Raw genomic sequence first — 57,671 nt, 5'->3', positions numbered from 1 at the left:
ATATACAGGGGTTGAACGTTCTAAGCCGAATTACCGCGCTGCACCATCACGCTCTTATGATCCACCACGGCACTCTTATCCGCAGCGTCCGATGCCACCTAGACCACATTACCCGCAACGACCGACCCATTGGGGTTATCCGCCGGCTCAAAGTCAAAGTGGTCTCAATATCCAGTATCAGGCACCGACCACGATTTATCAAAATTCCAATAGCTATAGCTGGGTGAATGGCGATCCGAATGTGGCTCGAATTGAAAGTTCAAGATATAGCGTTATCAGTGACTGGCAGCGTCTGGGCTTACCTGCACCACCGCGTGGCAGTTACTGGATTTATGAAAATGGACGTTATGTGCTGGTGCCGAATCGTTAAGTTAAAAATCCCCCTTTATTCAAGGGGGATTTTTTATATCAAGCCAACTCATCATCTTCCTGACGAGGCGTTTTGCCTTGTGGCACTGGTTTCTCGCTGTGTTTGTCACGAATCACCGATGGGTAGGTCCATGACGCATAGCGCACCACTAAAATGGCAAATGCCATAATCAGGATCGAACCGGTAATAATCACCAGATCCATACTGGCTTTATGCGTGTGCTGAATGTCCGCAATGAGCAAGCGGGTCAGTGCGGTAATGGCAATATAAATCAGGAAGCGTACCGGCATATGATTGGTTTTAAAATAGATCCCAACCATGGCACCGAGTTCGAGATAGATGAACAGTAAAAGAATATCGTCAATGGTGGCGAACTGTTTAACGGTTAGAATGTCGACGACGGTATGACCGGCAGACCAGATCACCATACAGCCAATTACAAACAGGGCAATATAATGAAAACTTTCTACAGCAAGATTACCAAAACGGTCGAGGAGGGCTTCAAGTTTTTCAACTTTGGGATGGGGTTTCGGCATAAGATCTTCCTGATTTTTATTTGATATAAACGATACTTAGAGAATAACCTGCAAAAATTATGCACAGAATGATTGGATGAAAAATAAAGATTAAATTATTTGAACTTTTGCGCTTTTTTTAGACTAAATTGCTATATTGTATGGGTGGTACATTGAATAAATAGGAGAAAAAAGTGTTAGATAAAATTCAAACAAAAATTGACCAATTAGAAGCCGGAAAAAAATTAATCCTCGGCGTAGGCATTAAGGCTGAAGATATGCAAAAGGTGGTGGAACTCTGCGAGTCTTTAGAGTCAGAGGGGAATATCAAAATTGTGAATAAACATCTGAATCCGAAAAGCAATAATCAACCGGATTCTTTAATGATTCAGAAAGTTTAAGTTTCGAATTGTAATAAAAACGCCTGCATCAAGCAGGCGTTTTTGATTATGGCTGTTTCAGCTTAAGCTTGAGTCGTGAAGTAATCTTCAGAGAAGTTCATGATCAGGTCAGAACCTGATTTTACTTTGGTGATGCGTAGAGCCAGCTCAGGCAGAATGCGTTGCACAAAATAATTCGCCAAAGCCAGTTTGTTTTGATAGAACTCGCCCTCTTTATTTTTCGCAGCATTGGCAATACGTGCGAACATATACGAGAAGCTGAGCAGACCGACAGCGTGCAGATAGTCGACCGCGGTCGAGTTCGGGAAATCATGACTTTCTCTTGCTGCTTCCAGAATAAACTGAGTCACCGATTCGACTTCAGTCGCTGCATCCAAAGTGGCGTCTTTAATGAAGTTTAGGTCTGCATCCAGACTGTTGGCAAAGTCACGGATTTCAGAGATATATTCAGAGATATATTCACCGCCACATTTAATGGTTTTACGACCGATTAAATCTTGTGACTGTACGCCGTTGGTGCCTTCATAGATCTGGGAAATACGCAGGTCACGGATACATTGTTCCACGCCCCATTCACGGATATAGCCATGACCACCAAACACCATTTGCGCATCTAATGTTGCCTGGAAGGCAGTATCGGTTAAATAGGCTTTTGCGATTGGCGTGAGTAGTGCCACGCGGTCATTGGCTTTTTTCACCGCTTCTGGATCGGTAGAGAACTTGGTAATGTCCAGTTGCTGACCGACATAGACTGCAAAGGCACGAGACGCTTCATTGTTGGCACGTACATTCAGCAGCATACGGCGTACATCACCATGCACCAGAATACTGTCCGCCGGTTTGCTTGGTGATTGAACACCAGCCGCACTGCGACCCTGTAAACGATCGGTCGCGTATTGTGCAGCATTTTGATAAGCAAATTCAGAAGCACCTAAGCCCTGAATTCCCATGGACAGGCGTTCGTAGTTCATCATCACGAACATCGCAGCCAGACCTTCGTTTTCTTTACCAACCAGATAACCTTTAGCGCCATCAAAATTCATGACACAGGTCGCAGAAGCTTTAATGCCCATTTTGTGTTCGATAGAACCTGGCCCTACAGGATTGCGTTCGCCAACAGAACCATCTTCATTGACCAGGAATTTCGGTACGATGAACAGGGAAATACCACGTGAACCCGCAGGTGCATCTGGTGTTTTGGCCAGAACTAAATGAATGATGTTTTCCGCCAGATCATGATCACCACCAGTGATGAAAATCTTGGTGCCGGTGATGCTATAGCTACCATCTTCATTGCGTTCAGCTTTGGTTTTGATAATCCCCAGATCTGTACCGGCATGCGGCTCGGTTAAGCACATGGTGCCTGACCATTCACCCGAATAAATTTTAGGTAAATAGGTTTGTTTTTGCGCTTGTGAAGCATAGCTGTTTAAGGCCATACCTGCACCGACAGACAGCAGCGGATACAGCATGAAAGATGGGTTGGTGGCAAACAGCATTTCATCAGAAAGTACCGTTAGCATTTTCGGCATTTCCTGGCCGCCCCATTCGGTATCTGCGCCCAACCCGATCCAGCCGCCTTCGGCATATTGTTTAAAGGCTTCTTTAAAGCCAGCAGGGGTAGTCACATTGCCATTTTCATATTTTGCGCCTTCTTCATCACCGCTACGGTTGAGTGGCAGGGTCACATTTTGCGCAAATTTCGCCATTTCTTCCAGAATGGCTTCTGCTGTTGCAGCATCGAGGTGCGCTAAATTTTCATTGGCTTGCCAGAATTGTTCTGCATTAAAGACATCGTTGAGGATGAATTTCATATCGGCAAGTGGCGCGTTATAAATTGGCATGGTGTGTCACCTGTTTATTGTTTGATTAAATAAGTTTTAATCAGTCTAAAGGACTCAAAATCTGAATGTTAGACGACTAAAGGTTAATTCTGTAACTCGTTATAAAGAAAAAGGACTGTCTGTTCATTGACCGTCCTTTTTCTGTGATGCGATTAGTCTGATTCTAACTTAGAATGCGAAATGTTCTGCATCCAGGTTCATCAATGGCTCTACACCTGTTGCGATCACGTCAACATGTGAACGAACGCGTGGCAGGATTTTCTTGAAGTAGAAGCGTGCAGTGGTCACTTTGGCATTGTAGAAGTCAACTTCAGTGGTGCCAGCAGCCAGTTGCTCTTGAGCAACCAGTGCCATACGTGCCCATAGGTAAGCCAGGGTGACATAACCAGAGAAGTACAGGTAATCGACCGCAGCTGCACCGACTTCTTCAGGGTTTTGCATCGCACGCATACCAATTTGCATGGTCAGGTCGCCCCATTCCTTGTTCAAGGCAGCCAATGGCTCAACGAATTCTTTCATTGCAGCATTGTCTTTGTGCGCTTCAGCAAATTTGTGGATCATCTTGGTGAAGTCTTTCAACATCGCACCTTGAGTACCCAACACTTTACGACCTAACAAGTCCAGCGCCTGAATTTCAGTGGTACCTTCGTACAAACAGGCAATACGTGTATCACGTACGATTTGCTCCATGCCATGCTCAGAAATAAAGCCATGACCACCGAAGACCTGCACACCGTGTTTCGCAGCTTCAGAACCGGTTTCAGTCAGGAATGCTTTTGCGATTGGGGTAAGTAGAGACAAGATATTGTCTGCAAATTTACGATCGGCTTCTTCTACAGCATGTTCAACCACGTCCGCATATTGCGCCAACAGGTAAACCAGTGCGCGACCTGCTTCAGCATATGCTTTTTGGGTTAGCAGCATGTTACGTACAGCTGGATGCACAATGATTGGATCTGCTTCTTTTTCCGGGTTTTTAGGGCCAGACAGTGAACGCATCGCCAGACGGTCTTTGGCGTAGGCAAGTGCACCCTGGAAAGAACCTTCAGACGCTGCCAGACCTTGTACTGCCGTACCGATACGTGCGGTGTTCATGAAGGTGAACATGCAGTTCAGACCACGGTTTTCAGGGCCAATCAGGAAGCCTTTCGCGTTATCGAAGTTGATCACACAGGTTGCGTTACCGTGGATCCCCATTTTATGTTCGATTGAACCACAACGTACGCCATTGCGATCGGCAATAGAGCCATCGGCATTCAGGTTGAACTTCGGTACGATGAATAATGAAATACCTTTGGTGCCTTTCGGTGCGCCCGGTAAACGTGCCAGTACGATATGGATGATGTTTTCAGCCATGTCGTGTTCACCCGCAGAGATGAAGATTTTCTCGCCAGAAATGGCGTAGCTGCCATCTGCTTGAGGCTCGGCTTTGGTACGGATAATACCCAGGTCAGAACCTGCATGCGACTCGGTCAGGCACATGGTACCCGTCCACTCACCTGAAACCAGTTTAGGCAGGTAAGCATCTTTTTGTTCAGCTGAACCGTGGTGTTCTAAAGTACGAACCGCACCGTGAGACAGGCCAGGGTACATGCCCCATGCCCAGTTCGCAGTACCGATCATTTCAGAGATGGTAATCCCTAAAGAGTTCGGTAAGCCTTGACCGCCATACTGTTCTTCAGCAGAAAGTGAAGGGAAGCCCAGCTCGATGTATTTTTGATACGCTTCTTTAAAGCCTGTTGGTGTAGTCACCACGCCGTCATTCCAGGTACAACCTTCACGGTCGCCCGCCTGGTTAATCGGAGAGAGTTCATTTTCACAGAAATCAGCCGCAGCTTCTAAATACTGATCTACCAGTTCACGGCTTACGTTTTCTTGGAATGCAGGGAGATTTGCATAGTGTTGTTCAGCATTTAATAATTCATGCAACACAAATTGCATATCACGTAAAGGCGCTTTGTATTGTGGCATATCGGTTTCCTCAATACTGGTTTAACCAGCGTTATAATCTTAGATGAACTAAAAACGTATCTTCACTGACACGGTTTGGAATGATTCTAATCCTGCAACATCTTCCCCTGCGGTACAAGCTTTTCAGGGGGATTTCTTGGTGACTGTAAAGTCAAAGATTAATATGCATGACGTATTAAACATATTGAGTATAAAGGCTTTAGTCATATTTTGTATGATACGAATAGTCAACTATCCAGGGTAAATAGCACCCAATAAAAAAGCACCCGAAGGTGCTTGTCGTGAATCATTGATTCCTATGCATTAATAGGCAGATGTTTTGGGCTGGAAACGAACATGACATTGACCATTCACTGTTTGTTCACCTGCTTTGATCTGTGCAGCAGTACCATCTTTCTTGCCTTGACAGGCTTGCAGCATCGCTTGTTGTTGTGCCTGACGCTGAGCCAGACGTTGATCAAACTGTTTGGTCAATTCTGCACGTTTTGCATCAGTTAATGCTTCACCGCGCATCATGCCGCCACGGACATCGGCACGCATCGGGCGATGTTCACCTTTCATGCCGCGGTGTTCGCCGCGCTGGCCTTGCATGTTTTTACGATCGGCTTTAAAAACGATAGTACAGCTGCCATCAATGGTTTTATCACCGGCCTTGATTTGAACCGCTGAACCTACGGCTTTATTGTCACAGGCCTGTTGCAGCTGTTTGGCAAATTGCAGACGTTCCGCACGCTTTGCTTTAAACTGCTCGCGCTGTTCAGGTGAAAGATGATGCTGTTTTTTACCCTCATGATGATGTTTCATCATTTGGCGATGCTCATTGTTCGGTACATTACTGGTAGATTGACAGGCAGTCAAAGCACCCATAGAAAGAACACTGGCACTGATTAAGGCTATTTTTGTCATGGCTTGCATTGTATTTATTCCCGTCAAGAACCTGATTTTATGTCAGGTAAAGATTAAACAATAAAGATGAAGAAACAATGAAGAGTTTTTTGATGCCATGTTCGCTACAATAATGAATATAGAAGAAAAATTGAGATTTCTGTTTTGAACATTCGCCGTATTCCGATTGCATTACGTCTATTTTTGACTGTACTGTTGACCACGCTGGTTATTACCACAGTGAGTCTGGGTGTACTGCATCTGAATATGCAGCGTAATTTCGCCCGCTATGTGGCTGATGTCGAAATGCAGAAACTGGATTATGTGATTAAAAATCTGGCGGATGTCTATGCGGTGTATCAGGACTGGGGCAATGCGATTCAGGCCCAGATTCTACAAATGGAAGGGGAGGCTGCGCCAGATGATTATGACCGTTTATCACGCTGGTGGCTACGCCGTCAGTATGATATTGCCTTGCAGCAGCGCTATTTTCAGGAACAGACCCTGGTTCAAGTCGCACCCAGTATGGTCGATCCGGCTTTGCCACCGCGTCAGGTCAATGAAGAAGAGTTACGCCTCCTGGCTTCCAATCTACCCTCGCAGTTTCAGCCCTTTGAAGGCCTAAAATTCCCGCTGAGTTCCAATCAGAATCTGTTTAGAACTGACCGTAAGAATGGCGAACAAGCAGCACAGCAGCCGACCGGCAAGAAGCAGTTTATCCAGATGCCGGACCGTCTTGGTCTCAGTTCACGTCTTTCGCTGTATGATGCAAAACGTCGTTTTGTGGTCGGTGAGGCTTCAGATGAGCAGATTTCCTATCGTCCGATTATGGTGAATAATCAGATTGTCGGCTATTTGGGCTTAAAGCCGGTTCTGGATCAGGATGATGCCTTAAGTATTAATTTTTTTAGTAATCAAAAGCGTTATTTATTTTTGGTCTATGCGCTCAGTATTTTGGCCAGTCTGATTGCCTCCTTGTTATTGGCGACTTATTTCAAGAAACCAATTCAACGTTTGCTGAATGGTACGCGTGCTCTGACCCAAGGCAATTATCAGTATCAGGTCAAAGTCAACCGCAATGATGAATTGGGTGATTTGTCCAATGAATTAAATGCCTTGGCTGTGATTCTGGATCAGCATGAAACCTCACGCCGTCAATGGGTGGCAGATACCTCACATGAATTGAAAACGCCACTAGCAGTCTTACAGGCACAGATTGAAGCGATGCAGGATGGGATTCGTAAACCCACCCCTGAACATTTTGCTTCCATGCTGGCGCAGGTCACCAGCCTGAAAAAACTGACACAGGATCTGGCCGCATTGGCACAGGCCGATGCGCAGCAATTGCAATTTTACTTCTCGACGGTGAATCCGTGGGAGGTGGTACAGCAGGAACTGATCAACTTCCAGCCAAACTTTGAACAGGCTAAATTGACGGTCACCGCAAATGGCGAAGATACTGAGTTAAATCTGGATCTGGACCGCTTTAAACAGATTGTGGCCAACTTGCTGAGTAATAGTATTCGCTATACTGAAGCGGGTGGGCAGGTGCATATTCATAGCACGCAGGATGAGAAAGAATGGACCTTATATGTCGATGACAGTCCATTTGGTTTGAGCGATGAGCAACTGGCGCGGATTGGCGAGCGTTTCTACCGTGTCGATGATTCGCGTACCCGGGCGACTGGCGGAACTGGGCTTGGTTTGGCATTATCATGTAAAATTACGCAGGCGCTGGGTGGCAGCTTAAGCTTTGCGCATTCACCACTCGGTGGTTTACGCTGCAAACTGAGTTTTCCTAAACAAATGAAACCCTAAAGGAAATATATTGATGAAACATGTCATGCTGGTTGAAGATGAAATCGAACTTGCACAATTGGTGCGAGACTATCTGGAAGCTGCTGGTTTTGAGGTCAGTATGTTTCATGATGGGCAGGAAGCATATAACAGTTTTACCCAGCGTAAACCAAGTCTGATGATTCTGGACTTGATGGTGCCGCGTATGGACGGCCTGACCATTTGCCGTAAGGTACGTGAACAGTCAGACTTGCCGATTATTATGGTAACCGCGCGTACTGAAGAAATTGACCGTGTGTTGGGTCTGAATATGGGTGCAGATGATTATCTGTGTAAACCATTTAGTCCAAAAGAGTTGGTTGCACGGGTACAGGCAGTCTTACGTCGTCTGGACCGTAAATCAGAACCGGAAAGTAATGATCTGTTCCGTATGGATAAATCCCAACAGCGTATCTGGTATCAACAAAAGGCCTTGAATCTGACCCCGACTGAATTCCGTTTACTGGAGTTATTCCTGGAACATGTCGGGCAGGTCTATTCACGTGCGCAATTGCTGGATCATATCAATCCAGACAGTTTTGATGTCGCGGATCGCGTGATTGACAGTCATATCAAGAATTTGCGCCGTAAAATTTCGGATGCTGCTGAAACCGGCAACCGTCATGAGTGGATTCAGGCGGTCTATGGTGTTGGCTACCGTTTTGAATATCCTGAAGACTGAGTCTAAGGCAATGAAAAAAGCGAATCCGGAAGGGTTCGCTTTTTTATACTTTGAAAATAATTTTGGCTACACAAACTCGTGGAACATTGCTTAATCAATGAGCATGAAACGGTAAAAATCACTAAAAAACCTAATTAATGGTGATAGTGTTTTTAAAATAAACTTAAAATTTTGAATTATATAAATAAAAAATATGATTTCATATAGGGTGTATTGTGTTAATTTTAGGGAAAATAAATAATTATTACTTTAAGGCCCACTACCTAATTCTGTAATGAGCCAATTAGAGTTAGGATTCTTTTGCATAATATTAATAAAGAAAATATAGTCTCCGGGCGGATTTCCGGCATCATCCGTATGTACTATTTTTAATTTAATCATCAATGAAATAATTTTATAGAATTGTTGATAGTATTCAGGTCTATATTTTGCTGAGTCATAGTCAACTTTTATAATTTCTAAAATTTTTGCCTCTTTGAAAAAGTGGACTCTTTTAGGACTTTGCATTTGCAAATATAGTTGTCTATCAGGCCAAACATTCTTTAGTGCTGATTTCAAATCTCCCATGGAAAGCGAATTTAAGAAAAAAACTGTTGTCTGTTTAGCCACCTCTTTGTCATGAACAGTTTTTTGTTTATACGAGATCAAGCCTAAAAAAAAGCATAGAAATATAAGCAAGATTCCTATTTTTATAAATATTCTAGATCCTGTCATTTCACTTTCATCTTTCGAAAAAATAAGTAGCAGGCTAAGAGACACCCAAGCCAAAACAAATAATCAATAAAAAAATTGAAAAAAACAAATTGATCTAATCCTATAAGAATATTTAAAGGATCGATGGCTATACTACCGACTGGAGATATTTCACCATCTACTAAGAACTGTAGAGGAAATCCTCCGGCTATGACTTTAACCTTTGCAACTTCATCTATTCCTGTGCGTTCAACCAATATATATTTCTGATAAAACAAAGATAAATAAGTCAAAATAAATGCTAAACAATTAAAATAGATTATTTTTTTCATAAAAAATTCTTTAACTTTGAAATCAGTTAAAAATAACCAATAAGACAAACCTGGAAATAGAGCCATAAGAATAGTCCAAGTATCGGTATACATCTTCCACCATTCTTTCGAAATTTCTCCTGTATGACTCCACCCTAAAAGAACAAAAAATGGTGTAGCAATAATTAGAGAACTAATACAGATGGTCAGCAAGTTAAGGAGGCTATAGCGATTTAAAAGAATTGAAAACATGAAGCTGAAAGGTACAGTTAAAATACAATAAGCTAAGTAAACAAGAGCATGTCCTACAAAAATCACAAAAATTGAATATAGGCTGTATTCACGATTCATTATGATAAAGAACAATGCTGCAAAGAAAAGTAATGGTAGCGGAGCAAGTAATAACGCTTTTACTATTTTTTCTTTTGAGTATTTCACTAATTTAACTCTCTTTTTTAATCAATAAATATTAACACTATACTGATTTTCTTAGAGATCCTTGCCAAATTTAATATAATGGCTGTTATACGAAATATTGCTCAAAATTATGATGCATTCAGAGGATAGTATGTTGTTTAGATTGTGGATAACGCTTAAATTATCCACAGTTTTTGTTTTTGATGTGAATAAATTAAGACGAACAACTCACCATCACTTCCGGTACATCACTTGGCAATGGTGCTAAATCTTCAGCATGTTCCAGATCTGGCTGTTTCAGATAAGGCTGGCTGAGCAATTTAAACAAACGATCGACTTCGGAAAAATCATCACGCTCTGCCCGTTCAATGGCTTTCTGTGCCATGTGATTGCGCAGAATGTAATGCGGATTGGCTTGCTTCATGGCGGCATCCAGTTCTTCAATATCCTGATGTGCACGAATAGTTTCATATTGTGTCAGGAAAGCTTCAAACTGACGGCGATCCAGACAATCATCTTTAATAGCGTCATAGTCTTTATTTTGCAGGCGGATAAAACTCTGGGTGTAATCCAGTTGCTCACTTTGCAAGATTCGTAAAAATGCCATCGCACAGTCAAAACTGTCTTTATGGAAACCTGGTAAACCCATTTTCTGGTTTAAACCGTGTTTGTAATGTTCCAAGAATGTCGGCTCATAATGTTCCAGACAGCCGGCCAGATCCTGTTTCCATTGTTCTTTGTCATAATTCACAGGGCAGAGGGGAACCAGATTGTTTAACCATTGCCACAAGTTCCAGTGCCCGATACTTGGTTGTTGCTGATAGGTATAACGCCCCTGATAATCCGAATGGTTATTGATCCAGTTCGGACGGAAGCGTTCCATAAAGCCATAAGGACCAAAGTCCAAAGTCGAGCCGGTAATATTCAGATTGTCAGTATTCATCACGCCATGTGCAAAACCAACCAGTTGCCATTTGGCAATCATGACGGCAGTGCGCTGAATAACTTTGGTGGCAAAGCTCAGAATCGGCTGTTCGGCTTGCAGGCATTCCGGATAATGCCATTCAATACATTTCTGGGTAAATTCAGCCAGCAGATCCGACTGATACTGATTGATCCATTCAAAATGCCCGAAACGAATATGACAGTCTGAGGTACGTAACATCATTGCACCGGGTTCGAGCTTTTCGCGTTGAATGCCTTGCGTTGAGGAAGTAAAGCCAACCGCATTGCTCGACGCTACACCCAAAGAATTTAAAGCATGACCCGCCAGATATTCACGAATCACTGAACGCAGCACTGCACGCCCATCACCCATACGCGAATAGGGCGTTGCACCCGCACCTTTTAAATGCAGGTCAATAGTCTGACCTTCCTGATCAAGGATCTGTGCAATTAACAGGCCGCGACCATCTCCCAATTGTCCAGCCCATTGACCAAACTGATGACCTGCGTAGACCATGGCCAAGGGTTGAAACTCAGCAAAGACTTTCTGACCACTACACATCTCGACCCATTGCGCTTTGTCTTCATCTGACCATTGCAGTTGTTCTGCCAAAGCTACGTTAAAATGCCCGGCTTTTGCGCCTTTCAACGGTAGCGGAACTTGATGGTGGTAAAGGGCAGCAGGAAGGGTTTGATAACGAGAGTTAAAATACATGGCACTTAGTACAGGCTTGGAATACCTTGACTATAACAAAGTTGCCTGTAGAAAACTGTTGTATAAACGAGAGTTCAAGTTATCTTTCAGACATAAAAAAAGCCCCGATTGGGGCTTTTTTGTGAGCAGTTTTATTAAGATACTGCTGATTTTTTCAAATTACGAACCAGTAAATTCAAGGTTGCCCGGTGATGGGATAAACGCTGTTCAACCAGCTGGAATTCAACTTTCAGTTTGTCATCCATCTGGTGAATTTTTTCTGCCATAGAAGCCTTTTTCACCTGAATTTCTTGCTCTTTTAGTTTGGCCCAGTCATTTAAGGTTTGGGTAAAGGCATCATATTCCTGTGCAATCTTGGTTTTCACAGTAATGATGTCTTCAGAAACATCATGGCCATAGACCGCAAGATCCTGTTCAGCATATTTAAACTTCATTGCCAGTTCCGCTTTTTTGATATTAAAGCTAGGAATACGACGTAAGTTTTTGGCTAAACCCAGTTTAGAACAGGTCCAGATCAACCATTTGGTTGGATCGTATTGCCACCATTTCACGCCATTACGGTAATCGTACTGGAAAATGTGGTGATAGTTATGATAACCCTCACCCCAGGTGGCAATCGCAAGTACGAAGTTGTCACGTGCAGTGTTCTCGTCGGTATAAGGACGATTGCCCCACATGTGACACAGCGAGTTGATGAAGAAAGTCACATGATGGCTTAGGATTAAACGCACTAATCCACCCAGCAGCAAGACTCCCCAGACATCGCCGACTGCCCAGCCAATTGGAAGCAAAATAGCAGCATGAACGGCAATCACTAATGGAATATAGTATTTGTCCTGAAACATGACGACTTTGTCTTTTAACAGATCTGGCGCATTTTTATAGTTTGCCACACCTGATGGATAATCACGTAACATCCAGCCGATATGTGCATACCAGAAACCTTTGTTGATCGAGTACGGATCTTGATCCACATCATCGACATGACGATGATGAGTACGGTGACCAGATGCCCAGAACAAGATACTATTCTGTACAGCAAATGTACCCATAATCATTAAGATGATTTTTAATGGTAGAGTGGCTTCATAAGCACGATGTGCCCACAGGCGATGGTATCCTGCTGTAATGCCAAGGCTGCTTACGCCCAGTAAAACAAACATGCTGATCCAAGCGGCGGCGCTAAAATCATGGTGATACGCATATAACGGAATTGCAATCAGGGCGACAATGGGTAATAACACCAATGCAAACACCGCAATCCAGTTAATGGGGGCTTTGGGTAAGGGAGCATTCATCTCCAACAGCACTCCTAGAACCTCGGAAGGTTTAACAAAAAGCAGAAACCACTGTTGATTTTAACAGCAGCCTATCTTGTTTATATTAGCATGTGGCCTATAGCATCACTAGCATTATTGTACGGTTGTATTGTACTTGTCAGTAACAGGATAAGTAGGGCAAAAACGACCATTTTGCCAGTCTAGACGGGGCTTGATTTCCGACTAAGTGACTGAGGATTATCGGTCTTTTAGACTATTTAATTGGGCTAATATTAAGCGATTTAACTGTTCATCATTTCTACAATATTGCCAGAAAATTTGCAGAATATATCTCATAGAAAATTAATTTAACATTCAAGTCGAATCAATCTAAAAGTCAGACACGCTTTAATAGCTTGACATGAAATCGAGCTGTCTTAAATAAAACGATTTGAACTGATCAATAATCAGGGTGTTTTTTAGAGTTGCTGCAGCATCAGTTTTGGGTAATCGGTAATTAGCCCTTGAATTCCCCAATCACGCAGCTCTTTGGCTCGGCTCACATCATTGACCGTCCAGACACTGATATTTAATTCAGCAGCCTGGGTGGCCTGAATCAGGTCTTTGCTGGCCAGCTCATTCATCCAGCCAATATGACAGCAATCCAGTTCTAGCGCCTGATCAATCGCTTGATATTTTAGGTCGGTTTCGATGAGTAAACCGCGTTTTAGCCGGGAATTTTGCTGTTTGAAGGCTTGCAGGACTTTGGCATCAAAACTGGTAATGATGGCCGCCTGCTCATAGCCTTGCAGTTGCTGTGCAACGCCCAGTGCAATTTTCTCAGCCGCAGCTTCGGAATCGACACTTTTGATTTCGACTTCAATATGCTCAAAGTCTCGAATGACATTTAAGGTCTGATTTAAAAGGGGAGTGGCTTCGACTTTATTCCAGTCTGACCAGGTCACAGCATGATTATAGTGTGCAAGATCTTGACGATTGCATTCATATAAATGCTTTTGCAAACCTGTGGTTCGCACAAAATCATCATCATGCATGATGATTAAGGCATTGTCTTTGAGCTGACGCACATCAAACTCAACGGCGCGAATACCGATGTCTTGAATATATTGAAAACCGCCTAGGGTATTTTCAGGGGCTTCGCCACGTGCACCACGATGACCAATTATGCGCATAGACTGCCCATAAATTGAGAAGTTGATTTCATTGTATGCGTGCTATGTGACAAAAAGATGATAAGGCTTATTGTCGTCAGATGCACTGTAAAATCAAGATACATCTGACGCGTATTTTTAGATTTAGAATCAAGAAATAATTCTAGTTTTCGATGCTGTCATTGATATTTTTTTGCCACAGCACTTCTGAACCGCCCTCGCTGCGTTGCAAGGTGCGCGATGCTACAAATAGCCAGTCTGATAAACGGTTCAGCAGTTGTAGCGACGCTGCCTGAATATTCTGGTCGCGAGAGTGGACTGACATCACGCTACGTTCTGCCCGGCGGCAGACTGCGCGCGCCTGATGGGCAAAGCTGCAGACTAAAGTGCCAGCAGGCAGAATAAAGTCTTTGAGCATTGGCAAGGCTTCATTCATACGGTCGATATCATTTTCTAAAAAATCAATCGACACAGGTTGTACCAGATTAAAACCCGGAATACACACTTCACCACCGAGATCAAATAACCAGTGTTGAATCAGGCTTAAAGATTTGTCCCAAGTGGCTTTATCTTCAATCGTGCTTGCTGAAATCTGTGCACGTAATACACCAATCACGGCATTGAGTTCATCCACATCACCGAGCGCATCAATACGTAAATCGTCTTTGGCAACGCGAGAACCATCACCCAAACCTGTGGTGCCTGAATCGCCTGTGCGGGTATAAATCTTACTTAAACGGTGACCCATGTGATTTCCTTGATTTTTAAATGCTGTAAATAAAAAGCATCATGCCATAGGCATGACATGATGCTCAAAAGTATTTATTGAAACGCTGAACTTAGTATGTAAAGGTTACACCGGCAGAAGCGAGGCGACCGCCGTTGATATAGAAAAGATCATCTCCGTATGATGCGGTTTCAAATTTTACATCACCAATATTGTCGATATTAGTGAAAAGTTTGACAGATGGATTTACATTCCAATACGCATTCAAATCAATCGTTGCGTAACCAGCAACTTTTGAATTGTCTTTAGGTGCTGATTTGGATGATACCGATGTGCTAATGCCATAAACTGAATTTTGTAATCCAGCTGTCAAGGTTAGGCTTTGACGAGGACGACGAGCTAATTCCTTATGAATCTCTTCATTTGTAGCTTTCACATAGTTGTGTGAAAGTTTTGCAAACAGTTGATCTTGTTCCCAATGAACGTAGCTTTCGATACCCTCAAATTTTGCTTTACTCACGTTGTCAATGATGTAGCCATTTTTATCATTATAATCAATGAGGTTTTTCACTTGGTTAGTATACGCAGACAAACCAGTGGTAAATCCAAGAGGGAGCTTCTGATCAATACCGAATTCAAAAGATGCACTTTCTTCAGGTTTTAAATTTGGATTGCCATAATAGTTAACATAGAGCTCATTTAAGTTAGGTGCTCTAAATGCTGTGCCCCAATTAGTGTAAATACTTGTGTTTTTCAATATTTGATAGCGAGCTGCCACCTGACCGACGGTATGCGTGCCAAATTGGTCATTGTCTTCTACACGAATACCAATTTGAGTATTTAAACCGTGATTGCTGTATTGGTGCTGAATATAATAACCTTGTGAATCAACGTCTCCTTTATATGGAGATCCGCTAGAAATAGCATCGGCTTTGGTATTTTGGAAAGTGGTACCTAATAGGATGTTTTGGTGAGCTGGTAAAATGACTTTCGTGTATAGGTCAGCTTCTTGGGTTTTACTATTTACAAAATCTTTTGAATCTAATTGATCACTTTCATCTTTAAATTGAGATAAACGTGCATTTAATTCAAGTTGATCAGAAAGTTTATATTTTGCTTTCACATTGATACTTTCATTTTTGAAATCGACAGCGTTATTTTTTAAATTTAAAAATGCATAAGAGGGAGCTGATGCAAAAACACTTGAAACATAAGTGGATTGACCTTCGTTTTGTGCATAATCCAAAGAAAGAGCGACTTGCTCATCTTCAAAACCAAATTTAGTACTAAAACCTTTTTGTTCGAAATCACCAGTTTTAATATCAGATTGCTCAGCGTTGGTCACTTGAGTTCCATCTGATTCTAGGCGTTGACCACGAATTTGGGCATAAAACCCATTTTCAGCGAGGTCAGCACCGACAATAGATTTATAAGTTTTATTTTCACCAACTTCACCTGTAACAAATACACCTGTTTTTTCAGGAGTTTTAGAAACAAGCTGTACGACCCCACCAATAGCATTCGTACCATATAAAACTGAAGCAGGACCTTTAAGTATTTCGATTTGTTTGAGGTCTGTTGTATCAATATATGCTAGAGATGCAACACCACTTGTTGCACTATTAAGTTTCACACCATCACGTAAAACAAGAGTGTGTGTTGAATTTGTGCCTCTTAGGAAAATAGATGATTGTTGACCATAGCCACCTGACTGCACCATATTTAGAGATGCTTCATTACTTAATAAGTGTGGTAATGAGGCTAAGGGAGATTGCTCAAGAATTGCAGGCTCAATAATCGAAATACGCGCGGGTACATCTTTGATATTTTGTTCACTACGAGAAGCAGTCACCACAATGGTATCCAAAGATGCTTTTGCAACTTTTTGCTCGGCAGCAAAAACAGATGAAGTGGTACCCAACGCAAGTGCGATCGCACCTACCAAGGCAGTAGGTTGAAATTGAATAGACATGAAATGCTCCATACATTCACTTCCCCGTGAATGATTGGGTGATAGAACACAACAAGCAGGTTTCCGGACTTAAATGTGCAAAGTACAGGCTTTGCTGTCTATCCACCTTCCCACATCAAGATGCAGTGGTGTAAACCGAAGCGGTTTATTTGATAGACGTTTCATTTTTACCGTTGCGGGGGCAGTGCTGGATTTACACCAGCTTCCCTAAAGCAGGAGGCTGCTTTGGCTCGTTGCAAGATGGGCGCAGTATAAAGTTTGTATGCCTTATACACAATCTACAGCAAGAATAATCCGGATGAACTTTACGCAAGCCGGAAAAATTGCATTACAATGATTTGCCCCAATCTTATAGATTGTTCAAGACATTGGTAGATCTAGAGCCAGAATAATATGCGAACCCGTGCCAAAATTTGTGGAATCACCCGAGTCGAAGATGTTCATGCTGTGGTGAACGCAGGTGCAGATGCGATAGGATTCGTATTTTATCCACCGAGTCCCCGAGCTGTTACAGCCGCTCAAGCTGCTCAACTGGTTCAAGCCATTGCACCTTATGTGCAAGTGGTTGGACTGTTTGTGAATCATTCAGCTAATGAGATTCAGGATATCTTGCAAACGGTTCATCTTGATATTGTGCAATTCCATGGTGATGAAACGCCGGAACAATGTCAGACAATCGCTCAACAGGTCGGACGCCGCTGGTACAAGGCCATTCAGGTCAAACCTGATCTTGACGTAGTTGTAGAAATTCAACGTTATCAAGATGCTGGCGCGAGTGCAGTGCTGTTAGACGCATGGCATCCTGATCTGAAAGGTGGTACGGGCCACAGCTTCGATTGGGAGACATTTCCCAAACTTGATATTCCCTTGATCTTGGCAGGCGGTTTAAATCCTGACAATATCGAACAGGCAATTCTCACCACACAGGCCTATGCCGTAGATGTGAGTGGCGGTGTCGAGTCCGCAAAAGGTATTAAAGACCAACAACTCATAGAACGCTTTATGCAAGGAGTCCATCGTGGATCAGCAAAGTACTAGCCAGAACAGTCAGGCAGTTGACTATACCCAATTCCCGGATGAACGCGGGCATTTCGGTATTCATGGCGGACGTTTTGTGTCAGAAACACTCATGGCGGCTTTAGAAGACTTGGAAAAGCTCTACTTCCGTATGAAAGATGATGCACAGTTTTTGGCAGAATTTGACCGTGATCTGGCGTTTTACGTCGGTCGTCCGAGTCCTTTATATCATGCTGAACGATGGTCGAAAGAGTTGGGTGGTGCGCAAATTTATCTGAAACGTGAAGACCTGAACCATACCGGTTCGCATAAGGTCAACAACACTATTGGTCAGGCCTTGCTTGCAAAATTGTCAGGTAAAAAGCGTATTATTGCCGAAACAGGTGCCGGTCAGCATGGTGTAGCAACCGCCACAATTGCAGCACGTTTAGGTCTTGAGTGCGTGGTATTTATGGGCGCTGAAGATGTCAAACGTCAGGCCATGAACGTGTACCGTATGCGTTTGCTCGGTGCGACAGTTGTGCCTGTACAAAGTGGCTCTAAAACCTTGAAAGATGCCATGAACGAAGCCATGCGTGACTGGGTAACCAATGTCGATTCAACTTACTATGTGATTGGTACCGTGGCAGGCCCACATCCATATCCGCAGCTGGTACGTGATTTCCAGTCGATTATTGGCCGTGAAGCACGCCGTCAGATTCAGGAGCAAGCTGGTCGTCTGCCTGATGCCTTGGTAGCCTGTGTTGGTGGTGGTTCCAATGCAATGGGCTTGTTCTATCCATTCCTGAACGATCAAGATGTGCAAATGTACGGTGTAGAAGCCGCGGGTTTGGGTATTGAAAGCGGTAAACATTCAGCGCCATTGAATGCCGGTCATGTCGGTGTACTGCATGGAAACCGAACTTACCTGATGTCTGATAAAGAAGGTCAGATCATTGAAACGCATTCAATTTCTGCCGGTCTGGATTATCCGGGTGTGGGGCCAGAACATAGCTTCCTGAAAGATATGGAACGTGTGAACTATGTACCGATCACGGACAATGAAGCCCTACAAGGCTTCCGTGACTTGACCAAGATTGAAGGGATTATTCCTGCACTGGAAAGTGCGCACGCGATGGCCTATGTGTCTAAACTTGCACCGACCATGGACAAGGATCAAATTATTATTGCGACGGTTTCAGGTCGTGGTGATAAGGACTTGATGACTGTAGCGCGTATTGATGGCGTGGAAATGGTTGAGATGTAATTTCCTTAAGTCCTCTCCTTTTAGGAGAGGGTTTGGGAGAGGTTGAATCTCACCAGAGATAAATAAAAAAATCGTGCCAGGTCTTCCTGGCACGATTTTTTATTGGATAAGCTTTAAATGAATAAACCCGCGTGCTCCCGATTGATCTTAACAATCTATAGATCTATTCGGGAGGAGTGTAATCTTTTAAGAAAACTCACTTTGCGCGCGTTCTTTGGCCCATTCGCGTAAAACAAATTTCTGCAATTTTCCGGTCGAGGTTTTTGGAATTTCGGTAATCACAACATCTTTAGGCACTTTAAAACGTGCCAGATGCTGTTTGCAGAATTCCATAATCTCTTCCGCTGTTGCAGTTTGTCCTGCTTTGAGTTCTACAAAGGCACATGGTACTTCCTGCCAGCGTGGATCCGGCTTGGCCACAACAGCTGCCGTTAAAATGGCAGGATGCTGATACAGCACTTCTTCGACTTCTAGTGAGGAAATATTTTCCCCTCCGGAAATAATCACGTCTTTAGATCGGTCAGTAATTTTGGCATAGCCATCAGGCTGACACACGGCCAGATCGCCGGTATGGAACCAGCCACCGGCAAAGGCTTCTGCGGTCGCTTCCGGATTTTTCAGATAACCTTTCATCACGATATTGCCACGGAACATGATCTCGCCCATGGTCTGACCATCATGCGGAACTTCCTGCATGGTGTCAGGATCAAGCACTTTCATACCATCTTGTAGCGGATAGGGGACGCCCTGCCGGGAATGCAGCTGCGCCTGTTCTTGAATAGACAGATCGCTCCAGCCGGCTTGTGATGCACAGAGCGCAGAAGGGCCGTAGGTTTCAGTCAAGCCATAGACATGTGTCACGTTAATTCCGATATTACGCATGCCTTCAATAATTGCAGCCGGCGGGGCAGCACCCGCCACCATGACTTCGACACGATGGTCAATTTTGGTCTTTTTCTCTTCAGGCGTGTTGATCAGCATTGATAGGACAATCGGTGCACCACAGAAGTAATCGACTTTATGTTCAGCAATTAGTTTGAAAATCAGTTCGGCATCGACTTTACGCAGGCAGACGTTGGTTCCGCCGTTGGCCGCCATAGTCCATGCAAAGCACCAGCCATTACAGTGGAACAGTGGCAGTGTCCATAAATAGGTGGCACGCGGCATCATGCCACAAGCAATGATATTACTGGCGGCATTAATGTAGGCACCGCGGTGATGATAGACCACACCTTTCGGATTACCCGTGGTTCCAGAGGTGTAACTTAAGCTGATGGCATCCCATTCATCTTGAGGCAAATGCCAGTCAAAATTTGCATCGCCTTGGGCAATCCAGTCTTCATATTCGATTTGACCAATACGGCTGTCTTCACCTTCAAACTCTGCATCGGCCACATCAATCACATAAATTTCTTGTGATACCAGCGCCAGTGCTTCGGTCGCAAGTGCAGTAAATTCAGGGTCGACCAATAAGACTTTGCTTTCAGCATGTTCCAGCATAAAGGCGAGCGTCTTGGCATCCAGACGGGTATTTAAGGTATTGAGTACCGCACCTGCCATTGGCACAGCAAAGTGCGCTTCAATCATGGCAGGGACGTTAGGCAGCAGGACAGACACGGTATCATTTTTACCGATGCCTAATTTTTGGAGTTGGTTGGCAAACTGACGGCAGCGATTGTATTTTTCACGCCAGGTAATGCGGCGCTGACCATGAATAATCGCATTTTGATTCGGATAGATATAAGCTGCACGATCTAGATAGCGTAAAGGTGACAAGGCTACAAAATTTGCGGGGGTACGCGGTAATTCATCGTATGCGCTAACCATGGTAAAACTCCGTTGTATCGTTATTTTCATATCCTTTTGAAAAGATATGCACTTCTTCGAAATCTTGCATTTATGCTTTAGTCGAGTAAATTAATATAAATTTTAAGTCATTGAATATTAATTAAAATATTTAGCCCTATTTGATTTTTTTGAACCCGTGGGTTCCCATATTTGATTTTTTAGGTATTTTACTCTAATTGAGTCAGTAAAATAATATGAGCCAGAGAATAATAATGAAAATACAACAGGCGAATGCAGTCTGGCGAAACTGGTCAGGGAGTCAGCACAGCGCTCCTCAAGTTTTTCAGCCCAGAGAAATAAGCGAATTACAAGGTTTGGTGAAGTCACAGGCAAAGATTCGTGCAGTAGGTGCGGGGCATTCATTTAGTGCTTTGGCTAAAACCAATGATGTGCTGCTTTATCTCGATCATTTAAAAGGTGTGGTGGCTTTGGATGAGGCAAAAGTTCAATGTACCGTGCACGCTGGTACGCGTTTATATGATTTAGGTGAATATCTTGCCCCGATCAATCAAGCTTTACCCAATCAGGGTGATATTGATCAGCAAAGTCTGGCGGGAGCGATTTCCACGGGAACGCATGGCACCGGCATCGATTTACCCTGTTTATCTGCTTTTGTGGACGGTTTTGAATTACTGACTGCAGATGGAGAGCTGTTGCAATGTGATCGTCAGCAAAATGCGGACATCTTCCAAGCGGGGCGTGTGGCGTTAGGTAGTCTAGGAATATTGACCAAAATTACCCTGCAAAATCGTCCGCGCTATAAATTAAAAGAACATATTCGGCTGTGTCCATTAAAAGAAGTATTTGCGCATATCGATCAATGGAAACATCAGCACCGGCATATTGAATTTTGGGCTTTTCTGCATGCCGATCAGGTCATGCTAAAAACCCTGAATGAAACGAATGATGAAATTCAGCCAAGGCAGGAGAACTGGCCATCTGAAGATGCGTTATTGAGCTTGTGTTCTGAATTGACCCGATTTATTCCTGCATCTAATCCTTATCTACAAAAATTATTGGGTGTTTTTGTTAAACCGAGTTGTTATGTAGATTGGTCATCCCGGATTTTTCCGACTCCGCGTCAGACCAGATTTAATGAAATGGAATATCAGGTTCCGGTCGATTCCGGCTTGCAATGTCTGGAGGAGGTTTTAGCCACCTTAAGGAAGCAGAATGTGCCGATGTTTTTCCCGATCGAATTCCGTTATGTCAAAGCCGATGAGATCTGGCTGAGTCCTTTTTATCAGCGTGATTCGGTTTCGATTTCGATTCATCAGTTTTATAAACAGGATTGCCGAGCTATTTTCGATCTGGTCGAGCCGATTTTTCAGAAATATCAGGGACGGCCACATTGGGGAAAGTTGCACAGCATGACAGCCGCTTCGCTGTGTGATCTTTACCCAAAATGGGATTATTTTATGAGATTGCGGCAGCAACTGGATCCGCAGCAAAAATGGCTTAATCCGCATTTACAGCAGTTATTTTTGTCTGAATAGCAGGAGCGAATTATGCAATCGAAGTATTTTCAGCAACTGACCCGAGATTTGCAGCAGCAGGGAACTGGTACATCGCAACTGATTCTGGATCTGGCTCAATATCAGCAGAATCTGGAGATTGTACGGGCAAAAATCCCTGCGCAGCTCAAGCCGCGTCTGGTGGTGAAGTCTCTAGCCAGTATCCAGCTACTCAAACTGGCCAGTGAAAAGCTGAATACCCAGCGATTTATGGTATTTCATTTACCCCATCTTTTAGAAATGATGAGAGCATTTGAACAGGCCGATATCTTGCTGGGTAAACCGATGCCGATTCATGCGGTACAAGGTTTTTATCAAAACGTTCCTGAACAAAATAAAGCAAATGATCAAAGCAATATTCAATGGCTGGTCGATGACATAAAGCGCTTGAAGCAATATCTGCAATTCGCTCAAGAATCTAATCTTCAGTTAAATATCAATATTGAAATTGATGTCGGCTTACATCGTGGTGGGGTGAGTAGCCAGCAACAGTTAATAGCCTTACTCAAACTCATTCAGCAATATCCCGACGCTCTCAGGCTTTCGGGGTTGATGGGCTATGATGCACATGTCGCCAAATTGCCGAATATTTTGAAAAGCCCCGAAAAAAGTTATCAGCAATCGCAGCAGATTTATCAACAATATAAAAATACTATTCAGCAGCAATTCCCAGATTTATGGCGGGCAGATTTGTGTTTTAACGGTGGTGGCAGTCCGACCTTTATGCAGCATTGCCAGCAGAGTGTCTGTAATGATCTGGCTTTTGGCTCGATGCTGCTCAAACCCAGTGACTTCGATCTGGACAATTTATCCGCTTTAAAATGTGCGCTCTGGATTGCCGCACCGATTTTAAAGGTATTGTCTTATAGCCAGATTCCGGGTCTGGAAATGCTGAATCATTTGCCGCATCGGCATAAAGCACTGTTTATCTATGGTGGCTATTGGCAGGCAGATTATATTTATCCTGAAAAAAGCCAGCCGCATCTGTTGTATGGTCGCAGTAGTAATCAGGAAATGCTTCAGGTACCTAGGCAATGCGATATTCATGTCGATGATTATGTGTTTTTAAGGCCGACACAAAGTGAAGCCATCATTCCACAATTTGCCCAGCTCTATGTTTATCGTGAGAGAACATTTATTGAGTGGCAGACTTTCCGGGAATAACCACATTTTGAATTAAAAGATGAGCCTAAGTCTTTAAAGATCAGGGAAAGATTTGGGAGTAAATCTGATTTTTATTGGGGAAAAGGTTTAATCATGCGGCCAAGCCGTGTAAAATTCGAATCGATTTTATTTATCCACCGTTTTTATCTTTTGAGGTTTTCCTCGATCATAATCTCGCGGTGACATGCTCCATGGTACGGGGCATCACTCCTTAAGGATTTCTTATGCCAATTATCACTTTGCCAAATGGCGATCAAAAACAGTTTGATCAAGCCGTATCTGTGATGGACGTTGCACTCAGCATTGGTCCTGGTCTTGCAAAAAATACCGTTGCTGGTCGTGTAAACGACCGTTTAGTGGATGCGTCTGATCTCATCACTGAAGATGCAACCTTACAAATTATTACGCCTAAAGACGAAGCCGGTGTCGAAATTATTCGTCACTCTTGCGCGCATTTGGTGGGTCATGCGGTTAAGCAACTGTTCCCAGAAGCAAAGATGGTCATTGGTCCGGTCATTGAAGAAGGTTTCTACTATGACATCTGGATGCCACGTCCATTCACATTAGACGACATGGCAGCCATCGAAGAGCGTATGAAAAAGCTCATCGATCAAGACTATGATGTTGTGAAAAAAATGACCCCGCGTGACGAAGTGATTGCAGAATTCACAGCGCGTGGCGAAGAATACAAATTACGCTTGATCAACGACATGCCTGAAGAAACACAAATGGGCTTGTACTACCATCAAGATTACTTGGATATGTGCCGTGGTCCGCACGTACCAAATACCAAATTCTTAAAATCGTTCAAGCTGACTAAAATCTCTGGTGCTTACTGGCGCGGTGATGCGAAAAACGAACAGTTACAACGTATTTATGGTACAGCGTGGGCAGACAAGAAACAGCTTGCAGCTTATGTAAAACGTATTGAAGAAGCAGAAAAACGCGATCACCGTAAAATTGGTAAAGCGCTTGATTTGTTCCATATGCAAGAAGAAGCACCGGGTATGGTGTTCTGGCATCCGAACGGCTGGACCATTTACCAGGTACTTGAACAATACATGCGTAAAGTTCAGCAAGACAACGGCTATGAAGAAATCCGTACCCCGCAAGTGGTTGATTTCACGCTGTGGGAAAAATCAGGACATGCTGCCAACTATGCAGACAACATGTTCACCACGCATTCTGAAAACCGTAACTACGCGGTTAAACCAATGAACTGTCCTTGTCACGTACAAGTGTTCAACCAGGGTTTAAAATCATACCGTGATCTTCCGGTACGTCTGGCAGAATTTGGTTCATGTCACCGTAACGAGCCATCAGGTTCTTTACACGGCATTATGCGTGTACGTGGCTTTACCCAAGATGATGCGCATATCTTCTGTACCAAAGAACAGATCGGGCCTGAAGTTGCAGACTTTATCAAATTGACACTCGACGTATACAAAGATTTTGGCTTCGAAGAAGTACAAATGAAATTATCAACGCGTCCTGAAAAACGTGTCGGTGATGACAAACTTTGGGATATGGCTGAAAAATCTTTGGCGGATGCTTTAGATGCTGCGGGTCTTGAATGGGAGCTTCAGCCGGGCGAGGGTGCATTTTATGGTCCGAAGATTGAATTTTCTCTGAAAGACTGTCTGGGGCGTGTCTGGCAGTGTGGTACCATTCAGTGTGACTTTAACTTGCCAGAACGTTTAGATGCGTCTTATGTCACAGAAGATAACGACCGCGATCAGCCAGTAATGTTACATCGTGCAATTCTTGGCAGTTTTGAACGTTTTATTGGTATACTGATTGAACACTACGCAGGTTTCATGCCACCTTGGTTGGCGCCGATGCAAGCGTGTGTGATGAATATTACCGATTCTCAGGCAGAAGCATGTGAGTCAGTTGTCGCAAAACTTAAAGAAAACGGTATTCGTGCAATTTCTGACTTGAGAAATGAGAAAATCGGCTTTAAGATTCGTGAACGCACATTAGAGCGTATTCCTTACTTACTGGTACTTGGGGACCGGGAAGTTGAAGAAGGTACAGTAAACGTCCGTACCCGCTCAGGAAAAAATTTGGGTACTATGTCAATCGATGCTTTCGTTGACCTAGTAAAAGCAGCCGTTGCCGAACGCGGCCGGTACATTGTGGAGTAACAGCGATTAAACAGCCTGACCGTAATCAACAGGGCGGTAACAAATCAAACCGTCCTGCCTTGAATGATGAAATTCGTGCGAAAGAAGTCCGTCTTGTAGACGAAAATGGTGAGCAAAAAGGGATTGTAAGCTTAGCTGAAGCCCTGCGCGCAGCAGAAAGTGTGGAACTTGATCTTGTCGAGATCGTAGCCAATGCTGAGCCACCAGTATGTAAGATCATGGACTTCAACAAGCATTTGTTTGATCTTAAGCAAAAGCAGAAAGAAGCGAAGAAAAAACAACATCAAGTCCAGGTGAAAGAAATCAAGCTACGCCCGGGTACTGATGTTGGTGATTACAACGTAAAACTACGTGCAATCATCAAGTTCCTTGAAGAAGGTAACAAGGTGAAAATCACCCTTCGTTTCCGTGGCCGTGAAATGGCGCACCAACAGTTGGGTCTGGCTCAATTGCAAAAAATTGAAGCTGACGTGGCTGAATTCGGTACTGTTGAACAGATGCCGAAAATGGAAGGCCGTCAAATGGGTATGCTGCTTGGTCCTAAAAAGAAAAAGTAAGCACTCATGAAGCGAAAAAAGCCCTGCAGATGCAGGGCTTTTTTTATGCCCTAAAATTCCAGGCAGTTTGTATGGCCTGCATAATCTGTTGAGCCTGTTGCCGGGAAAACATTGACAATTGAATCCGGAAAAATCCGAGACAGATTTGATTGATCAGATCAGGCTGGCATAATCTAAAATCTAGCGTGCCATCGCGTTGACTGATGAGATGCGCTGGAGTTCTACTCAGCCAGCGCTTGAGATGGGCTTTGAGAGAATCGTATCGCGGATTCAGAAAGCTATAGTGTACCGAGTGTCGTTTTAAGCAGAGGCTGATCCGGAAACCGGCCAAAGTATAATAAATTGCCTGAGACGTTATTTTTAGTTTGGTTCCCAGCATGAGCAGCGAAAGACCAAGAAAGCCGCCGATATAAACATAAAAGCCAGGCGACTCCTGCCATAAAAATAACAATCCTTGCAGAAAGCTGGAATTGCTACGCAGACTGCTTAAATAAAAAATGCTGAATATGCCAACCGGATAACAGAGTAGTAAATATCCGATAGCGCGCATGATCGGACTACTCTGATGAAACAGGATTTTTTCTGACGCGTTCATAGCTTATTTTTATGATCATAAAGCGTATTATTTTAATGAGCTTAGAGAATCTGGAGTCAAAAAGAAAGGCCCTTTTGGGCCCTTCTTTTAAGTCAAATCCAGCTTATTCAACTGATTTTTCATCATTTTCGATCAGCAGTTTATTGCCAATCGGAATTTGGCGCGGCAATTTCTCTTCTGGAATGATACGTTGCAAGTCAATGATCAATAGACCATTTTCATAATCTGCCTGTTGTACTTCAATATATTCATCCAGACGCAAAGACAATTTAAATGTACGTCGTGCAATGCCTTTGTGCAAGAATTCGGTATGGTCATTGCTCTGGTTTTCAGGCTTACCTAAAATGGTCAGTAACTTATTTTCCAGACGAATGTCGAGTTCTTCTTGACGGAAACCCGCAGTTGCGACCACAATCCGATAATTATTTTCGCCATGCTTTTCGATATTATACGGGGGATAATTCGGCGCATCACTTTGCATGGCATAGTCAATAAAGTCATTCAAGCGATCAAAACCGATACTACGACGAAACAGAGGATGAAGATTTAAGTTGCTCATGATTAGAACCTTCTCGATTAAGCAAAGTTATAAAAACAAGAAAATAAGATCTGTCATGTCAGACATCGACAGTACATAAGATTGACGCAATCCTTATGCACAAATAAATATGTGTCTGCTGTAAAAATTTTCAAGATAAAAAATAAAAAAATACATGAATTTTTATTAAGATAATGATATTTATATAAAAATATTTTTGAAATACAGGCTTGTTGTTTCTGGCTGAATCCTCTATGTTGAATGCATCATGGCATAGATAAAGTGCAGGGAGTATTAAAAAAATGATCGATTTATATTATTGGGGCACCCCCAACGGCCATAAAATTAGCATTGCTTTGGAAGAAATGGGGCTGAAGTATCAAATTTTTCCGATTAATATTCTGGAAAATGACCAGTTCCAGTCTGACTTTCTGGCTATTTCTCCTAACAATAAAATTCCGGCGATTGTCGATCAGGAAGGGCCAGATGGCCAGCCGATTTCAATCTTTGAATCGGGTGCGATTTTGCAGTATTTAGGTCGTAAAACCGGCATGTTCTATCCGACAGATGAAATCAAACGTATTCAGGTAGAACAATGGCTGATGTGGCAAATGGGTGGACTAGGCCCGATGCTTGGGCAAAATCATCACTTTAGCCGTTTTGCGCCTGAGCGTATCGCCTATGCCACCGAGCGTTATGTCAATGAAAGCAAACGTCTGTATGGCGTGCTAAACAAGCAGCTGGTCGGGCAGGATTATGTGGCTGGTGAATACTCGATTGCCGATATGGCGATATTCCCGTGGTTGTTGCGACACGACTGGCAGCAGATTAACCTGGCAGATTATCCTGAAGTGGCTAAATATATCGATCGCTTGAATGCACGTCCTGCAGTTCAGAAAGCGCTCGCCATACAGGTCAGTTAAGCTGCAGCCTTTATGCTAAAATAGCCTTAAATAAATAAAGCCACCCTTAAGGTGGTTTTTTATTGGATGGATATATGAACGATTTTCTTCTGAATTTTACCAAGATTGTTGAAAGCAATACCCGAATTTACTGGAGTATTCTCTTCGGTATTGCTGCATGTTTAGTGCTTTATATTGCTGAAATTGTACATATTGATCAGGTAATTGCTGCTCTCAATACCAAAGATCAGCAGATTTTGCGTGCAGCGATTGAACCCATTACTCAGCAGTATAAATGGGGACGGATCATGGCAATGGTGGCAGCAGTACTGTGGTCCAGCTGGGAATATAGCAAAGCCAAGAAAAAACTGCGTTTAAGCCATTAATACTGGCATGAGCCTGTTTCTGCTCTTTCTATCAGCCTTCGGTGCAGCGACATTACTGCCTTTACAGTCTGAAGCTGTGCTGCTTGGTCTTTTGGTACAGGCAAGCCATAGTGTGGCACTGTTAATTGCGGTGGCCAGTCTGGGGAATATTCTGGGTTCCTGTGTCAACTGGTATCTGGGGCTCAAAATCGAGCATTATAAAAATAAAAAATGGTTTCCGGTGTCAGAAGACAAGATGCTCAAGGCACAAATGATATATCAGAAATATGGCTATTGGTCTTTGCTGCTGAGCTGGGTGCCTATTATTGGAGATCCCATTACTTTAATTGCAGGACTACTGAAAGAAAACTTTGCCCGATTTTTGTTCATTGTCAGCCTGGCGAAAATTGGACGTTATCTGTTTATTTATGCGGCTTTTGCCCTGTTCTAAACCTGAAGCGATTTTTCTGATTCTGTTTTGCGCACTATTTTTAAAGTGAAATCATAAAACCATCCTGTTTAAATTCGCTTATTGGATGAAGATGCTTTTGTTTTAAACAAAGATGCTTTAGAATACTCGCTCCCTTACCTGCAGGTCGTTTTGTAATGGTGCAAACGAGCCGAACAGGTGTTCAAAAGAGGTTGTTATGCCTAAGATGAAAACTCGCCGTGGTGCAGCTAAACGCTTTAAAGCGACTGCTAACGGTTTTAAGCGTAAACAAGCGTTCAAACGCCACATTTTGACCAAAAAATCTGCTAAGCGTATTCGTCAATTGCGCGGCTGTGTAATGGTTCACGTAAGTGACGTTGCTTCAGTTCGTCGTATGTGCCCGTACATCTAAGGAGATTATAAATGGCTCGTGTAAAACGTGGTGTACAGGCTCATCGCCGTCACAAAAAAATTCTTGCTCGCGCTAAAGGTTACTATGGTGCTCGTTCACGCGTTTACCGCGTAGCGTTCCAGGCGGTAATCAAAGCTGGTCAATATGCATACCGTGACCGTCGTCAGAAGAAACGTCAATTCCGCGCTTTGTGGATTGCACGTATCAATGCTGGTGCACGTCAAAACGGTTTGTCATACAGCCGCATGATTTCTGGCTTGAAAAAAGCTCAAGTAATCATTGACCGTCGCGTTCTTGCTGACATCGCTATGCATGACGCAGTTGCGTTTGCTGCGATTGCTCAAAAAGCAAAAGATGCGTTGGCTGCATAAGTCTTTATGACTTGAAAAAAGACCGCCATTTGGCGGTCTTTTTTTGCCTGAAAAATGGGAAATAGCTAATGCGCGATTTTCGTGAAATATGGTCGCCCATCGATCAGACTAAAAAAAGTTAAGTTTGCGAATAACGACACCGATACTATTTCAGAAAAATGGGCTGAAACTAATACTGTAATCTGCTTGAATTTAACCTTTTATTTCCATCTTTACTGAGCAATAAAAAGAGCATTATCTCGAGCGCTGAGTAAAAAATAATTGCGGTTAAATTCAAATAATCGAAAAAATATCAAACCCTGGTTGAGTTGAAATTCAATTGTTTGATGAATGATCAAAACTCATCGCGAAAACCGACAGCATTATTTCAAGCTCATCTCTGCTGTCGAATATCAATATATCCACTGGATTCGGCTAAGTTTTCTCCAAGAAGTTAATATTTTCTTGCTGAAATCTTAAAGACCAAGATAGTAGCCAATCAGACAGATAATCACGGTAATCACAATCAAGGTCAGTACATTTGCAGAATTAGATTTGCCAGGATCTTGAGGTTTTTCCGCTTTAGATATTTTGGGCGAACGGTGTTCGGTACTCATACCCACAAATGGGTCAGGCGCAACTTTTGGGGTGAGCTGTGCAGTTTTATAGTGGTTGGCAACTTTGCTAATGAATTTGGCACTTAAATCATCAATTTTTTGTGAAAAGTGGCGTAAATTGAGCTGCTGATCTGGGCTCAGGACTTCACCATCTGACGTATAGGGATGTTGAATTTTAGTTTGAATAAACTCATTTAAGGCATCTAGCCGGTATAAAGTCTGATGCGCATAATCAGCTGAATAGTCGGTCGGAATCAGGGCCAAATGACTTTCTGTATCTGCCTGAATTGCCGGTATCGTGCCGTAGTATGGAAGATTGGTATACGCCGGTTCTATAAAATCTTGAGCTAGGCTGCTTTCAAATAACTCATAATTGGTATAAGCCTGGATATCGTCCCAGTTCGGTGCTTCCAGATCTGTGTCAATACGCTTGGCCAGTTTGGGATTCAGCTCATAACACCAGAATGTTTCATGACGTAAAGGGGACTGCTGCGATTTAGGCGCTTCGTAATCATTGTCCGCGCTATACCATTCCGGCAATTCTTTGCCAATAATCCAGGCAGTTTTGGCTTTGGCACCATGGCTGACGATAAAATGCGCCAGAGGTAGCAGCTCGACATTGGCATTCGGATTTTTTTCATCAACCAGTAAATCCGAGCGATGCAAGCTCAGTCGGCGAACCCCTTGTTTTTTCAGTCCTTCCAGCCAAATCTGAAAATGCTGGGCCAATAGGTGCTGTGACATCAGATCCCGGAAGGCAAACTGATGCTGATTAAAAATGGAATGTTGAATCCAACGATTGAAACTCAGGTCCTGAGTCAGATACTCATTGCCATAAGTGACCAAGGTCAGCTGCTGTTTCCAAATTTGATCGAGTGCCATAGTGATTTGATCTGATTGATATTGTGTTTATCTTATACTTTTTATATTTAATCATGCCAATCTAATTTTCCTTAAAACGTATCTTCATCAAAGTGTCTAAAAACTGTTAGAATGTGGGGTTTTAAAATATTTTTTAACCTGTTGCTTTGAGAGTTACTATGTCACTGGAAGCCCTGACCACTGAAGCGCTCGCTGCGATTGCAGCAGCAGAAGACCTTGCTGCACTTGATCAAGTACGAGTGCAATTTACGGGGAAAAAAAGCCAGCTCGCGGAACAATCTAAGTCGCTTGGTAAAATGGATCCTGAACAACGTAAAGTCTTCGGTGCACAAATCCATGCTGTGCGTGAAGCCATTACCGCTGCATTAACATCACGTCAAGCTGAACTGCATAAAGCGGCGTTAGAACAAAAATTGGCAAGCGAAACCATTGATATTAGCTTGCCCGGTCGTGGTCAACAGGTGGGCAGTATCCACCCTGTAACCCAGGTACAAGAGCGTATTTGTCAGTTCTTTACCAAAGCCGGTTTTACGGTGGCCACTGGTCCTGAAGTTGAAGATGACTATCATAACTTTGAAGCGCTGAATATTCCGGGGCATCACCCGGCGCGTGCCATGCATGACACCTTTTACTTCGATGTAAATCATTTGCTACGTACGCATACGTCTGGTGTACAGATCCGTACCATGGAAACACAACAGCCACCGATCCAGATCGTGTGTCCGGGCCGTGTCTATCGTTGTGACTCGGATCAAACCCATTCGCCAATGTTCCATCAGATCGAAGGTTTGTATGTGGCTGAAAATACCAGCTTCGCAGAACTGAAAGGTTTGTTGATTAACCTGCTGAATGAATTCTTCGAAAAAGATTTGAAAGTACGCTTCCGTCCATCTTATTTCCCGTTCACTGAGCCGAGTGCTGAAGTGGATATCATGGATGAACGCGGTCGCTGGTTAGAAGTTTTGGGCTGCGGTATGGTGCATCCAAATGTGCTACAAGCTGCCGGCATTGACCCTGAGAAATACAAAGGCTTTGCTTTCGGACTGGGCGTAGAACGTTTTGCGATGTTGCGCTACGGTGTGAACGACTTACGTATGTTCTTCCAGAATGATGTGCGTTTCTTACGCCAGTTTGCTTAAAACTTTTTATTTAATCCTCTCCTAACCTCTCCTTTAAGAAAGGAGAGGGACTCCACGAAATAAATGGGGTTCTCCCCCTTAGAAAAGGGGGAGTCAGAGGGGGATTCTAGAGATTTGAATTACAGGTTTTATATCAATGAAAATTAGCGAAAATTGGCTACGCACATGGGTCAACCCAGCCATCGATAGCGACAAGCTTTCTGATCAATTGACCATGTTGGGTCTTGAAGTTGATGAACTTGCTCCTGCAGCAAAAGCATTTACAGGCGTAGTGGTTGGTGAAGTTCTGACAGTAGAACAACATCCAGATGCAGACCGTTTACGTGTGACCACTGTGAATATCGGTACAGCTGAGCCTTTGCAAATCGTATGTGGCGCGCCAAACGTACGTGTAGGTATGAAAGCGCCTGTAGCAACCATTGGTGCGGTATTGCCGGATGATTTCAAAATCAAGAAAGGCAAGCTACGTGGTATTGAGTCTCAAGGGATGCTGTGCGGCGCTTCTGAGATTGATCTCGAAGATAAAATTGACGGTCTGTTAGAGCTACCAGACGACGCAGCTGTGGGTGTCAACATTCGTGAATATCTGGATCTTGATGACAATGTGATTGACATCAGTATCACGCCGAACCGTGGTGACTGTTTCAGCATTCGCGGGATCGCACGTGAAATTGGTGTGATTAACCAATTGCCAGTGACTGCGCCTGAAATTAAAGAAGTGACTGCAACCATTGCTGATGAAAAGCAGGTTGTAGTCAGCACTGAAGGCTGTCCACGTTACTTAGGTCGTGTGATCAAAAACGTCAATACCAAGGCAGCGACTCCTGTATGGATGGAACGCGCATTAGCACGTTCAGGTATTCGTCAGCACAGTATTCTGGTCGATATTACCAACTATGTCTTGATGGAGCTGGGTCAACCGCTACATGCATTTGATGCTGCTAAAGTGCAAGGCGCAGTCCATGTACGTCAAGCCACTGCGGACGAAAAACTTGTGCTTTTAAACGAGCAAGACGTTGAGCTTTCTGACAACGTGATGGTGATTGCGGATGACGAAAAAGCATTGGCGATTGCCGGTATCATGGGTGGCCTGTCTTCAGCAGTCAGTGATGCAACCACTGAAATTTTCCTGGAATCTGCTTTCTTCGCGCCATTACATATTGCCGGTCGTGCCCGTAGCTTTGGTTTACATACGGATGCCTCACAACGTTATGAACGTGGTGTGGACTTTGAATTGCCATTAATTGCAATGCACCGTGCATCTCAGCTTATTTCTGAGCTGGCTGGCGGTGAATTCGGACCAATCACCGTGGCGGAAAAAGCTGAACTTTTGCCAAAACGTGATGCGATTGAATTAAACCAAGCTCAAGTCGATCAGTTATTAGGTTATAAAGTTGAAAGCGACTTTATTACTGATGCATTGACACGCCTTGGTTGCACGGTGACGGTAAAAGCAGAAGGCGAATGGTCTGTAGTTCCGCCATCACATCGTTATGATATGGCGATTTATCAGGACTTGATTGAAGAAGTTGCACGTATTCATGGCTATGACAACATTCAAATCAGTCTGCCTGTGATTGATGTGAAGTTGGCGAAATACCAGGATCAGTTTGAACTGGGTCAATTACGTCAAACGGCGGTGACTTTAGGCTATCAAGAGGCGATCAGTTTTAGCTTCGCTGACTTGAAGCTTGAAAAGCAACTTAATTCCGGTGTGAATCCATTAGCATTAGCAAATCCAATTTCAAGTGATTTGGCTGTCATGCGTTCTACCTTATTGTCTAGTCTGATCCCTTGTGTTCAGTACAATGTTAACCGTCAGCAAAGCCGTGTACGCTTCTTTGAACTGGGTTTACGTTTTGACTATCAGGAAGCCAGCAGCATTCATGATTTAAAACAGATTCCAACCTTTGCGCTGATTGCAACCGGTTCACGTCATGTTGAATCTTGGCATGCTAAACCTGCTGCAATGGACTTCTTTGACTTTAAAGGTGATGTAGAAGAAATTCTGGCTGCCGGCCGTGTCAAAGTGGAATATGTACGTTCAGAGCGTAGCTGGTTACACCCAGGTCAATCCGCAGAAATTCTCGTGAATGGTCAATCAATTGGTTACCTAGGGCGTCTACATCCTTCTCTGGAAGACGAGCTTGATCTGGCAACGACTTGGGTGGCAGAATTGGATCAAACGGCTGTTTTGCAAACTTATGTATCTAATTTTACAGAATTATCACGTTTTCCATCGGTTCGACGTGATATTGCGCTTTTAATTAGTGATAAGATTAATGTTAGCGAAATTCAGGGACTTATCGAAAAAACAGGTGGGGAGCTTTTAGACTCGACGTGGTTATTCGATGTGTACACTGGACAAGGAGTAGAAGAAGGGAAACGCTCACTGGCATTTGCACTTCTCTGGCAGCATCCAAGCCGTACACTGGAAGATGCTGAAATTAAATCAGGTATGGATAATATCCTTCAAGTGTTAGAAAACACTTACCAAGCGACATTGAGGGCTTCATGACAGCACTAACTAAAGCAGAAATGGCTGATCATTTAAGTGAGCTCACGAGTTTAAACCGTCGTGAAGCAAAACAAATGGTTGAGTTGTTTTTCGATGAGATCAGCCAAGCGCTGATCTCAGGCGAACAAGTAAAACTTTCGGGTTTTGGTAACTTCGAGTTGCGTGATAAGCGTCAACGTCCAGGCCGTAATCCTAAAACGGGTGAAGAAATTCCGATTTCTGCACGCCGTGTGGTGACCTTCCGTGCGGGACAGAAGTTCCGTCAACGTGTGGGAAATGAGCAGATCAACTGATCTGCTTTTTTTAAATTCTGTTATTTTTCTAAATTTCAGTTTTTAAAATAAAAAAAGAGAGCCCAAGGCTCTCTTTTTTTATACTGAATAATCTAAAAGATTATTGAGCAGCAGCTTCAGAAGCAGCAGTAGCGTCAGCAGCAGCGTCAACAGCAACAGCAGCAGCAGCGTCAGCTTCAGCAACAGCAGCAGTTTCAGAAGCAGCAACTTCAGAAGTAGCTTCTACAGCAGCAGCGTCAGCAGCAGCTTCAGCTTCAGAAGCAGCTTCTACAGCTTCAGATGCAGCTTGGTTAGCGTCAGCAGCAGCGTCGTCAGCTTTTTTAGCACAACCAACGAAAGCTAGAGTAGTAGCAACTGCAGCAGCAATAGCGATTTTTTTGAATAACATGGCATCACTCTCTAAAAATTGAGATTAAAAAAAACCTAAGTTAGTCTGTTAAGTGCTTTTATTGTTCCTAATTGTGTTAGGGACTAACAACGCAGGAGCAGTCTAACTGGTCTGCAAATATGCTATCACTGCGCCTTTTTAATTGCTACTAGCAAGACTCAAAAAAGTACTGAAAAATGCTAAAAAATCATAAGTTTTTAACAGAAAATAACAATGGAATGAAACATTTAGATTGGAGAAAGGCTTGTTAAGTTTTTAAAAGTTATACAATTTTTAATTTGATTATTTTATTAATCAAAAACTTAAAAATAAGTTTACATAAATGAGGCTCGATTGTTTCATTGTGTAATTTATGTCAACCTAAAAAAAGGCCACCGCTTAGGTGACCTTTCATTTGAAATTTTAATTCGAGGCTTTGCGTTTCATCTGATCAAAGAAGTCATCATTGGTCTTGGTTTCTTTCATACGATCCAGTAAGAACTCCATCGCTGCCAATTCATCTTGAGTATGCAGCAGCTTACGCAGAATCCAGACTTTGCGCAGATTGTCTTCTGACATCAGGCGTTCTTCACGGCGAGTACCAGATTTCTTGATATTCATCGCAGGGAAGACACGTTTTTCAGCAATACGGCGATCCAGAGTAATTTCCTGGTTGCCTGTACCTTTGAATTCTTCGTAGATCACTTCATCCATCTTGCTGCCTGTTTCAATCAGGGCAGTAGAGATAATGGTGAGTGAACCACCTTCTTCAATATTACGTGCAGCACCGAAGAAACGTTTAGGACGTTCTAATGCATGCGCATCTACACCACCGGTCAAAACCTTGCCTGATGAAGGAATCACCGTGTTATACGCACGTGCCAGACGGGTAATCGAATCCAGTAGAATCACCACATCTTTTTTGTGCTCAACCAGACGTTTGGCTTTTTCAATCACCATTTCAGCGACTTGAACATGACGTGCAGGTGATTCATCAAAGGTCGACGCAACCACTTCACCGCGAACGGTACGTTCCATTTCGGTGACTTCTTCTGGACGTTCATCAATGAGAAGCACAATCAGAATAGCTTCTGGGTTATTACGAACAATCGATTGCGCAATACTTTGCAGCAACATGGTTTTACCGGCTTTTGGCGGTGCCACAATGATTGAACGTTGACCTTTACCAATCGGTGCCACCAAGTCGATCACACGTGTGGTTAAATCTTCAGTGGTACCATTACCGAGTTCCATCACCAGCTGTTCAGTCGGGAACAATGGGGTCAAGTTTTCGAATAAGATTTTATTACGTGAATTTTCAGGGGTGTCGTAGTTAATCTGATTAACTTTAAGTAAGGCAAAATAACGTTCGCCTTCTTTTGGTGGACGAATAGTGCCAGTAATGGTGTCGCCAGTACGTAGGTTAAAACGACGAATTTGAGAAGGACTGACATAGATATCGTCAGGGCCTGCTAAATAAGAACCTGCGGCTGAGCGTAAAAAGCCAAAACCATCTGACAAAATTTCTAGAACGCCATCACCAAAAATCTCTTCGCCATTCATTGCATGACGTTTTAAGATGGCAAAAATAATGTCTTGCTTACGGTTACGCGCCATACCTTCAAGGCCCATAAACTCGGCAATCTTGATGAGTTCGCCAATCGGTTTTTTCTTGAGTTCGGTTAAATTCATAGGTGGTCAGATAGAATCAAAGTTCTGAGGTACAGGTTAGAAAGGGAGTAAGATTCGGCCGCATACAAGCATTCAAACGAAAGCAATTGAATTTGCAAAAGAACAATTCAGAGATCTGTTTGAGTGTTTCAAAGAAAAATGTGAAAAACAATTTCTATTGCCGAGCGGCATCTTATGTAATGTGTCTTGTAAGAAATTGGCAGGATTTAAGATCCTTTATCTCTTGAGTAGCAAATATAAGAGAAAATGTCGGCTTTGTCAATTTATAGCCGAAAAAAATACGCGATTGTCAGTCGCGTATTTTTTACTGAAAATGCTGGGCTTAGATATTGTCATCAATAAACGCAGTCAGTTTAGATTTTGGCGCAGCACCCACTTGAGTTGCAACAACTTCACCATTTTTGAACATCAACAAAGCCGGGATATTACGGATGTTGAAATTTACGGCAGTTTGTTCGCAAGAAGTTACGTCAACTTTCACGATTTTAACTTTGCCCTGGTATTCATCAGCAAGCACTTCTAGTACGGGTGCAATTGCTTTACATGGTGCACACCAGCCCGCCCAGAAGTCGACCAGTACAGGTACGTCTGATTGAAGAACGTCTGCTTCGAAGTTTGCGTCAGTAGTGTTTACGATGTTGCCAGACATGGAATGTGCTCCAGATTAATATTTTAAAGATAACTAATTATTAGTATTACATAGCCATCTTTAACAATGTAGGGGAATCTGTAAATTTTCAATGCTTAATGTTATTTTGTCTAATGGATGATCACGATAGTGATGATCGTGTCCTACTATTGTTCCCGATATAAAAAGAATCATGCATCAAATTGTCGCTACAAATGGCTTTTAAATTGCATGCATGTGAATTACTCTAAGCACAATTCGTTAAAGGTTTATTTCCGGAATGTCTGACTTTTTGATTGATGAAGAATTACTTGCCGCCATCGATATGGGATCAAATAGCTTTCATTTGGCCATCGCACGTGTAGATCATGGCGAAGTTAAAAAAGTGGCATCAATGTCAGAAAAAGTTCAGCTTGCCGCCGGACTCGATGAAAATAAAAATTTAACCGAAGCTGCACAGCAACGGGGTTTGGCCTGTCTGGCACGTTTTGTCGGACGTTTAGGTGCAGTTCAGCCAAATCGTTTACGGATTGTGGCGACCAATGCCTTGCGTCAAGCCAAAAATGGGCATGAATTTATTCAAAAAGCTGCAGAAATTCTACCCAAGCCAATCGAAATTATTGCCGGCCGTGAAGAAGCCCGTCTGATTTATCTCGGGGTTTCGCATACCATGGCCAACAGTGGTCGTCGTCTGGTGGTTGACATCGGTGGCGGTTCGACTGAGCTGATTATTGGTGAAGAGTTCGAGCCGATTCATACTGAATCGGTGCAGATGGGCTGTGTCGCCTTTACCAAGGCTTATTTTCAGGATGGTGAGATCAGTGCCAAAGCTTTTGATAAAGCGGTTACTGCGGCGCGTAAAGAAATCTCCGGAATTGCCAATACCTATAAAGAAGCTGGCTGGGATGCGGTGGTCGGTTCCAGTGGCACGATCAAGGCCTGTCGTCAGATTTGTATCAATATGGGCTGGAGCAATGACAAAGAACAGCTCACTCGTGAAGGCCTGGAAAAACTCAAAGACAAACTGCTCAAATATAAATATGTCTCGGATATGGAATTCGAAGGTCTCAAAGAAGACCGCCGCGCGGTATTGCCGGCTGGGATTGCCATTCTCTATGCTGTATTTGATGTGCTCGGAATTAATCATCTGGTTTATTCGGATGGTGCGCTGCGTGAAGGCGTGATGTATGACTTGCTGGGCCGTTTCAAGCATGAAGATATCCGTGATCGTTCCGTACATGCCCTGATTGGTCGTTATAATGCCGATGCCAAACAGGCCGAGCGTGTGGTCCAGACTGCACAAAAACTGTTTAATGACGTGGAACATGAACTGGGCCTGACGATAGAGGATAGCGATCTGTTACGTCGTGCTGCCTATCTGCATGAGATTGGTTTGGCGATCAGCCATAGTGGTTATCATCGTCATGGTGCCTATTTATTACAACACTCGGATATTGCCGGTTTCTCACAAGTCGACCAAAATCATTTGTCACATTTGGTCGCACACCATCGCCGCAAATTGCGCGTTGATGCCAAGCATGATGTGATGAAAGTCGGTGGATCGAAACTTTTATGGTTATGTTTGCTGCTTCGTCTGTCGGTTTTGGTCAATCACAGTCGTAGTGATGAGATGCTTCCTGCCATTGAACTCAAGGTTGAAAATGCGCAACAATGGCAGCTCAGCGTGTCTGGTGATGCCAAACAATGGCCATTGCTGGTGGCTGAACTGCATGATGAACAGCAGCAATTTAAAAATTGGGAGATTGAACTCTCGATTCAATCCGAACAGTTTGTTAATTAATACCTTTATAGGGATGAAAACGGTTAACCTATGAAAAATAAAGCGACTCCATCAAAAGCATGGGCGACAGTGCAGATTGCACGTCATCCGGAACGTCCACAATTTCTGGACTATGTGGGTGAAATATTCACTGAATTTGATGCTTTACATGGTGACCGCCTATATGGTGATGATGGTGCGATGATTGGTGGTCTGGCGCGTTTTGATGGTCAACCGGTGATGATCGTCGGTCAGCATCGTGGTCGTAGTACCCGTGAAAAATTACAGCACAATTTTGGCATGAGTAATCCTGAGGGTTATCGTAAGGCGCAGCGTCTGTTAGACATGGCTGAACGTTTTAATCTGCCAGTCTTCACTTTTATTGATACCATGGGTGCTTATCCGGGTGTTGGTGCAGAAGAACGTGGTCAGGCAGAAGCCATTGCCACCAGTCTGGCGCAGCTTTCTAATTTGAAAGTACCGGTGATTGCAACTGTACTCGGTGAAGGCGGTTCAGGTGGCGCACTGGGTATTGGTGTGGCAGACCGTGTGGTGATGCTGTCTCACAGTATCTATTCAGTGATTTCACCTGAAGGCTGTGCATCGATTCTTTGGAAAACTGCCGAAAAAGCCGAACAGGCCAGTGAAGCCTTGGCGCTGACTGCAGAAAAATTGCAGAAAATGGGCATTGTAGAATATGTGGTGGATGAAGGTGAGGGCGCTCATTTAAATCCGGATCATGTCATGAACAGCTTGAAAGCAGTGTTGAAAGAAGCTTTGAATGAACTGCAACCAATGGAAGCGCAAGCACGATGCGAAGCACGTTACCAACGTTTAATGAAGTTTGGCAGCGACAATTTAGGTCTGGTTTCTTAAAACAGCTGCAGGGCTTTCCTGCAGAGACAAAATTTCTCATCGGGTGCAGTGGCGGCGTGGATTCTATGCTGCTACTGCATCTGATGTTTTTTTTATGCCCGGAAAAAGTTCGGGCGATTTATGTCGATCATCAATTACAAGTTCTTAGTGCAGATTGGGGCAAGTTCGTGGCAGATCGATGCCAGCGACTGAATATTCCCTGCATCATCCAGCCGGTTCAGGTCGAAAATGGCAATCTGGAACAGCAAGCGCGTCATTCACGTTATCAAGCCTATCTGCAACATTTACAGGTCGATGAAATTTTGGTGTTGGCGCATCATCAACAGGATCAGGCAGAAACCCTAATGCTACGTTTATTGTCTGGTGCTGGCGTGGATGGTTTGGCGGCCATGAAACAGGTTGATGTACGTGAAAATCTCACCATTTGGCGGCCACTGCTGGATATTTCCCGTGAGCAGATTTGCCAATGGGCAAAACACTTAAATATTCAAAATATTGAAGATCCGAGCAATGCTGATACCCATTATGACCGGGCCTGGGCACGCCAGACCCTTTGGCCAGTTTTGAGTGAACGTTATCCGAAAATGCAGTCTGCGCTGGTACGCACCAGTGAACTGATGCAAGATGCCCAGCAAATTTTGCAAGAAGTGCTACAACAAGATGTACAGGCGTGTGGAACCGATACGCAACTTGATTTGTCTAAACTTCTACAACTTTCAAGATCACGGCAACGTCAATTACTCTCCGCCTGGATGAAAGGCGAAGCGCAGTATCGTCCCTCTTTAGATATGGTCGAGCGTCTGCAACGCGAGGTAATTCATGCCAAACCCGATGCGCAGGCGGCCTTACACTGGAAAGATTATTACTATGTACGCTATCAGCAGCAACTATATCGTTTGACAGAAGAGGTTTATTTGGCCGAGCAGCAACAGCTTCAAACTGGCCTAAAAACCTTGAAAATTGCGTTAAAAGATCATGTGCAGGTCTTGTCCGGAAAATATGTCATTGAATCTGCAAAGGTGGGTTTATCCACAGCATTATTGCAGCAGCCCTTATACTTGCAGCAGCGTCAGGGGGGTGAAAAGATCCATCTCTATGGTCGTGTTGGCGCCTGGCCGCTGAAAAAAGCCATTCAGGAAGCGCAAATATTTCCTTGGGTTCGGCATACTATTCAAATATTAAGCACAGATAATGTTATGCTAGGCGTGTTTACCCCTAAAGGATTTTGGTTGGCCCAATCTGCATATTGTGAAGCAGGGGGATGGCTGCCGATTTCGGTTTCTTCAACTTTAGAACTCAACAACGAGCATTAAACATGAGTGCAGCTTTAAATTGTAATATTAGTTTTATTGGTGGCGGTAATATGGCCCAAGCCTTAATTGGCGGCCTGATTTCGCGTGGTTTGCCAACAACACGTATTACAGTTTCTGATCCGGTCGAACAAGTCCGTGCCTTACTTGCGGAAAAAGAAATCAATGTGACCGATGATAATAGCGCTGCAATTCAGGATGCAGATATTGTGGTGTTTGCGGTAAAGCCTCAAGTTTTGGCACAAGTGTTACAGCCTTTAAAAGGTCTGGTCAATGATAAGCTGATTATTTCCATTGTTGCCGGTGCGGAAATAGCGACATTGGCAAGCTTATTGGGGACAGCGCGTATTGTACGGGTCATGCCGAATACGCCAGCCTTGGTACAAACCGGGGCGCATGGTCTATACGCCCATGAAGATGTAGAAAATAGTGACCGTGATTTGGCCAGTCAGGTTTTAGCCTCTACGGGCTTGACCATTTGGGTGAATTCAGAAGCGCAAATTGATGCGGTGACTGCTGTATCGGGTTCGGGGCCGGCTTACTTTTTCTATATGATGGAAAGTATGATTCGTGCGGGCAAAAATTTAGGGCTGGATGAAAAAGTGGCTACGGCGCTGACCTTGCAAACGGCTTTAGGTGCGGCACAAATGGCGATCACCAGTTCGAACACCCCAGCCGAGCTGCGTAAAAATGTGACCTCTCCAAATGGAACGACACAGGCAGCCCTTGAAGTCTTCGATCGCGCCCAGATTTCTCAAAATATTCAGGCCGCACTTGCCGCTGCACAAAAACGCAGTCAAGAACTGGCACAAGAGCTCAGTGAAAGCAGCAAATCTTCAGTTTAATTTTTAGGAACGTTCAAGTATGGGTGCAAATTCTGCGCTAATTTTTGGCATTATCATTAACGTCGCGATTTTGCTCGTATTCTTCCGATTTTTAATGCAATTGGCTGCTGTCAGCCCCTACAATCCCGTGGTTCTTTCGACTGTAAAAGCCACTAAAATTGTAGATGTGTTTGGTCGAATTTTCCCAACTTTGGCCAAAGGCCGTGTCAATACTGCCGCTTTGGCATTATTGGTGGTACTGTATTTGCTGAAAATTTTCGGCATGATGTATCTCTCTGGTGGCATGCCGAATGGTCCTGTGCATTTACTGATTTTGACCTTTGTCACCATGATGCAGGACTTGATCCGTTTCTGTCGTTATTTGATTTTCGCTACGATTATCTTAAGTTGGGTGGTGATGTTTACCCAGTCTCGTTCACCGTATATTGAAGTGGTTCAGGAGTTGGCTGAACCATTGCTGGCACCTTTCCGTAAGATTATGCCAAATATGGGGATGATCGATCTCTCTCCAATTTTTGCTATTTTAACCTTGATCATCATTGAAATGATCATGAATCAGGTGGCAATTGTATTGTTGACCGGACTTTAATCGGATTCAAATAAAAAGGACGCTGAGGCGTCCTTTTTATTTGCGCCTCCCTTTTCTAAAGGGAGGTTGGGAGGGGTTTAAATTTCCCCAAACCCCTCTTTTTCAAAGAGGGGCTTTACCTTACATCTTCCAACTCAAAATTATGGACTTCAAGAAAGGCATAGGAATAAGTAAATGAAATTTTCTCTTCCTTTGGGATGAGAAGCATTGCTGCGCAAGGGGGAGAGGGGGTTAAAACCAACCTGCATCCCCTTGCCGAATATATGCCTCATCTCCTATAGGGAGGAAGGGGCTTAAAGGCGCATTAATGCGCCTCATCCCAGTTTTTACCTTTACCGACTTCAACCAGCAACGGTACAGAAATCTGCAATACCGATTGCATGACTTCAGCCAGTTTCGGTGCCAATTCATCGGCAATAGCTTCATCGACTTCAAACACCAGTTCATCGTGGACTTGCAACAGCATTTTGGCCTGATCTTTTGGCAACATCTTGTCGACTTCAATCATTGCCATTTTAATGATATCTGCAGCCGAACCCTGTAGCGGAGCATTAATTGCAGCACGTTCTGCTGCTTTGCGCACCATCATATTACGAGCATCAATATCCGGTGTATATAAACGACGACCAGAAACGGTTTCGACAAAACCTTGATCGAGTGCCACCTGACGGGTGCGTTGCATATATTCATAAATCCCCGGATAACGATGGAAATACTGTTTAATGTATTCTTGTGACTCTTGACGAGTAAAGCCCAACTGACGGGTTAGACCGAATTCAGACATGCCATAGAGCAGACCAAAGTTCACGGCTTTGGCTTGGCGACGTTGATCATTTGTCACCTCTTCAAAAGCGATGCCCAAAACTTCTGCTGCAGTACGACGATGCACGTCCTGACCGTGATTAAAGGCATGTACCAAGGCTTCGTCTTGGGAAAAATGCGCCATGAGGCGTAATTCAATTTGTGAATAATCGGCAGCGAGCAGCACACGACCTTTCGGTGCTACAAAAGCTTTACGAATTTGACGGCCAATTTTTTCGCGAATGGGAATATTTTGTAAATTTGGATCTGTTGAAGATAGACGACCCGTTGCAGTCAGTGCTTGATGATAACTGGTGTGTACGCGGCCACTGTCATTATTGGCCTGTTTGCATAAACCATCAGTATAGGTGCTTTTCAGTTTAGACAGGCCACGATATTCCAAAATCAATGCGGCAATCGGATGATCCAGTTTTTCTAAAATACTTTCACTGGTGCTGTATTGGCCAGTCGAGGTTTTCTTGCCGCCTTTGAGGCCCAGCTTATCAAACAAAATTTCACCGACTTGTTTTGGTGAGCTGACATTAAAACTTTGGCCTGCTAATTCAATAATCTGGTTTTCCAGATTCTGAATGGTTTGTGCAAATTCTTCACTGAGCTGGTCAAGGAAATGCACATCTAACTGAATGCCATTTTCTTCCATTTTCGTTAATACACGTGCCACCGGCATTTCAATGCGATGCAAAAGCTGACTTAATTCAGGATGGACTTTGAGTTTTTCATCCAAAACTTCATAAAGACGATAAGTGACATGAGCATCTTCAGCAGCATAATGTGCGGCGGTTTCCAGCGGAATCTGGTTAAAGGTTTTCTGTTTGGCTCCTTTACCGGCAACTTGTTCATAGGTCGTGGTCAGATGGCTCAAATACAGACGCGCCACATCATCCATACCATGACGGGTTGCCACAGAATTCAGCACATACGATGCCAGCATGGTATCAAAATACCAGCCTGCCAAATGAATGCCATGGTTTTCCAGTACATGCGCATCATATTTCAGATGATGACCAATCTTCTGTACGCTGTCATCTTCCAGAATCGGCTTGATCTGTGCCAAGATGACTTCACGATTGAGCTGTTCCGGTGCGCCTTCATAATCATGGGCCAAAGGAACATAGTAGGCATCGTTGGCATCAAAGGCGACCGAGAAGCCGACAATCTGCGCGATACGATAATCCAGACTGGTGGTTTCAGTATCAAAGGCAAAACGTTTTTCGCTACTTAAGCGCGCAAACAGCTTGTCCCAGTCCTGCTGGCTTAACACGCTATGATAGGTCGCTTGACCCAGCTGATCATCGCCACTGGTCACAGAAGCATGATCTTCTGTGGTGTCTGGCAGAGTTGCCGGTTTGGCGGTAATGGATCTTGCCGCCTGTTTATAATTTGAATGATTCGGGTTGTTTGGGTGATCTAAGGATTGTAGCTGATTACGAAATTCCAGCTCGGTGTACAAATGACGTAAGGTCTCGACATTCGGCTCACCCAGTTTTAAATTGTCATAACCAAAGTTAAGATCCAGATCGATCACAATACTGGCCAGTTGATGGTCCAGTGCAATGCCATCCACATGCTCTTTAATATTTTGACCGACTTTGCCTTTGATCTTGTCGACATTTTCCAAAATGCCGCCAATCGAACCATATTCGGTCAGCAGTTTTGCCGCAGTTTTGGCACCGACACCTGGCACGCCCATGATGCCATCAGAAGCATCGCCCATCAGGGTCAGGTAATCAATAATCTGATTTGGCCATACGCCAAACTTTTCAAACACGCCATCGACATCCAGCGGCTTTTCTTTAAAGCTGTCTTCCAGGGTCACTTTGTCTGTGACCAATTGCGCCATATCTTTATCACCAGTCGAAATCAGCACCTGATGTCCCAGGGCTTCGGCACGTTTGGCCAATGTCCCGATAATGTCATCGGCTTCGGCACCCGGTAAGGTATGCAGGGGAATACCCAGCGCACGAATCAAGGCATGCAAATAAGGAATCTGTTCGGATAATTCCGTCGGCATGCTCGGGCGGTCACCTTTATAAATCGGTGAAAGCTCATGCCGGAACGTCGGTTCTGGCGTATCGAAAATCACCGCCATATGGGTCGGTTGGATCCGACGCATCAGTTTTTGAATAGCAGAAATCGCACCACGAATTGCATTGGTATGTAAACCGGTTGACGTGGTTAATGGTGGCAGTGCGTGAAAGGCACGAAATAAAAAGTAAGAGCCATCGACCAAGACAAATGGTGGCATGTAATCAATTCCTTATTCAAAATACAGCGCTATTGTACGTGATTTTTACTACGCTCGCTGAGGCGAGTCTGAGTTTACAGCTTAGCGAATATCGGCTGAAGATGAAATAAGCAGCACAAGCTGTTGTATGATGGAATGATTCAGGAAAGAGAAATATAAGAATGGCTGCAGGACGCAATGAGTTACGCATGATCTGGCTGATTACTCTGCTAATTGTTGGGATCAGTGCTTGGTATCTGGATTATCAGATTGTGACTTATCTGTGTGGTGTGGGTTTTCTCTTCAGTGTGATGCAATATGTCAGCGCAGTAGAAGCCCCGCTACAGCAACTGGCTGCACAGCAGCAGAGGTCTCTGGAACGCAATTCGAAAGTTCCTTTATATGTCTCTTCAATTATTGCCATTGTCGGTGGGCTGGCCGAGCTTGACTGGTTGATGGGCATCGGGATTACCGCCTGGGTGTTCTTTTTACTCCGATGGCTGCAACGTCTAGAAGGGCGCTTGATACAGTTACAGTCGCAATCTTATTCTGCCGATCCACCACCCTCGACACCACCGAACTGGTCTGATGCTGCACCTGTGACTGCTCAACCGGCTCTAAATTCTCAGTCCACGCCTAATCTCATCGATCAAGTGCAGCGCTGGATCTTTCAGGGCAATCCGGTCTTAAAAGTCGCCATTAGTATTTTAGTGATCGGGATTATTTTGTTGCTGCGTTTTGCCACCGAGCACTGGCAGCTGAGTCTGGCTGCTAAATTAGGTCTGGTTGCGCTTGCCAGTTTGTTTGTAACAGGACTGGGCTATCGGCTGATTCCTAAAAACCGCAGTTTTGCTCTGGCGCTGGAAGGATTAGGTTTAGGGAGTTTGTTTCTGACATTATTCTTTGCCTATTACAATCTGGTGATTCCAACACTACCGCTGGCAGCATGTGTATTTATCATCATTTTGGCAATGACGCTGTATTTAAGTCTGAAACAGGAAAGTATCGAACTGGCCATAATGGCTTTGCTGATTGCTTATCTGGCGCCGTTTACCTTGCCAATCCGAGATGCTTCCGCTGTTGAGCTGATCAGTTATTACTTGCTGATTAATGTCGGGGTGGCAGTGCTGAGCAGCTTCCGCCCCTGGAAAATTCTCAATCAGATTGCCTTTTTAATTACGGCGATTGTCGGTGGAATGTATAGCCTGATTCATGGTGATACTCATGAGCGTTATGCCATGACTGCGCTGATTCTGGCGCATAGTGCGCTGTTTATCTGGCTGGGTTTTCGTTTTAGCCAGTTGCTGGCACGACAGGATTTGTCCCGTTTTCAGCTAAAACCGGTACTCGACTTGGCCTTGATTTTTGCCGCACCGATTACTGCTTATATTTTTCTGTATCTGATTCACTTTAATCAGCCCGATCAAAAACTCTGGCAAGCCGGTCTAAGTCTGTTGTTCGCAGGGGTCTTTGCCACTTGTTGGACTTTATTGCGCCAAAAACAAACGATTCAGCTTATTTCACAAAGTTATCTGAGTCTGATGCTGATTTTTCTGGCACTGGTGCCACCGATCTTATTGACCGAACAATGGAGTGTGGTTGGTTGGGCTGTGGAAGGGGTACTAATTTATCTGTGGGCCTTAGAGAAAAATGTCCGGGTGGCGCATTATTTAAGTATGGGCTTATTGTTGATGGCCGGATTTAGCAGCCTGTATTATCTGGTCGAAATCAATCCCACACCGCGGATGATTTTCTGGATTTTGAGTCTGTGTTATGTGGTAGTGGTGGCGATCAGTCAGCTCAAAGAAAAATACCAGCAGCAACTGGATAGTCTGAGTATCAGTTTTTTAAGTAGTTTAAGTGTTGCAGCCAGTTTAATGCTCTTTGCTTTGCTGGAAGATGAATTTTCGAGTCAGCATGCCTATGTGTTGAGTTTATTCATCATCACACTGGGCTATGTGCTGTTGAATGAAATGATTCTGCGCAAAAATCAGCAATGGTCCTGGTTGCTACCGAAGTGGAGTGGTATCTCACCCTTGCTGGTCATTGCAGTGATTTTGACACTGGATCGCAGTCAAAATGCGGTGATTGTCTGGGATAGCGGTCTGGAGCGCGGGGTTTTTGCCCTTTCGGCGATGCTATTAGCGATTCTGTGGCTCAGACCGCTGGCTGGTTTGCAGCTATCCAAAGAATGGATGAGTTTGGGCGTTTTTAGCAGTTTGGCTTTGGCCAGTCTGTGTCTGATCCCGAGCATGCCTTATTTCAGTATGGTGATCTTACCTTTATTGTTTTGCCTGTGGTGCTATCGACAGGACCTGCAATCAGGCTGGCAGCAGCTTTGGCAAACCAAGTGTTGTTTATTGCTGATGGCCACTTGGCTGGTATGTTCACAGTTATTTAGTCAGCAAGCATTCCAGTATTACTGGTTGCCGATTCTGAATCCTTTTGACCTGATCAGTATCGCCATGTTTGCCAGTTTTATCTGGATGCTGTTGCAACAGATTAAGGTTGGCCGTGATAAGGGCATGATCGCAGTCTTGATGGTGTTGAGCCTGTTATGGCTTTCCAGTTATATGGTTTTAAGAGCTTTACATGTGTATTTACACACGCCGTTTAATGATATGGAGCTATGGGGTAATGCGACGGTGCAACTCAGCTTGACTGTACTTTGGGTATTACTGGCCTGGATCACCATGTGGACGGCAACCTTAAAAAACCTGAAGCCGATGTGGATTTTAGGCGGCAGTATTCTGGTGGTTGTGACCTTAAAATTGGTGCTCTTTGACCTGTCGCATATTGGCACCCTGACGCGAGTCATTTCCTTCTTGCTGGCAGGTGGGGTGATGCTGCTGATTGCTTATATTGCGCCGATGCCAGAGAAAACTGATTGAATCCTCTCCCTAAGCCTCTCCTTTAAAAAGAAGAGGGAATCGAAGGGTTATTTTAGATCAGGCTCTCTTTTGAGGGCCTTGTCATTGGCATATTGGTCAATATCAACATTCTCTAAGGGGCGAGATAATGGATGGTCGACAAAGCCCATTTTCGGCACTGGAATTTCAATCTGATTATCGACAAAGCCATTACGAATCCGTTCCTGCATTTCATCGCGTACTTTCAGATAATTTTCCTGCTGGCACCAGATCGCAAATAACAACTCGATGGATGATTCACGAAAGGCGGTAACGGTGACTGCAGGTTTCGGGTCAGCCAAAACTAATGGATACTTATTGGCGACATCCAGCAGCACTTCTCGTACTTTAATAATATCTTCGTGGAAATTGATCGCCAGCGTAATCGGAATACGCCGTATCGGAAATTTTGACAGGTTCTGTACCGGTGCCCGAATCAGCTGTTCATTCGGCAAACGTACATAGATATTATCCTGCGTGAGGAGTTTGACTGAAAGCAGGTCAATCGAAATCACTTCACCTTCAATGGTATGCCCACGAATCAAGGTGATTTGAATAGTATCACCGACTTCAAATGAACCTTCACCAATTAGGAACAGACCACTGATCAGGTTGGATGCCGAGGTTTGTGACGCAAAACCCAAGGCTACGGTGAGAATCCCGGCCGCGCCAAGGAAGACACTCAGTTTAAAACCGGCTTCTTTCAGGCTGGCCATTACAAACAGCAGGAAAATAAAATAGAAAATCCCGCGGCGCCAGACCAGCTTCTGATGGGCATTAAAACGTACACCAATGGTCCGAATAAAGGTATTGGAAATAAAGCGCGCAATCAGGAAACCAATAAAACATAACACCACCGCGACCAAAATTTCGGTTAAACGGTCGGTATTGATATTGGTAAATACTCCCTTCAGGCTGTTGGTGACTTCGGTCGGAATATTTGAACTTGGCATCAGACGCCCTTAGAAAAATGAATCAAACATATTAAATAAAGCGCCCGCCGGATCACGCGGTGGATGCAGATAGGCGACTTCACCGGCATTTGGCGGGGTACGGTTCTCCACCCGAATACGCGGTGGGCGGTCCGAACCTTCATGCAAGACCCGGATTTGCGAGGTCCATAAGCGCCCGGTACTTTCACTGTAAAATAACGGCAGGGCAGGCACCGGGACATTCATCCGGTCAAAGCGCAATTGCTGGTTACTGGTATTGTGAAATTCAATCGGTGTAACCGCACGAAAAGCGCGTGGATGCAATTGTTTCAGTTCAGTTCTGCCATCGACTGCAGTGGCATAGCAGATTTCACCTGAGCGATGATTGGGCCCAAACCAAGTGTCTTTTGGCAAGATCACAGGGAGATCAAAAATTGGTTCGCGCTGACCCTCGACAAAACCGGCAATCCATAAGGGCGTGCTGATATAAAGCGTACCACGTTGTCCGGCAGGAATATAAATCGGATCAACCGGCTTGATCACCACCGAACGGTTTGCTAAACGTGGCATCAACTGTAATTTATTTTGGGTGGATTTGAACATATAACGTTCAATGTGCACCGGCGCTGGAAAGGCAAAGTTCGGATCATCAATCTGATGCCATTGCTGCTCATAATCATATTGCACCACAGGACGATAGTATTCCAGTCGCCATTCCTGAATGCCTCGAGTCAGACGAAACAGCAAGGAACCAAACTGCCAGGCTTTGGATTGATTTATTTCAAAAATCTGTTCTCCCCACCAGCGCATTTTCGCTGTATTCGGGATTAATTCATCTTTATCTTGCGGCAATGTTGGCACCCTTTCTTGCTAAATCTTTGAAAACATACTTCACGCTGTCATATGCTTAGAGTACACTCAATTTAAATTTTTTCATCATTATTATAATCCGCGATGCAAGTACTTAAACAATTACAAATCCCATATAGCTTCGCCAAGCGCCATGGTGTGCTGTTGCGTTATGAGGGAGATCAGGCCTTTATTCTGCGTCGTGACAATACCTCGATGCTTGCATTGCAGGAAGCGCGCCGTCTGCTCGGTTATCCGGCTCATTTTCAGCTGTGCAGCGAACAGGAATTTAACCAGTTACTCAGCTCCAGTTTTGCCGGAGATAGCGGCGAATCACAACAGGTGGCTGCGGGTCTGGAAGATCATCCGGATTTACTCAGTCTGGCCGATTCCGTACCTGAAGCTGAAGATCTGATGGATCAGGAAGATGATGCGCCGATTGTACGACTGATCAATGCATTATTGTCTGAAGCGATTCGGGTCGGGGCTTCCGATATTCATATTGAATCTTTTGAGAAAAAACTGTCGGTACGTTTACGGGTCGATGGCCAGCTCCGTGAAATTGTCCAGCCGCGCCGTGAACTTGCGCCGCTTTTGGTCTCGCGGATTAAAGTCATGGCCAAACTGGATATTGCGGAAAAGCGCATTCCACAAGATGGTCGTATTTCCTTGCGTCTGGCCGGACGTGAAGTCGATGTCCGTGTATCTACTTTGCCATCCTCTCATGGTGAGCGTGTGGTGATGCGTCTGCTGGACAAGCAGGCCGGTCGTTTAAATATGACCCATTTGGGCTTGATGAATAATGACTATGATCGACTGAAAACTCTGGTGCATCGTCCACACGGCATTATTTTAGTCACTGGCCCCACCGGTTCGGGTAAAACCACCACCTTATATGCCGCACTTTCTGACCTGAATGATGGTTCCAAAAACATCCTCACCGCTGAAGATCCGATTGAATATCAACTGGAAGGTATTGGTCAGACCCAGGTGAATACCAAAGTGGATATGACCTTTGCACGTGCCTTAAAAGCCATGCTGCGCCAAGATCCTGATGTGGTGATGGTGGGTGAAATTCGTGATCTGGAGACCGCAGAAATTGCGGTGCAGGCCTCCTTGACGGGGCATCTGGTGTTGTCGACCCTGCATACCAATACCGCGATTGGTGCTGTCACGCGTTTGAAGGATATGGGCATTGAGCCGTTCCTGCTTTCAAGTTCCCTGATTGGGGTAATTGCCCAGCGTCTGGTCAGAACGTTATGTCCGCATTGCGCGACCTGGTATGAAGCAGATGCTTTTGAAAAGAAACTGTTTGAAAATATTGAACATCCACAGGATTTAAGACTGCCGCAACCACAGGGTTGTGAACGCTGTGGCAATACTGGTTTTAGTGGGCGTACTGCGATTTATGAAATTGTGCCCGTCGATGATCATATGCGCCGTCTGGTTCATGGCAATGCGGCCGAATACGAAATAGAAAGTTATGCACGGCAGCAATCCGGTTCGATTCGGGATGATGGTCTGCGCAAAGTTTTGGCAGGGAAAACTACCATTGAAGAAGTATTACGGGTCACCAATGAAGCAGCAGAATAATTTTTTAATCTGCTGCTTTTAATGACTTATCCTCAGGATATCTGGATATTTACCAGAGGCTGACGATTTTTTTCATCAGTTGGGCCCGAAAAGGTGCAGTCGGATTGCCCGGATTCCGCTGAGTTTCATTTTCATAGAAGGTCTGCCAGGCCTGCGCCATTTCTAAAGTAACCCCATCCTGTTTCATTTTTTCAACATCGGCTGTGGTGACACGCTGGAAACGGACTTCGGCATCTTTGGGGCCAGCACCCCAACCAATGATACCTTTACCAAATTCAGGCAGAATCATATTGTTGGGTGTTGCAGGAATAGGCAGACGTTCAATCTCGGCATTAACTACAGATTTTACTTGGGGGCGAACTTTTTCTGAAATTTGCAGCTCTGCAAAAGAGGCAGTCGCAATGCTGAACAGGAGAGAACTAGAAATAAATAATTTAAACATAAGGTGATTTAAAATAAATTATTGCAAATAAGAATCATTATATATAAGTATTAAGATTTTTGCTTTTGTTTTGAAAATAGAATTGGCCTTTAAGGGAAGATGCAGCGATTAAAATTTTATAATAGCGCTCTAGCTATCCTGAAGCATTTTTTCAGGATAGCGGTTGAATCGAAAAATTAAGTAATGACGTTTAAGTTCACATCAATATTATTGCGGGTTGCATTTGAATACGGACAGACAATATGCGCGGCATCTACCAGTTTTTGCGCTTCTTGCTGATCCATACCTTCAAGATGGATATTTAAAGTCACCTCAATACCAAACCCGGTCGGAATTGGACCAATTCCTACATCACCCTCGATATAAGCATCTTTACTCATATTCAGTTTGTCACGATTGGCAACAAATTTCATCGCACCCAAGAAACATGCCGAATAACCTGCGGCAAAGAGCTGTTCAGGGTTGGTTCCACCACCAGGTCCCCCCATTTCTTTGGGCACGGCCAATTGTACATCTAAAATCTGATCGTCAGAGGTGGCGCGGCCATCACGACCACCTGTGGCTTTGGCATGTGCGGTATAGACGGCTTTTTCTAATGACATGAGCTTAATCTCTATTTATTGTTCATGGAGCTTCTATGCTCGGCGATTTTGCCTGAAGAATAAGCAGGGATTTTGTTAATTTATGCAAGTATCCGGGCAGGTTTCTTAAGAAAGTTGTAGCAGTTTACGATGTTGCATTAAAGGCATGGATTCACGGATTTTTTGCTGTTCACTTAAATCAAAGTCCACCGTAATCAAATGTGCGCCATCAGCATGGATCATATTCAACAGTTGGCCGCGGCTATTGGTGGCAGCTGCATGCCCCCAAGTCTGACGTTTTTCACCATGCCAGCCTTGTTGAGCAGCGCCAAGTACCGAACACTGGCTATCCATGGCACGGGTTTGCAGCAATAACTGCCAGTGCATTTCACCGGTGGTATAGGTAAATGCAGAAGGCGCAGTCAGCAGGTTTGCACCCTTAGCACGTAAGCTTAAAGCCAGTTCTGGAAAGCGCAGGTCATAACAGACCATCAAGCCGATATTGCCAAAAGGAGTCTTGGCAACGACCACATCTGTGCCGGGTTCAAAGAATTTAGACTCCTGATAACCACCGACAGCATCGCCGACTTGCACATCAAACAAATGAATTTTGTCATAACGCGCTTCGGTTCGTTCAGGACTGATACACAGACTGACAGTACGCACCCGGCCATCTTGAATGATTGAACCATCCGGACGATAAGGGCAGGGCAAAGTCCCGGCCACAATCCAGGTTTGATATTGATGGGCAAGTTGTTCCAGACGTTGTTGAATGACTTCAAATTGTGCAGCAGTTTCGCGTTGTTTGCCTGCTGCGAAACAGACGAAATTTTCCGGGAAAACAATTAACTCAGCACCATTGGCCTTACTTTGTTGAATTAAAGACTCAATCTCCACAAAATTGGCGTCAATTTCATTTTGAGAATTCATTTGTGCAACAGAAAGTAAAGTCATGCGGTCCTCTTATATAGTCGTTATACCTTTTGCTCGGAGATTTTATCTAAATTGTCTTGCTCTTTCTGTAACTGTTTGACTAAAGGTTCAAACATATTCTGGTTGCTTTGATTTAGCTTCATCAAGGTTTTATGCGCATCCAGAACGGTATTGAGCATATTTTGATGCGTCACATGTTCTTCCATCAGCGCACGGGTGCAGACATTCGGATCGCCACAATAATTCAGAATCACAAACACCTGGCTCAGTCCCATACTGTTGGCCAAAGTAGTAATGTCGGAATTGGTAGAAAGCATAACAGCTTGAATATTATGTACTTGCTTGAGTTTCAGTCCTAACTTGGCCAAAACACCCAGTACGGTACTGTCAATAAAACTGGTTTCGGTGAGATCAACGATAGCGCCAACTACGTTGTCCTGCTGTTCAATTTTGTTCAGTAATTTGTCTAGACTAATACAAGATTGGGCACGCACTTCGCCGATAAGCTTAAAAATATGCGTTCCATTCAGACTTGCATATTCAACATGACCTGTTGACATATAAATGCCATTTGCAGAGAAGGATATTAAATTATCCCATAGGGTGTATTGATACTCAAGTAGCTGAAAGTGGTAATCAAATTAAGTGCTTATAAAGTCTGTAAATATACTGCTAATTTACGCGGATAAAGCTTAAAAAGGCGATATCGTCGGCCACATGTTCTGGAGCCTGAAATGACTCATTCTGCAAGTGATGTAATAATTGCGAAAATTGCTCATTTAATCCACCATCAAAGGGTTCCAGTGCACCATCTGAACAGATGATAAAACGGGCATTAGGGCTTAATACCCATTCGTTTTCTTCAACCTCAAGCTCTTCGGTCAGGCCTAAAGGGAAGCTGCTGGTAGAGAAAATCTTAGGTTCTTGATTGGGTTCAAATATAATCGGTGGGGGATAATGTCCGGCACTGGACCATTTTAATACATGGGTTTCCAGATTTAAAATCCCGGCAATCATGGTGATGTGCTTTTCAATATTTTCCTGCATTAGCATGCCGTTAAGCTTTTTAATCAGCTCGCGCGGCGTTTTGGAGCGACCGTGAAAAGCAGCCATCCAGGACGTGAGTAAACTACTGGTGACGCCATGTCCAGATACATCGGCCAAATAGAAAATCACTTCTTTGTCGCTAATTTTCCAGTAATCATACCAATCTCCTGAAAGATAGGCTGAAGGCTGAAAATAAGTTTCGACCTCATAATTGGTCAGTTTAATCGGGTTGGGTAACAATCTTTTTTGTAGTTCTGCCGCAGAAGGCAGATCACGGCTATCCTGGTTACGTTTATATTGCGCATCAATTTTTTGCAGCGCCAGGTCAGGATTTTCAGGAAGTTTATTCCAGATCCAGCCTGCCAGCGCCCCTTGCTCCCAAGCCTGAGCCAACGCTGTGCCTTCATGCTCTAAGGCCAGCACAATGGTAGGCAGATTCCACTTATATTTCAGATAGTCATGTACATCTGCAATTGCGATAATCGTAGAATCATACAGCTCATGATCATCCAGATAGATCATCTGAATATGCGGAAGCGTATCAAGTACCTGATCTAAATAGGGAATATCACGAGTCGGTTGAATGAAATACATAAAAAAGTGATTCGATCTCAGGGTTGGTTATAAGATGTACTATAACAAGCAAGGTATTGCTAGCGAACAGATTTCACTAGCAATCATACATCAAGCATGAACTTAAAGATCTTCTTCTGAAGATTCAATATTGTTCTCATCAAAAGGTACATCTTCAGAACTATCTTCTTCGAAGTCATCTTCTAGGAATAGGGTATCTTGTTCTGTACCTTTCTTTTCAGCAATCGCGTAATTGGTGCGTTGCAAGTAAATATCCCGAATCTGGGCATAACGATCACCGGTCAGCACCCCTTCAACATCCAGTATTTCCGAGCGGTTATCAATGGCACGCCAGAACTGGTCGGTCCAGTAAAGCCCATCTTCATCTTCGAGAAGATATTTTTGTGGGCGGGTTTGACTATCTACAGCAGTACCAATCACCCCACGCACTGAACTTGGGCCTAAAAATGGCAACATAATATAAGGACCAGACGCAACACCGTAATAACCCAAAGTAGTTCCAAATCTCTCGTCTTCATGACTTAAACCAAGGCGACGTGCCGGATCAGCCAAACCTAAGGTCGTTAAAGTATTAATGGTAAAACGTCCCAAGGATTTTGCTGCGCGGGTCGGACGACCCTGAATCAGCTGATTGACCACATTCCAGGGTTCCCCCAGGTTATTACGGAAATTGGTGTAGCTACCGCGGACATCCTGTGGAACTTTCTCAACATACTGAACAGCTATAGGACGTACCACAGTACGGTCAATCGCATCATTAAACTGATAAATCTTTCTATTTAACGGTTGGAAAGGATCTTTGACTTCTTCAGCCTGTGCTGCACTGGCATCGACTTTTAGCTGTGTCTGTAATTGTTGTGCCTTGGCCGATATTTTGGTTCTGAGTGGCGTTTTCAAAGATTCATTTTCCACATCCGTGTTGACCTCTGCGAAAACATGTACGCTTGATACTAGAGAAAATAAGCATATAGATAAGTAAATAGAACGATGCATAAGGAAACCCGAGGCCTTGTCTGAGTAAGGAGCACTACTTATTAGTATAAAAATAATAAACGTTATATTCACGAATAGACATCATTTAAGCAAATTTGTATAAAAAATGAATGAAAATACACAAAAAGAGTAAAAAATGTACATGCAAAATAATTTTCTTGAAAAAGGTGTTGCAAGCGCTCTGAAATGCTGTAGAATGCACATCCATCGGCAGTGATGAAGATTAAAACTTCTGATAAAACAGTAACTTAGCACGAGGTGTTAAGATTGGGTTTTGTTGGTTAAGTTCAAATTAATTTGAATTACGGATTGACACTTTAGAAATTCAGTGTAATATAGCCGACCTAGCTTGCTGGTGACGAATCAGCAAGAAGATCATTAAGAGCTTATGAAGAACAACTTGTGTGGATTTTTAC

General features: G+C 43.9%; 52 protein-coding genes, 1 pseudogene and 1 riboswitch (1 of these 54 running past the window's edge). Of the genes and pseudogenes, 25 read left to right on the top strand and 28 right to left on the bottom strand.

Translation table 11 applies throughout. From position 1 onward, the window contains the following. Positions 1-370 carry the 3' portion of an RcnB family protein gene (locus tag FTV29_RS12230; protein ID WP_005095740.1) on the top strand. It extends 86 nt beyond the left edge of the window, so the window shows 370 of its 456 coding nt (coding positions 87-456); its start codon lies off the left edge, out of view; it ends in the stop codon at positions 368-370. Between the two features lie 38 nt (positions 371-408). Here the strand turns inward: FTV29_RS12230 and FTV29_RS12225 are convergent, their stop codons facing one another. Further along, complete coding sequence (locus FTV29_RS12225; RefSeq protein ID WP_180075555.1) at positions 409-906, bottom strand: phosphate-starvation-inducible protein PsiE; 498 nt, start codon at positions 904-906, stop codon at positions 409-411. Between the two features lie 173 nt (positions 907-1,079). Between FTV29_RS12225 and FTV29_RS12220 the strand changes: the two genes are divergently transcribed. Continuing rightward, positions 1,080-1,286: a hypothetical protein gene (locus FTV29_RS12220; protein WP_005095746.1), complete on the top strand. Its 207-nt coding sequence runs from the start codon at positions 1,080-1,082 to the stop codon at positions 1,284-1,286. A gap of 62 nt (positions 1,287-1,348) precedes the next feature. Here the strand turns inward: FTV29_RS12220 and FTV29_RS12215 are convergent, their stop codons facing one another. The 3 genes from FTV29_RS12215 to FTV29_RS12205 form a co-directional block, all read right to left on the bottom strand. Further along, positions 1,349-3,130, bottom strand: a complete 1,782-nt coding sequence (locus FTV29_RS12215) for an acyl-CoA dehydrogenase C-terminal domain-containing protein (protein ID WP_159138712.1) — start codon at positions 3,128-3,130, stop codon at positions 1,349-1,351. 168 nt (positions 3,131-3,298) lie between these two features. Beyond that, on the bottom strand, positions 3,299-5,101 hold the full coding sequence (locus FTV29_RS12210; RefSeq protein WP_159138713.1) for an acyl-CoA dehydrogenase C-terminal domain-containing protein: 1,803 nt from the start codon (positions 5,099-5,101) through the stop codon (positions 3,299-3,301). A gap of 303 nt (positions 5,102-5,404) precedes the next feature. Continuing rightward, positions 5,405-6,016, bottom strand: coding sequence for a hypothetical protein (locus FTV29_RS12205; RefSeq protein WP_100534591.1), 612 nt, complete (start codon positions 6,014-6,016; stop codon positions 5,405-5,407). A 135-nt stretch (positions 6,017-6,151) separates the two neighbouring features. Between FTV29_RS12205 and baeS the strand changes: the two genes are divergently transcribed. Both baeS and FTV29_RS12195 read left to right on the top strand, forming a co-directional pair. Beyond that, the gene (gene baeS / locus FTV29_RS12200; protein WP_159138715.1) at positions 6,152-7,804 is read left to right on the top strand and encodes a sensor histidine kinase efflux regulator BaeS; all 1,653 of its coding nucleotides are present in this window, start codon (positions 6,152-6,154) and stop codon (positions 7,802-7,804) included. A 13-nt stretch (positions 7,805-7,817) separates the two neighbouring features. Then, a complete protein-coding gene (locus tag FTV29_RS12195; protein ID WP_004278304.1) occupies positions 7,818-8,504 on the top strand; it encodes a response regulator in 687 nt (228 codons plus the stop codon). Positions 8,505-8,753: 249 nt separating this feature from the next. Here FTV29_RS12195 and FTV29_RS12190 read toward each other — a convergent pair whose 3' ends face one another. From FTV29_RS12190 to FTV29_RS12160, 8 genes and pseudogenes are all read right to left on the bottom strand, one after another. Next, complete coding sequence (locus FTV29_RS12190) at positions 8,754-9,218, bottom strand: hypothetical protein (RefSeq protein WP_005095764.1); 465 nt, start codon at positions 9,216-9,218, stop codon at positions 8,754-8,756. Beyond that, the gene (locus FTV29_RS15015; protein ID WP_218945072.1) at positions 9,215-9,529 is read right to left on the bottom strand and encodes a hypothetical protein; all 315 of its coding nucleotides are present in this window, start codon (positions 9,527-9,529) and stop codon (positions 9,215-9,217) included. Before FTV29_RS15015 ends, FTV29_RS12190 begins: the two co-directional genes overlap by 4 nt. Before the next feature lie 6 nt (positions 9,530-9,535). Beyond that, positions 9,536-9,946, bottom strand: a pseudogene (locus tag FTV29_RS15010) (hypothetical protein); the annotation flags it as partial. 193 nt (positions 9,947-10,139) lie between these two features. Beyond that, entirely contained in the window at positions 10,140-11,585 is a 1,446-nt protein-coding gene (locus tag FTV29_RS12180; protein ID WP_180075554.1) for a YdiU family protein, read from the bottom strand. A gap of 134 nt (positions 11,586-11,719) precedes the next feature. Next, a complete protein-coding gene (locus FTV29_RS12175) occupies positions 11,720-12,883 on the bottom strand; it encodes an acyl-CoA desaturase (RefSeq protein WP_005095770.1) in 1,164 nt (387 codons plus the stop codon). 440 nt (positions 12,884-13,323) lie between these two features. After that, positions 13,324-14,037 (bottom strand): glycerophosphodiester phosphodiesterase, encoded by a 714-nt coding sequence (locus FTV29_RS12170; protein WP_005095772.1) that lies wholly within the window; start codon positions 14,035-14,037, stop codon positions 13,324-13,326. A 142-nt stretch (positions 14,038-14,179) separates the two neighbouring features. Then, on the bottom strand, positions 14,180-14,764 hold the full coding sequence (locus FTV29_RS12165) for a cob(I)yrinic acid a,c-diamide adenosyltransferase (RefSeq protein WP_005172582.1): 585 nt from the start codon (positions 14,762-14,764) through the stop codon (positions 14,180-14,182). A gap of 91 nt (positions 14,765-14,855) precedes the next feature. After that, entirely contained in the window at positions 14,856-16,715 is a 1,860-nt protein-coding gene (locus FTV29_RS12160; RefSeq protein WP_159138717.1) for a TonB-dependent siderophore receptor, read from the bottom strand. Between the two features lie 36 nt (positions 16,716-16,751). Then, positions 16,752-16,964, bottom strand: a riboswitch (cobalamin riboswitch). A gap of 144 nt (positions 16,965-17,108) precedes the next feature. On the opposite strand from FTV29_RS12160, the gene FTV29_RS12155 reads away from it, so the two are divergent. Both FTV29_RS12155 and trpB read left to right on the top strand, forming a co-directional pair. Beyond that, positions 17,109-17,753 (top strand): phosphoribosylanthranilate isomerase, encoded by a 645-nt coding sequence (locus FTV29_RS12155; RefSeq protein WP_159138718.1) that lies wholly within the window; start codon positions 17,109-17,111, stop codon positions 17,751-17,753. After that, positions 17,734-18,978 carry a tryptophan synthase subunit beta gene (trpB, locus tag FTV29_RS12150; protein ID WP_005095779.1) on the top strand — a complete coding sequence of 415 codons (1,245 nt, stop codon included), beginning with the start codon at positions 17,734-17,736 and terminating at the stop codon, positions 18,976-18,978. The genes FTV29_RS12155 and trpB overlap by 20 nt, the downstream gene beginning before the upstream one ends. A 186-nt stretch (positions 18,979-19,164) precedes the next feature. Here trpB and FTV29_RS12145 read toward each other — a convergent pair whose 3' ends face one another. Further along, a complete protein-coding gene (locus tag FTV29_RS12145) occupies positions 19,165-20,805 on the bottom strand; it encodes an acyl-CoA synthetase (RefSeq protein WP_159138719.1) in 1,641 nt (546 codons plus the stop codon). Between the two features lie 233 nt (positions 20,806-21,038). Between FTV29_RS12145 and FTV29_RS12140 the strand changes: the two genes are divergently transcribed. The 4 genes from FTV29_RS12140 (at position 21,039) to infC (ending at position 26,208) form a co-directional block, all read left to right on the top strand. Next, the gene (locus FTV29_RS12140; RefSeq protein WP_180075553.1) at positions 21,039-22,322 is read left to right on the top strand and encodes a D-arabinono-1,4-lactone oxidase; all 1,284 of its coding nucleotides are present in this window, start codon (positions 21,039-21,041) and stop codon (positions 22,320-22,322) included. A 12-nt stretch (positions 22,323-22,334) separates the two neighbouring features. After that, positions 22,335-23,504, top strand: a complete 1,170-nt coding sequence (locus tag FTV29_RS12135; protein WP_180075552.1) for an alanine racemase — start codon at positions 22,335-22,337, stop codon at positions 23,502-23,504. Positions 23,505-23,728: 224 nt separating this feature from the next. After that, positions 23,729-25,651 (top strand): threonine--tRNA ligase, encoded by a 1,923-nt coding sequence (gene thrS / locus FTV29_RS12130; RefSeq protein WP_005095787.1) that lies wholly within the window; start codon positions 23,729-23,731, stop codon positions 25,649-25,651. 59 nt (positions 25,652-25,710) lie between these two features. After that, positions 25,711-26,208, top strand: coding sequence for a translation initiation factor IF-3 (gene infC, locus FTV29_RS12125; protein ID WP_004647518.1), 498 nt, complete (start codon positions 25,711-25,713; stop codon positions 26,206-26,208). 43 nt (positions 26,209-26,251) lie between these two features. Here infC and FTV29_RS12120 read toward each other — a convergent pair whose 3' ends face one another. Both FTV29_RS12120 and FTV29_RS12115 read right to left on the bottom strand, forming a co-directional pair. Beyond that, entirely contained in the window at positions 26,252-26,803 is a 552-nt protein-coding gene (locus FTV29_RS12120; RefSeq protein WP_074384065.1) for a hypothetical protein, read from the bottom strand. A 103-nt stretch (positions 26,804-26,906) separates the two neighbouring features. After that, positions 26,907-27,362 carry an Hsp20 family protein gene (locus FTV29_RS12115; RefSeq protein ID WP_005095791.1) on the bottom strand — a complete coding sequence of 152 codons (456 nt, stop codon included), beginning with the start codon at positions 27,360-27,362 and terminating at the stop codon, positions 26,907-26,909. A gap of 281 nt (positions 27,363-27,643) precedes the next feature. Between FTV29_RS12115 and FTV29_RS12110 the strand changes: the two genes are divergently transcribed. The 5 genes from FTV29_RS12110 to rplT all read left to right on the top strand — a co-directional run bounded on the left by FTV29_RS12110 (position 27,644) and on the right by rplT (position 29,821). Further along, positions 27,644-28,264 (top strand): glutathione binding-like protein, encoded by a 621-nt coding sequence (locus FTV29_RS12110; RefSeq protein ID WP_005095793.1) that lies wholly within the window; start codon positions 27,644-27,646, stop codon positions 28,262-28,264. Between the two features lie 74 nt (positions 28,265-28,338). Further along, a complete protein-coding gene (locus FTV29_RS12105; RefSeq protein ID WP_005095794.1) occupies positions 28,339-28,629 on the top strand; it encodes a hypothetical protein in 291 nt (96 codons plus the stop codon). Positions 28,630-28,636: 7 nt separating this feature from the next. Beyond that, positions 28,637-29,059, top strand: coding sequence for a YqaA family protein (locus FTV29_RS12100; protein ID WP_159138722.1), 423 nt, complete (start codon positions 28,637-28,639; stop codon positions 29,057-29,059). A gap of 196 nt (positions 29,060-29,255) precedes the next feature. Then, positions 29,256-29,450, top strand: coding sequence for a 50S ribosomal protein L35 (gene rpmI, locus FTV29_RS12095; protein WP_004278281.1), 195 nt, complete (start codon positions 29,256-29,258; stop codon positions 29,448-29,450). 11 nt (positions 29,451-29,461) lie between these two features. Then, complete coding sequence (gene rplT / locus FTV29_RS12090; protein ID WP_005095799.1) at positions 29,462-29,821, top strand: 50S ribosomal protein L20; 360 nt, start codon at positions 29,462-29,464, stop codon at positions 29,819-29,821. Between the two features lie 455 nt (positions 29,822-30,276). On the opposite strand, the gene FTV29_RS12085 is transcribed toward rplT, so the two are convergent. Next, entirely contained in the window at positions 30,277-31,299 is a 1,023-nt protein-coding gene (locus tag FTV29_RS12085) for a hypothetical protein (protein ID WP_159138723.1), read from the bottom strand. A gap of 158 nt (positions 31,300-31,457) precedes the next feature. Between FTV29_RS12085 and pheS the strand changes: the two genes are divergently transcribed. The 3 genes from pheS (at position 31,458) to FTV29_RS12070 (ending at position 35,249) form a co-directional block, all read left to right on the top strand. Next, positions 31,458-32,438 carry a phenylalanine--tRNA ligase subunit alpha gene (pheS, locus tag FTV29_RS12080; protein WP_159138724.1) on the top strand — a complete coding sequence of 327 codons (981 nt, stop codon included), beginning with the start codon at positions 31,458-31,460 and terminating at the stop codon, positions 32,436-32,438. A 136-nt stretch (positions 32,439-32,574) separates the two neighbouring features. Further along, positions 32,575-34,956, top strand: a complete 2,382-nt coding sequence (gene pheT, locus FTV29_RS12075; protein ID WP_159138725.1) for a phenylalanine--tRNA ligase subunit beta — start codon at positions 32,575-32,577, stop codon at positions 34,954-34,956. After that, complete coding sequence (locus tag FTV29_RS12070) at positions 34,953-35,249, top strand: integration host factor subunit alpha (protein WP_004783565.1); 297 nt, start codon at positions 34,953-34,955, stop codon at positions 35,247-35,249. The genes pheT and FTV29_RS12070 overlap by 4 nt, the downstream gene beginning before the upstream one ends. Before the next feature lie 100 nt (positions 35,250-35,349). Here the strand turns inward: FTV29_RS12070 and FTV29_RS12065 are convergent, their stop codons facing one another. The 3 genes from FTV29_RS12065 to trxA all read right to left on the bottom strand — a co-directional run bounded on the left by FTV29_RS12065 (position 35,350) and on the right by trxA (position 37,957). Beyond that, entirely contained in the window at positions 35,350-35,637 is a 288-nt protein-coding gene (locus tag FTV29_RS12065) for a hypothetical protein (protein WP_004647530.1), read from the bottom strand. Between the two features lie 402 nt (positions 35,638-36,039). Further along, positions 36,040-37,308, bottom strand: a complete 1,269-nt coding sequence (rho, locus tag FTV29_RS12060; RefSeq protein ID WP_005095808.1) for a transcription termination factor Rho — start codon at positions 37,306-37,308, stop codon at positions 36,040-36,042. Between the two features lie 322 nt (positions 37,309-37,630). Then, entirely contained in the window at positions 37,631-37,957 is a 327-nt protein-coding gene (gene trxA / locus FTV29_RS12055) for a thioredoxin (protein WP_004278266.1), read from the bottom strand. A 259-nt stretch (positions 37,958-38,216) separates the two neighbouring features. Here trxA and ppx point away from each other — a divergent pair, with 259 nt between their 5' ends. Genes ppx through FTV29_RS12030 form a run of 5 tightly spaced genes read left to right on the top strand, consistent with a single transcriptional unit; the run spans position 38,217 to position 43,336 of the window. Further along, entirely contained in the window at positions 38,217-39,737 is a 1,521-nt protein-coding gene (gene ppx, locus FTV29_RS12050) for an exopolyphosphatase (RefSeq protein ID WP_005095810.1), read from the top strand. Between the two features lie 30 nt (positions 39,738-39,767). Continuing rightward, positions 39,768-40,592, top strand: coding sequence for an acetyl-CoA carboxylase carboxyltransferase subunit alpha (locus tag FTV29_RS12045; RefSeq protein ID WP_005095813.1), 825 nt, complete (start codon positions 39,768-39,770; stop codon positions 40,590-40,592). Continuing rightward, positions 40,529-41,905, top strand: coding sequence for a tRNA lysidine(34) synthetase TilS (tilS, locus tag FTV29_RS12040; protein ID WP_180075551.1), 1,377 nt, complete (start codon positions 40,529-40,531; stop codon positions 41,903-41,905). The genes FTV29_RS12045 and tilS overlap by 64 nt, the downstream gene beginning before the upstream one ends. A 2-nt stretch (positions 41,906-41,907) precedes the next feature. Continuing rightward, on the top strand, positions 41,908-42,747 hold the full coding sequence (gene proC, locus FTV29_RS12035; protein WP_005095818.1) for a pyrroline-5-carboxylate reductase: 840 nt from the start codon (positions 41,908-41,910) through the stop codon (positions 42,745-42,747). Between the two features lie 19 nt (positions 42,748-42,766). Continuing rightward, a complete protein-coding gene (locus FTV29_RS12030) occupies positions 42,767-43,336 on the top strand; it encodes a YggT family protein (protein ID WP_005095820.1) in 570 nt (189 codons plus the stop codon). Positions 43,337-43,640: 304 nt separating this feature from the next. On the opposite strand, the gene polA is transcribed toward FTV29_RS12030, so the two are convergent. Next, positions 43,641-46,403, bottom strand: a complete 2,763-nt coding sequence (gene polA / locus FTV29_RS12025; protein WP_159138727.1) for a DNA polymerase I — start codon at positions 46,401-46,403, stop codon at positions 43,641-43,643. Between the two features lie 161 nt (positions 46,404-46,564). Between polA and FTV29_RS12020 the strand changes: the two genes are divergently transcribed. Further along, positions 46,565-49,273 carry a DUF2339 domain-containing protein gene (locus FTV29_RS12020; protein WP_159138728.1) on the top strand — a complete coding sequence of 903 codons (2,709 nt, stop codon included), beginning with the start codon at positions 46,565-46,567 and terminating at the stop codon, positions 49,271-49,273. A gap of 47 nt (positions 49,274-49,320) precedes the next feature. Here the strand turns inward: FTV29_RS12020 and FTV29_RS12015 are convergent, their stop codons facing one another. Then, positions 49,321-50,244: a mechanosensitive ion channel family protein gene (locus tag FTV29_RS12015; protein ID WP_005095828.1), complete on the bottom strand. Its 924-nt coding sequence runs from the start codon at positions 50,242-50,244 to the stop codon at positions 49,321-49,323. A gap of 9 nt (positions 50,245-50,253) precedes the next feature. Continuing rightward, positions 50,254-51,033 (bottom strand): hypothetical protein, encoded by a 780-nt coding sequence (locus FTV29_RS12010; protein ID WP_167381259.1) that lies wholly within the window; start codon positions 51,031-51,033, stop codon positions 50,254-50,256. Positions 51,034-51,177: 144 nt separating this feature from the next. Here FTV29_RS12010 and gspE point away from each other — a divergent pair, with 144 nt between their 5' ends. Further along, the gene (gene gspE, locus FTV29_RS12005) at positions 51,178-52,665 is read left to right on the top strand and encodes a type II secretion system ATPase GspE (protein WP_159138729.1); all 1,488 of its coding nucleotides are present in this window, start codon (positions 51,178-51,180) and stop codon (positions 52,663-52,665) included. Positions 52,666-52,714: 49 nt separating this feature from the next. Here gspE and FTV29_RS12000 read toward each other — a convergent pair whose 3' ends face one another. The 6 genes from FTV29_RS12000 to FTV29_RS11975 all read right to left on the bottom strand — a co-directional run bounded on the left by FTV29_RS12000 (position 52,715) and on the right by FTV29_RS11975 (position 57,255). Continuing rightward, complete coding sequence (locus FTV29_RS12000) at positions 52,715-53,107, bottom strand: DUF4951 domain-containing protein (protein WP_005095834.1); 393 nt, start codon at positions 53,105-53,107, stop codon at positions 52,715-52,717. Between the two features lie 176 nt (positions 53,108-53,283). Next, positions 53,284-53,709 (bottom strand): organic hydroperoxide resistance protein, encoded by a 426-nt coding sequence (locus tag FTV29_RS11995; protein ID WP_005095836.1) that lies wholly within the window; start codon positions 53,707-53,709, stop codon positions 53,284-53,286. 105 nt (positions 53,710-53,814) lie between these two features. Beyond that, complete coding sequence (locus tag FTV29_RS11990; protein ID WP_159138730.1) at positions 53,815-54,642, bottom strand: carbon-nitrogen hydrolase family protein; 828 nt, start codon at positions 54,640-54,642, stop codon at positions 53,815-53,817. A gap of 20 nt (positions 54,643-54,662) precedes the next feature. Next, positions 54,663-55,181: an anti-anti-sigma factor GigB gene (gene gigB / locus FTV29_RS11985; RefSeq protein WP_004647542.1), complete on the bottom strand. Its 519-nt coding sequence runs from the start codon at positions 55,179-55,181 to the stop codon at positions 54,663-54,665. A 112-nt stretch (positions 55,182-55,293) separates the two neighbouring features. Next, complete coding sequence (gigA, locus tag FTV29_RS11980; RefSeq protein WP_005095839.1) at positions 55,294-56,262, bottom strand: RsbU family protein phosphatase GigA; 969 nt, start codon at positions 56,260-56,262, stop codon at positions 55,294-55,296. A gap of 102 nt (positions 56,263-56,364) precedes the next feature. Next, the gene (locus FTV29_RS11975) at positions 56,365-57,255 is read right to left on the bottom strand and encodes a VacJ family lipoprotein (RefSeq protein WP_005095841.1); all 891 of its coding nucleotides are present in this window, start codon (positions 57,253-57,255) and stop codon (positions 56,365-56,367) included. Between the last annotated feature and the right edge of the window lie 416 nt (positions 57,256-57,671).

This window comes from Acinetobacter sp. YH12254 (assembly GCF_013417415.1).
GTDB classification, from domain to species: domain Bacteria; phylum Pseudomonadota; class Gammaproteobacteria; order Pseudomonadales; family Moraxellaceae; genus Acinetobacter; species Acinetobacter pseudolwoffii.
The sequence above is the reverse complement of the archived record's forward strand: the minus strand, read 5'-3'. Positions and strand labels throughout refer to the sequence as shown.

Bases quoted from the DNA above. Each gene is read 5' to 3' on its own strand.
- FTV29_RS12015 (WP_005095828.1), bottom strand. From the start codon at position 50,244: ATGCCAAGTTCAAATATTCCGACCGAAGTCACCAACAGCCTGAAGGGA.
- FTV29_RS12175 (WP_005095770.1), bottom strand. From the start codon at position 12,883: ATGAATGCTCCCTTACCCAAAGCCCCCATTAACTGGATTGCGGTGTTT.
- FTV29_RS12045 (WP_005095813.1), top strand. From the start codon at position 39,768: ATGAAAAATAAAGCGACTCCATCAAAAGCATGGGCGACAGTGCAGATT.
- FTV29_RS12180 (WP_180075554.1), bottom strand. From the start codon at position 11,585: ATGTATTTTAACTCTCGTTATCAAACCCTTCCTGCTGCCCTTTACCAC.
- FTV29_RS12115 (WP_005095791.1), bottom strand. From the start codon at position 27,362: ATGAGCAACTTAAATCTTCATCCTCTGTTTCGTCGTAGTATCGGTTTT.
- FTV29_RS12205 (WP_100534591.1), bottom strand. From the start codon at position 6,016: ATGCAAGCCATGACAAAAATAGCCTTAATCAGTGCCAGTGTTCTTTCT.
- FTV29_RS12145 (WP_159138719.1), bottom strand. From the start codon at position 20,805: ATGGTTAGCGCATACGATGAATTACCGCGTACCCCCGCAAATTTTGTA.
- rplT (WP_005095799.1), top strand. From the start codon at position 29,462: ATGGCTCGTGTAAAACGTGGTGTACAGGCTCATCGCCGTCACAAAAAA.
- FTV29_RS12110 (WP_005095793.1), top strand. From the start codon at position 27,644: ATGATCGATTTATATTATTGGGGCACCCCCAACGGCCATAAAATTAGC.
- FTV29_RS11995 (WP_005095836.1), bottom strand. From the start codon at position 53,709: ATGTCATTAGAAAAAGCCGTCTATACCGCACATGCCAAAGCCACAGGT.
- FTV29_RS11990 (WP_159138730.1), bottom strand. From the start codon at position 54,642: ATGACTTTACTTTCTGTTGCACAAATGAATTCTCAAAATGAAATTGAC.
- FTV29_RS12030 (WP_005095820.1), top strand. From the start codon at position 42,767: ATGGGTGCAAATTCTGCGCTAATTTTTGGCATTATCATTAACGTCGCG.
- FTV29_RS12000 (WP_005095834.1), bottom strand. From the start codon at position 53,107: ATGTTTAAATTATTTATTTCTAGTTCTCTCCTGTTCAGCATTGCGACT.
- FTV29_RS12195 (WP_004278304.1), top strand. From the start codon at position 7,818: ATGAAACATGTCATGCTGGTTGAAGATGAAATCGAACTTGCACAATTG.
- FTV29_RS12065 (WP_004647530.1), bottom strand. From the start codon at position 35,637: ATGTTATTCAAAAAAATCGCTATTGCTGCTGCAGTTGCTACTACTCTA.
- FTV29_RS12190 (WP_005095764.1), bottom strand. From the start codon at position 9,218: ATGACAGGATCTAGAATATTTATAAAAATAGGAATCTTGCTTATATTT.
- ppx (WP_005095810.1), top strand. From the start codon at position 38,217: ATGTCTGACTTTTTGATTGATGAAGAATTACTTGCCGCCATCGATATG.
- rpmI (WP_004278281.1), top strand. From the start codon at position 29,256: ATGCCTAAGATGAAAACTCGCCGTGGTGCAGCTAAACGCTTTAAAGCG.
- trxA (WP_004278266.1), bottom strand. From the start codon at position 37,957: ATGTCTGGCAACATCGTAAACACTACTGACGCAAACTTCGAAGCAGAC.
- FTV29_RS11975 (WP_005095841.1), bottom strand. From the start codon at position 57,255: ATGCATCGTTCTATTTACTTATCTATATGCTTATTTTCTCTAGTATCA.
- FTV29_RS12105 (WP_005095794.1), top strand. From the start codon at position 28,339: ATGAACGATTTTCTTCTGAATTTTACCAAGATTGTTGAAAGCAATACC.
- rho (WP_005095808.1), bottom strand. From the start codon at position 37,308: ATGAATTTAACCGAACTCAAGAAAAAACCGATTGGCGAACTCATCAAG.
- gigA (WP_005095839.1), bottom strand. From the start codon at position 56,262: ATGTATTTCATTCAACCGACTCGTGATATTCCCTATTTAGATCAGGTA.
- FTV29_RS12210 (WP_159138713.1), bottom strand. From the start codon at position 5,101: ATGCCACAATACAAAGCGCCTTTACGTGATATGCAATTTGTGTTGCAT.
- FTV29_RS12085 (WP_159138723.1), bottom strand. From the start codon at position 31,299: ATGGCACTCGATCAAATTTGGAAACAGCAGCTGACCTTGGTCACTTAT.
- FTV29_RS12225 (WP_180075555.1), bottom strand. From the start codon at position 906: ATGCCGAAACCCCATCCCAAAGTTGAAAAACTTGAAGCCCTCCTCGAC.
- FTV29_RS12135 (WP_180075552.1), top strand. From the start codon at position 22,335: ATGCAATCGAAGTATTTTCAGCAACTGACCCGAGATTTGCAGCAGCAG.
- gspE (WP_159138729.1), top strand. From the start codon at position 51,178: ATGCAAGTACTTAAACAATTACAAATCCCATATAGCTTCGCCAAGCGC.
- FTV29_RS12170 (WP_005095772.1), bottom strand. From the start codon at position 14,037: ATGCGCATAATTGGTCATCGTGGTGCACGTGGCGAAGCCCCTGAAAAT.
- thrS (WP_005095787.1), top strand. From the start codon at position 23,729: ATGCCAATTATCACTTTGCCAAATGGCGATCAAAAACAGTTTGATCAA.
- FTV29_RS12165 (WP_005172582.1), bottom strand. From the start codon at position 14,764: ATGGGTCACCGTTTAAGTAAGATTTATACCCGCACAGGCGATTCAGGC.
- FTV29_RS12215 (WP_159138712.1), bottom strand. From the start codon at position 3,130: ATGCCAATTTATAACGCGCCACTTGCCGATATGAAATTCATCCTCAAC.
- FTV29_RS12070 (WP_004783565.1), top strand. From the start codon at position 34,953: ATGACAGCACTAACTAAAGCAGAAATGGCTGATCATTTAAGTGAGCTC.
- gigB (WP_004647542.1), bottom strand. From the start codon at position 55,181: ATGTCAACAGGTCATGTTGAATATGCAAGTCTGAATGGAACGCATATT.
- tilS (WP_180075551.1), top strand. From the start codon at position 40,529: ATGCGAAGCACGTTACCAACGTTTAATGAAGTTTGGCAGCGACAATTT.
- polA (WP_159138727.1), bottom strand. From the start codon at position 46,403: ATGCCACCATTTGTCTTGGTCGATGGCTCTTACTTTTTATTTCGTGCC.
- FTV29_RS12160 (WP_159138717.1), bottom strand. From the start codon at position 16,715: ATGTCTATTCAATTTCAACCTACTGCCTTGGTAGGTGCGATCGCACTT.
- pheS (WP_159138724.1), top strand. From the start codon at position 31,458: ATGTCACTGGAAGCCCTGACCACTGAAGCGCTCGCTGCGATTGCAGCA.
- FTV29_RS12010 (WP_167381259.1), bottom strand. From the start codon at position 51,033: ATGCGCTGGTGGGGAGAACAGATTTTTGAAATAAATCAATCCAAAGCC.
- FTV29_RS12140 (WP_180075553.1), top strand. From the start codon at position 21,039: ATGAAAATACAACAGGCGAATGCAGTCTGGCGAAACTGGTCAGGGAGT.
- proC (WP_005095818.1), top strand. From the start codon at position 41,908: ATGAGTGCAGCTTTAAATTGTAATATTAGTTTTATTGGTGGCGGTAAT.
- FTV29_RS12100 (WP_159138722.1), top strand. From the start codon at position 28,637: ATGAGCCTGTTTCTGCTCTTTCTATCAGCCTTCGGTGCAGCGACATTA.
- FTV29_RS15015 (WP_218945072.1), bottom strand. From the start codon at position 9,529: ATGAAAAAAATAATCTATTTTAATTGTTTAGCATTTATTTTGACTTAT.
- pheT (WP_159138725.1), top strand. From the start codon at position 32,575: ATGAAAATTAGCGAAAATTGGCTACGCACATGGGTCAACCCAGCCATC.
- FTV29_RS12020 (WP_159138728.1), top strand. From the start codon at position 46,565: ATGGCTGCAGGACGCAATGAGTTACGCATGATCTGGCTGATTACTCTG.
- FTV29_RS12155 (WP_159138718.1), top strand. From the start codon at position 17,109: ATGCGAACCCGTGCCAAAATTTGTGGAATCACCCGAGTCGAAGATGTT.
- FTV29_RS12120 (WP_074384065.1), bottom strand. From the start codon at position 26,803: ATGAACGCGTCAGAAAAAATCCTGTTTCATCAGAGTAGTCCGATCATG.